Annotated in this window: 48 protein-coding genes (2 of these 48 only partly in view); 23 read left to right on the forward strand and 25 right to left on the reverse strand. The window is 67.7% G+C overall.

The features are described 5' to 3' along the window. Together KIH07_RS01535 and KIH07_RS01540 are read left to right on the forward strand one after the other, a co-directional pair. A protein-coding gene (locus KIH07_RS01535; RefSeq protein ID WP_226490273.1) for a PilT/PilU family type 4a pilus ATPase crosses the window boundary here: on the forward strand, nt 1-618 show its 3' portion. The gene continues 519 nt to the left of window position 1, outside the view; the window shows 618 of its 1,137 coding nt (coding positions 520-1,137); the start codon falls outside the window, past its left edge; the stop codon is at nt 616-618. 161 nt (nt 619-779) lie between these two features. After that, the gene (locus KIH07_RS01540; RefSeq protein ID WP_226490274.1) at nt 780-1,682 is read left to right on the forward strand and encodes an NAD(P)-dependent oxidoreductase; all 903 of its coding nucleotides are present in this window, start codon (nt 780-782) and stop codon (nt 1,680-1,682) included. A gap of 132 nt (nt 1,683-1,814) precedes the next feature. Here KIH07_RS01540 and KIH07_RS01545 read toward each other — a convergent pair whose 3' ends face one another. From KIH07_RS01545 to KIH07_RS01555, 3 genes are read right to left on the reverse strand one after another with little or no spacing between them, the layout of a single operon-like run. After that, complete coding sequence (locus KIH07_RS01545) at nt 1,815-2,459, reverse strand: BON domain-containing protein (protein ID WP_226490275.1); 645 nt, start codon at nt 2,457-2,459, stop codon at nt 1,815-1,817. Continuing rightward, nucleotides 2,456-3,076 (reverse strand): SIS domain-containing protein, encoded by a 621-nt coding sequence (locus KIH07_RS01550; protein ID WP_226490276.1) that lies wholly within the window; start codon nt 3,074-3,076, stop codon nt 2,456-2,458. The genes KIH07_RS01545 and KIH07_RS01550 overlap by 4 nt, the downstream gene beginning before the upstream one ends. Before the next feature lie 27 nt (nt 3,077-3,103). Next, on the reverse strand, nt 3,104-3,574 hold the full coding sequence (locus KIH07_RS01555; RefSeq protein WP_226494607.1) for a YraN family protein: 471 nt from the start codon (nt 3,572-3,574) through the stop codon (nt 3,104-3,106). Here KIH07_RS01555 and rsmI point away from each other — a divergent pair. Further along, nucleotides 3,574-4,503, forward strand: a complete 930-nt coding sequence (rsmI, locus tag KIH07_RS01560; protein WP_226490277.1) for a 16S rRNA (cytidine(1402)-2'-O)-methyltransferase — start codon at nt 3,574-3,576, stop codon at nt 4,501-4,503. The genes KIH07_RS01555 and rsmI overlap by 1 nt on opposite strands. A 40-nt stretch (nt 4,504-4,543) precedes the next feature. Here rsmI and KIH07_RS01565 read toward each other — a convergent pair whose 3' ends face one another. Next, on the reverse strand, nt 4,544-4,903 hold the full coding sequence (locus tag KIH07_RS01565) for a hypothetical protein (protein WP_226490278.1): 360 nt from the start codon (nt 4,901-4,903) through the stop codon (nt 4,544-4,546). A gap of 205 nt (nt 4,904-5,108) precedes the next feature. Between KIH07_RS01565 and KIH07_RS01570 the strand changes: the two genes are divergently transcribed. The 4 genes from KIH07_RS01570 to KIH07_RS01585 all read left to right on the forward strand — a co-directional run bounded on the left by KIH07_RS01570 (nt 5,109) and on the right by KIH07_RS01585 (nt 9,549). Beyond that, complete coding sequence (locus tag KIH07_RS01570; protein ID WP_226490279.1) at nt 5,109-5,720, forward strand: DUF502 domain-containing protein; 612 nt, start codon at nt 5,109-5,111, stop codon at nt 5,718-5,720. Between the two features lie 20 nt (nt 5,721-5,740). After that, nucleotides 5,741-8,437: a bifunctional acetate--CoA ligase family protein/GNAT family N-acetyltransferase gene (locus KIH07_RS01575; protein WP_226490280.1), complete on the forward strand. Its 2,697-nt coding sequence runs from the start codon at nt 5,741-5,743 to the stop codon at nt 8,435-8,437. A gap of 77 nt (nt 8,438-8,514) precedes the next feature. Continuing rightward, nucleotides 8,515-9,153: a protocatechuate 3,4-dioxygenase gene (locus KIH07_RS01580; protein ID WP_226490281.1), complete on the forward strand. Its 639-nt coding sequence runs from the start codon at nt 8,515-8,517 to the stop codon at nt 9,151-9,153. A gap of 147 nt (nt 9,154-9,300) precedes the next feature. After that, the gene (locus tag KIH07_RS01585) at nt 9,301-9,549 is read left to right on the forward strand and encodes a hypothetical protein (RefSeq protein ID WP_226490282.1); all 249 of its coding nucleotides are present in this window, start codon (nt 9,301-9,303) and stop codon (nt 9,547-9,549) included. Between the two features lie 86 nt (nt 9,550-9,635). Here KIH07_RS01585 and KIH07_RS01590 read toward each other — a convergent pair whose 3' ends face one another. Both KIH07_RS01590 and KIH07_RS01595 read right to left on the reverse strand, forming a co-directional pair. Next, nucleotides 9,636-11,156: an aldehyde dehydrogenase family protein gene (locus KIH07_RS01590; protein ID WP_226490283.1), complete on the reverse strand. Its 1,521-nt coding sequence runs from the start codon at nt 11,154-11,156 to the stop codon at nt 9,636-9,638. Nucleotides 11,157-11,263: 107 nt separating this feature from the next. Further along, nucleotides 11,264-12,562, reverse strand: coding sequence for an NAD(P)/FAD-dependent oxidoreductase (locus KIH07_RS01595; RefSeq protein WP_226490284.1), 1,299 nt, complete (start codon nt 12,560-12,562; stop codon nt 11,264-11,266). 160 nt (nt 12,563-12,722) lie between these two features. Here KIH07_RS01595 and KIH07_RS01600 point away from each other — a divergent pair, with 160 nt between their 5' ends. Further along, nucleotides 12,723-13,625 carry a LysR family transcriptional regulator gene (locus KIH07_RS01600; protein WP_226490285.1) on the forward strand — a complete coding sequence of 301 codons (903 nt, stop codon included), beginning with the start codon at nt 12,723-12,725 and terminating at the stop codon, nt 13,623-13,625. A gap of 226 nt (nt 13,626-13,851) precedes the next feature. Here KIH07_RS01600 and iolB read toward each other — a convergent pair whose 3' ends face one another. The 7 genes from iolB to KIH07_RS01635 all read right to left on the reverse strand — a co-directional run bounded on the left by iolB (nt 13,852) and on the right by KIH07_RS01635 (nt 22,768). Beyond that, nucleotides 13,852-14,655, reverse strand: coding sequence for a 5-deoxy-glucuronate isomerase (iolB, locus tag KIH07_RS01605; RefSeq protein ID WP_226490286.1), 804 nt, complete (start codon nt 14,653-14,655; stop codon nt 13,852-13,854). A 17-nt stretch (nt 14,656-14,672) separates the two neighbouring features. Beyond that, the gene (gene iolE, locus KIH07_RS01610) at nt 14,673-15,599 is read right to left on the reverse strand and encodes a myo-inosose-2 dehydratase (protein ID WP_226490287.1); all 927 of its coding nucleotides are present in this window, start codon (nt 15,597-15,599) and stop codon (nt 14,673-14,675) included. Between the two features lie 127 nt (nt 15,600-15,726). After that, nucleotides 15,727-17,604, reverse strand: coding sequence for a 3D-(3,5/4)-trihydroxycyclohexane-1,2-dione acylhydrolase (decyclizing) (iolD, locus tag KIH07_RS01615; protein ID WP_226490288.1), 1,878 nt, complete (start codon nt 17,602-17,604; stop codon nt 15,727-15,729). A gap of 13 nt (nt 17,605-17,617) precedes the next feature. Next, on the reverse strand, nt 17,618-19,573 hold the full coding sequence (locus tag KIH07_RS01620; protein ID WP_226490289.1) for a bifunctional 5-dehydro-2-deoxygluconokinase/5-dehydro-2-deoxyphosphogluconate aldolase: 1,956 nt from the start codon (nt 19,571-19,573) through the stop codon (nt 17,618-17,620). Beyond that, a complete protein-coding gene (locus KIH07_RS01625) occupies nt 19,573-20,358 on the reverse strand; it encodes an ATP-binding cassette domain-containing protein (RefSeq protein WP_226490290.1) in 786 nt (261 codons plus the stop codon). The genes KIH07_RS01620 and KIH07_RS01625 overlap by 1 nt, the downstream gene beginning before the upstream one ends. 160 nt (nt 20,359-20,518) lie before the next feature. After that, nucleotides 20,519-21,664, reverse strand: coding sequence for an ABC transporter permease (locus KIH07_RS01630; RefSeq protein WP_226490291.1), 1,146 nt, complete (start codon nt 21,662-21,664; stop codon nt 20,519-20,521). 75 nt (nt 21,665-21,739) lie between these two features. Further along, nucleotides 21,740-22,768 (reverse strand): sugar ABC transporter substrate-binding protein, encoded by a 1,029-nt coding sequence (locus KIH07_RS01635; protein WP_226490292.1) that lies wholly within the window; start codon nt 22,766-22,768, stop codon nt 21,740-21,742. A gap of 226 nt (nt 22,769-22,994) precedes the next feature. On the opposite strand from KIH07_RS01635, the gene KIH07_RS01640 reads away from it, so the two are divergent. The 3 genes from KIH07_RS01640 (at nt 22,995) to KIH07_RS01650 (ending at nt 26,034) form a co-directional block, all read left to right on the forward strand. Next, the gene (locus KIH07_RS01640; protein WP_226490293.1) at nt 22,995-23,861 is read left to right on the forward strand and encodes a MurR/RpiR family transcriptional regulator; all 867 of its coding nucleotides are present in this window, start codon (nt 22,995-22,997) and stop codon (nt 23,859-23,861) included. A 35-nt stretch (nt 23,862-23,896) separates the two neighbouring features. Continuing rightward, nucleotides 23,897-24,892 (forward strand): inositol 2-dehydrogenase, encoded by a 996-nt coding sequence (gene iolG, locus KIH07_RS01645; protein ID WP_226490294.1) that lies wholly within the window; start codon nt 23,897-23,899, stop codon nt 24,890-24,892. A gap of 119 nt (nt 24,893-25,011) precedes the next feature. Then, the gene (locus KIH07_RS01650; protein WP_226490295.1) at nt 25,012-26,034 is read left to right on the forward strand and encodes a Gfo/Idh/MocA family oxidoreductase; all 1,023 of its coding nucleotides are present in this window, start codon (nt 25,012-25,014) and stop codon (nt 26,032-26,034) included. A 105-nt stretch (nt 26,035-26,139) separates the two neighbouring features. On the opposite strand, the gene KIH07_RS01655 is transcribed toward KIH07_RS01650, so the two are convergent. Next, nucleotides 26,140-27,072: a restriction endonuclease gene (locus tag KIH07_RS01655; RefSeq protein WP_226490296.1), complete on the reverse strand. Its 933-nt coding sequence runs from the start codon at nt 27,070-27,072 to the stop codon at nt 26,140-26,142. 118 nt (nt 27,073-27,190) lie between these two features. Here KIH07_RS01655 and KIH07_RS01660 point away from each other — a divergent pair, with 118 nt between their 5' ends. The 3 genes from KIH07_RS01660 to KIH07_RS01670 all read left to right on the forward strand — a co-directional run bounded on the left by KIH07_RS01660 (nt 27,191) and on the right by KIH07_RS01670 (nt 29,986). After that, nucleotides 27,191-28,447 carry a hypothetical protein gene (locus KIH07_RS01660; RefSeq protein WP_226490297.1) on the forward strand — a complete coding sequence of 419 codons (1,257 nt, stop codon included), beginning with the start codon at nt 27,191-27,193 and terminating at the stop codon, nt 28,445-28,447. A gap of 116 nt (nt 28,448-28,563) precedes the next feature. Next, the gene (locus KIH07_RS01665) at nt 28,564-29,499 is read left to right on the forward strand and encodes a hypothetical protein (protein ID WP_226490298.1); all 936 of its coding nucleotides are present in this window, start codon (nt 28,564-28,566) and stop codon (nt 29,497-29,499) included. 37 nt (nt 29,500-29,536) lie between these two features. Next, entirely contained in the window at nt 29,537-29,986 is a 450-nt protein-coding gene (locus tag KIH07_RS01670) for a hypothetical protein (protein WP_226490299.1), read from the forward strand. A 325-nt stretch (nt 29,987-30,311) separates the two neighbouring features. Here the strand turns inward: KIH07_RS01670 and KIH07_RS01675 are convergent, their stop codons facing one another. Beyond that, complete coding sequence (locus KIH07_RS01675; RefSeq protein ID WP_226490300.1) at nt 30,312-31,220, reverse strand: phosphoribosylaminoimidazolesuccinocarboxamide synthase; 909 nt, start codon at nt 31,218-31,220, stop codon at nt 30,312-30,314. A 215-nt stretch (nt 31,221-31,435) separates the two neighbouring features. Further along, complete coding sequence (gene fba, locus KIH07_RS01680) at nt 31,436-32,500, reverse strand: class II fructose-bisphosphate aldolase (RefSeq protein WP_226490301.1); 1,065 nt, start codon at nt 32,498-32,500, stop codon at nt 31,436-31,438. Nucleotides 32,501-32,706: 206 nt separating this feature from the next. Between fba and KIH07_RS01685 the strand changes: the two genes are divergently transcribed. Then, the gene (locus KIH07_RS01685; RefSeq protein WP_226490302.1) at nt 32,707-33,474 is read left to right on the forward strand and encodes a YdiY family protein; all 768 of its coding nucleotides are present in this window, start codon (nt 32,707-32,709) and stop codon (nt 33,472-33,474) included. Between the two features lie 28 nt (nt 33,475-33,502). Here KIH07_RS01685 and pyk read toward each other — a convergent pair whose 3' ends face one another. Beyond that, nucleotides 33,503-34,936 (reverse strand): pyruvate kinase, encoded by a 1,434-nt coding sequence (pyk, locus tag KIH07_RS01690; protein ID WP_226490303.1) that lies wholly within the window; start codon nt 34,934-34,936, stop codon nt 33,503-33,505. Between the two features lie 461 nt (nt 34,937-35,397). On the opposite strand from pyk, the gene KIH07_RS01695 reads away from it, so the two are divergent. Next, entirely contained in the window at nt 35,398-35,766 is a 369-nt protein-coding gene (locus tag KIH07_RS01695; protein WP_226490304.1) for a DUF1428 domain-containing protein, read from the forward strand. 321 nt (nt 35,767-36,087) lie between these two features. Here the strand turns inward: KIH07_RS01695 and KIH07_RS01700 are convergent, their stop codons facing one another. The 3 genes from KIH07_RS01700 to KIH07_RS01710 all read right to left on the reverse strand — a co-directional run bounded on the left by KIH07_RS01700 (nt 36,088) and on the right by KIH07_RS01710 (nt 38,852). Continuing rightward, on the reverse strand, nt 36,088-36,942 hold the full coding sequence (locus tag KIH07_RS01700; RefSeq protein WP_226490305.1) for a hypothetical protein: 855 nt from the start codon (nt 36,940-36,942) through the stop codon (nt 36,088-36,090). Beyond that, a complete protein-coding gene (locus tag KIH07_RS01705) occupies nt 36,923-37,669 on the reverse strand; it encodes a hypothetical protein (RefSeq protein WP_226490306.1) in 747 nt (248 codons plus the stop codon). Before KIH07_RS01705 ends, KIH07_RS01700 begins: the two co-directional genes overlap by 20 nt. A gap of 256 nt (nt 37,670-37,925) precedes the next feature. Next, entirely contained in the window at nt 37,926-38,852 is a 927-nt protein-coding gene (locus KIH07_RS01710; RefSeq protein ID WP_226490307.1) for a class I SAM-dependent methyltransferase, read from the reverse strand. A gap of 81 nt (nt 38,853-38,933) precedes the next feature. Here KIH07_RS01710 and KIH07_RS01715 point away from each other — a divergent pair, with 81 nt between their 5' ends. The 3 genes from KIH07_RS01715 to KIH07_RS01725 all read left to right on the forward strand — a co-directional run bounded on the left by KIH07_RS01715 (nt 38,934) and on the right by KIH07_RS01725 (nt 41,042). Continuing rightward, entirely contained in the window at nt 38,934-39,962 is a 1,029-nt protein-coding gene (locus KIH07_RS01715; protein WP_226490308.1) for a LysR family transcriptional regulator, read from the forward strand. A gap of 286 nt (nt 39,963-40,248) precedes the next feature. Beyond that, nucleotides 40,249-40,491 carry a F0F1 ATP synthase subunit C gene (gene atpE / locus KIH07_RS01720; protein WP_068175045.1) on the forward strand — a complete coding sequence of 81 codons (243 nt, stop codon included), beginning with the start codon at nt 40,249-40,251 and terminating at the stop codon, nt 40,489-40,491. Beyond that, nucleotides 40,488-41,042 (forward strand): hypothetical protein, encoded by a 555-nt coding sequence (locus tag KIH07_RS01725; RefSeq protein ID WP_226490309.1) that lies wholly within the window; start codon nt 40,488-40,490, stop codon nt 41,040-41,042. The genes atpE and KIH07_RS01725 overlap by 4 nt, the downstream gene beginning before the upstream one ends. 84 nt (nt 41,043-41,126) lie before the next feature. Here the strand turns inward: KIH07_RS01725 and KIH07_RS01730 are convergent, their stop codons facing one another. After that, nucleotides 41,127-42,038 (reverse strand): LysR family transcriptional regulator, encoded by a 912-nt coding sequence (locus KIH07_RS01730; RefSeq protein WP_226490310.1) that lies wholly within the window; start codon nt 42,036-42,038, stop codon nt 41,127-41,129. Nucleotides 42,039-42,149: 111 nt separating this feature from the next. Between KIH07_RS01730 and KIH07_RS01735 the strand changes: the two genes are divergently transcribed. From KIH07_RS01735 to KIH07_RS01750, 4 genes are all read left to right on the forward strand, one after another. Further along, complete coding sequence (locus tag KIH07_RS01735) at nt 42,150-42,983, forward strand: alpha/beta hydrolase (protein ID WP_226490311.1); 834 nt, start codon at nt 42,150-42,152, stop codon at nt 42,981-42,983. 87 nt (nt 42,984-43,070) lie between these two features. Further along, a complete protein-coding gene (locus tag KIH07_RS01740) occupies nt 43,071-44,297 on the forward strand; it encodes an efflux RND transporter periplasmic adaptor subunit (RefSeq protein WP_226490312.1) in 1,227 nt (408 codons plus the stop codon). A gap of 26 nt (nt 44,298-44,323) precedes the next feature. Next, nucleotides 44,324-47,560 (forward strand): efflux RND transporter permease subunit, encoded by a 3,237-nt coding sequence (locus KIH07_RS01745; protein ID WP_226490313.1) that lies wholly within the window; start codon nt 44,324-44,326, stop codon nt 47,558-47,560. A gap of 31 nt (nt 47,561-47,591) precedes the next feature. Continuing rightward, complete coding sequence (locus tag KIH07_RS01750) at nt 47,592-49,028, forward strand: efflux transporter outer membrane subunit (protein WP_226490314.1); 1,437 nt, start codon at nt 47,592-47,594, stop codon at nt 49,026-49,028. 47 nt (nt 49,029-49,075) lie between these two features. Here KIH07_RS01750 and KIH07_RS01755 read toward each other — a convergent pair whose 3' ends face one another. The 4 genes in view from KIH07_RS01755 to KIH07_RS01770 are tightly spaced (at most 52 nt apart) and all read right to left on the reverse strand, a layout consistent with a single transcriptional unit that may run on beyond the window. Further along, on the reverse strand, nt 49,076-50,149 hold the full coding sequence (locus KIH07_RS01755; protein ID WP_226490315.1) for a class I SAM-dependent methyltransferase: 1,074 nt from the start codon (nt 50,147-50,149) through the stop codon (nt 49,076-49,078). A gap of 52 nt (nt 50,150-50,201) precedes the next feature. Beyond that, entirely contained in the window at nt 50,202-51,092 is an 891-nt protein-coding gene (locus tag KIH07_RS01760; RefSeq protein ID WP_226490316.1) for a WcbI family polysaccharide biosynthesis putative acetyltransferase, read from the reverse strand. Between the two features lie 5 nt (nt 51,093-51,097). Then, complete coding sequence (locus KIH07_RS01765; RefSeq protein ID WP_226490317.1) at nt 51,098-55,459, reverse strand: class I SAM-dependent methyltransferase; 4,362 nt, start codon at nt 55,457-55,459, stop codon at nt 51,098-51,100. A gap of 37 nt (nt 55,460-55,496) precedes the next feature. Beyond that, a protein-coding gene (locus tag KIH07_RS01770) for a methyltransferase domain-containing protein (protein ID WP_226490318.1) crosses the window boundary here: on the reverse strand, nt 55,497-56,721 show its 3' portion. 200 nt of this gene lie beyond the right edge of the window; the window shows 1,225 of its 1,425 coding nt (coding positions 201-1,425); the start codon falls outside the window, past its right edge; it ends in the stop codon at nt 55,497-55,499.

The raw sequence follows: 56,721 nt of genomic DNA on the forward strand, positions 1-56,721 counted from the left end.
CCGCACAAGAACTGCGTGATCACGCAGCGTGAGGTGGGCCTGGACACCGACAGCTGGGAAGCGGCGCTCAAGAACACGCTGCGCCAGGCGCCCGACGTGATCCTGATGGGCGAAATCCGCGACCGCGAGACCATGGAACACGCGATCCAGTTTTCCGAAACCGGTCACCTGTGTCTGGCCACCCTGCACGCCAACAGCGCCAACCAGGCGCTGGACCGCATCATCAACTTCTTCCCCGAGGAGCGCCGGCCACAGCTGCTGATGGACCTCTCGCTCAACCTGCGCGCCCTGGTCTCCCAGCGCCTGGTGCCCCGGCAAGACAACAAGGGGCGCCATGCCGCGGTCGAGATCATGCTCAACTCGCCACTGATCTCCGACCTGATCTTCAAGGGCGACGTCTCCGAGATCAAGGAGATCATGAAGAAGAGCACCCAGATGGGCATGCAGACCTTCGACCAGGCGCTGTTCAACGCGTTCGAGGCCAACCTCATCACGTTTGAAGATGCGCTGCGCAATGCCGATTCGCTCAACGACCTGCGCCTGCAGATCAAGCTCAACAGCCAGCGCGGCAAATCGGTGGACCTGGCCGCCGGCACCGAGCACATGACGATCGTCTAGAGAAACACCCCCGCCGGGCTTCGCCCGCCCCCTTTTTAGAGGGCAACGCGAGTGGCCCGGCAAAGCCGGCTCCACCGCGTTCTGGGTCAGTCCTCTCGCTCCGGCTGCACCGAGACGCCGCATTTCTGGTTTTCCTTTCCCTTTATTGCAGGATCCCTCTCATGAGCAGCATTGCTTCGAAAACCTACGAATCTGTTGCGCCGAAGAGGGTCGCTTTTCTTGGCTTGGGCGTCATGGGTTTCCCGATGGCTGGGCATCTGTCCCAAGCCGGGCATTCGGTGACGGTCTACAACCGGTCGCCGGCCAAGGCGCAGGCCTGGATGGCGGAGTTCGGTGGCGCCGCCAAGGCCACGCCGCGCGAAGCGGCCGCGGGGGCCGACATCGTGTTTTCCTGCGTGGGCAACGACGACGACCTGCGTTCCATCACCCTGGGGGCCGACGGCGCTTTTGCCGGCATGGCGCCGGGCGCGGTGTTCGTGGACCACACCACCGCGTCGGCCGACGTGGCGCGCGAGCTGTACGCGGCCGCGAAAGCCCTGGGGCTGGCCTTTGTCGACGCCCCCGTCTCGGGTGGCCAAGCCGGCGCGCAGAATGGCGCCCTCACCATCATGTGTGGTGGCGACGCGGCAGCGTTCGACGCCGTCAAACCGGTGGCCATGGCGTTCTCGCGCGCCTTCACCCTCATGGGTGCCAGCGGCGCCGGTCAGCTCACCAAGATGGTCAACCAGATCTGCATCGCCGGACTGGTGCAGGCCTTGGCCGAAGCCATCGCCTTCGGCCAGAAGGCCGGACTGGACATGCCCCAGGTGCTCGACGTGATCGGCAAGGGCGCCGCCCAGAGCTGGCAACTGGACAACCGCGGCAAGACCATGGTGGCCGATCAGTTCGACTTCGGTTTCGCGGTGGACTGGATGCGCAAGGACCTGGGTCTGGTGCTGGACGAGGCCAAGCGCAATGGCGCGCGGCTGCCAGTGACCGCGCTGGTGGACCAGTTCTACGCCGACGTGCAGGCCATGCAGGGCAACCGGCTCGACACATCGAGCCTGATCAAGCGCTTGAGGTAGGCCCACCCCCGCGTCGCCTGCGGCGCCACCCCCTCAAGGGGGCGATGCCAGTGGCCCGGCAAAGCCGGTTCCACGGCATCCTGGGATCAAGACACGCGCGCCGGAGGCCCCGTGCTGGCGACGCGACCTTGTTTATTTCGCTGGAGCGGACTGCGGCTGCAGACGCGACAGCTCTTCGTCGCTGATGATCTCCAACACCCGCACCACGCGCTGCACACTGGAGGTGTTGCGCACGATCTCGGTAGCGCGGTCGGCTTCGCGCTGGGTCACGCGGCCCATCAGAAACACCGTTCCGCGGTTGGTCACCACCTTGAACGAATTGGCGGACAGGTCCTTGGCGTCCAGCATCGCGGCCTTCACCCGGCCGGTCAGCAGGGTGTCGGCGGTGCGCTCGCGCAGCGTCGGGCTGTTGGCGACGTCGAGTTCGTTGACCACGCCGGCCACATTGGCCACCTGGCCGACAACCTGACCCGCCAGCTCCTTGTCGCGCGCGCTCACCACCTCACCGGTCAGCAGCACCCGGCGGTTGTAGCTGGTCACGTCCAGCCGGGCCCGCGTGCCCATCTGGTCGCGCAGCCGGTTGGCGGCCCGCAGCTCAATGGTCTGGTCGTCCAGCTGGGCACCCGAGGTGCGGCGGTCGGTGGCCACCAGGGCGCTGCCCACGGCCGCGCCACCCATCATCAGGGGGGCACAGGCCGACACGGTGGCACCCAGCAGAACGGAGGCCAGGACGGTGGCCGCGAGGCGGCTGTGGCGGGGTTGTTGCGTCTGATTCATGAGGGACTCTCCTGTTCGTTGTTCAACTCGTCGGGCAGGCCCAGCAACTGGGCATCCACACCGTCGCAAATACAGTGCAACACGATGTGATGCACCTCCAGAATCCGGGCCGGCAGCTCGTGCGGCACGCACACGTGCACGTCGGTGTCGCGCAGCATCTGCGCCAGACGGCCGCCGCGTGCGCCGGTGAGCGCCACCACCGTCATGTCGCGTTCGTGCGCCGCTTCCACCGCCGCCAGCATGTTGGCCGAACTGCCGCTGGTGGACAGCGCCAGCAGCACGTCGCCAGCGTGGCCCAGCGCGCGCACCTGGCGGGCAAAGATGGACCGGGCATCAAAATCGGTGGCGATGCCGGTGAGCACCGCGGCGTCGGACGAGAGCGAGAACGCGGCGAGCTCCGGGCGCTCGCGCTCGTAGCGGCCCACGAAGCTGGCGGCGAAATGCTGCGCGGCCGCGGCCGAGGCCCCGTTGCCGCAGGTCAGCACCTTGCCGCCGCCGGTCACGCTGGCGAGCACGGCCGTGGTCGCGGCCTCGACCACCGGAGCGAGCGACTGGGCGCACTGGTACTTCAGGTCGGCGCTGTCGATGAATTGTTGCTGGATGCGTTGCAGAAGCATGGGGCGATCATAGCGGCGGGGCGGGTGTCAAAAGGTAGCGGACGCATCAAAAGCGGCGCGCAGCCATTCGAGCCGAACCGGTGGCGCGGCCGGGTCCGGGCGCTCGCCAAGCGGCGTGGGCCGACCGTGCACCAGCACCACGTCGAAACGGCATGGGGGCTCTGAGCCCCAGCGCAGCAAAAAGTGCCGCGCCGCGAACACGATGCGGCGCTGTTTGGTGGCGGTGATGCTCGCCGCCGCACCGCCCTGGCGGGCACTGGCGCGCTGGCGCACCTCGACGAACACCAGCGTGCCGTCGGCCTCGCGCATAATCAAATCGAGTTCGCCACCGCCGCGGCCCGGGGTTTTGAAATTGCGCTGCACCAGGCGCAAACCCTGGCGCTGCAAATGCGCCAGCGCGGCGTCCTCGGCCACGTCGCCACGCTGCTTGGTGGTGGTCGGCGCCGCCTCGGCGCGGTCTGGCCGGGTGGGTGAACCCTGTTTCCGGAAATTCCACATTGTCTGCACACACTCCCTCCCTGTTGGCCGCCGCCCGTGAAGCGGCCGCTCACCAGCATTATCCGCAAGGCGCGCTCTACATGGTGGCCACGCCGATCGGCAATCTGGCCGACATCGGCCTGCGCGCGCTGCAGGTGCTCTCGCTGGCCGACACCGTGGCCTGCGAGGACACGCGCCACACCGCCGGGCTGCTGCAGGGCTATGGCCTGCACAAGCCGCTGCTGGCGCTGCACGAGCACAACGAGGCCGAGGCGGCCCAGACGGTGGTGCAGCGGCTGCGCGAGGGCCAGCGGGTGGCCTATGTGAGCGACGCCGGCACCCCCGGCGTGAGCGACCCGGGCGCGCGGCTGGTGGCCGCGGTGCACGACGCCGGGCTGCGCAGCGTGCCCGTCCCGGGCGCCAGCAGCATCACCGCGCTGCTCAGCGTGGCCGGCCACAGCGGCTGGAACGGCCACTTTGTGTTCGCCGGCTTTCTCTCACCCAAGGCGGCCGAGCGGCAGCGCGAGGTGCAGGGCATGGGCACCGACGAGCGCGCCTGCGTGCTGCTCGAAGCACCGCACCGCATCGAAGCGCTGGCCAAGGACCTGGCGGTGCTGGGCGAGCGGCGGCTGACCGTGGGCCGCGAGCTGACCAAACAATTTGAAGAAGTGGCGCAGATGCCCGCGAGCGGCTTTCCCGCCTGGCTGCAGGCCGGCGCGCACCGCACGCGGGGCGAATTCGTGCTGATGCTGCACCCGCTGGCCACCACCGGTGGTGAAGAAGGCGCGGTGGACGCGGCGGCGCTGCGCGTGCTGGACCTGCTGCTGGCCGAGCTGCCGCTGAAAACCGCGGTGCGCCTGTGCGCGGACATCACCGGCCAGCCGCGCAACGCGCTGTACAACGCGGCGCTGGCCCGCCGCAAACCGGCCGACGACGAAGAGGACGACTGAGAGGCTGAAAGCCCCGGGCGCCAACGCGCCGTTCAGCGCCTCAGAGCGGGACCCGGGACATGGTATCCGGTCCCTTGCGGGCACCACCAGCGCCCGGCGGCGCCAGCGGCGCGTCCGGCACTTCGGTGGCCTGCACATCCACCACGTCATCGCCCGTGGGCCGTTCGCCGCGCCCCGGCCACACGCCCTGGGCGTAGCGTTGCGAGTTCTGGCGCATGCGGCTGAACATCACCACCGGCGCGGGTTTGCGCCCCGTCAGCAACGACCACAGCGACACCCCGAGCACGACCACGATGGCGGCCAGCAGGAAGCTGAGCACGAACACGCCCGCGGCCAACACCAGCACCAGTTTGAGCACGCCGCGCAGCACACGGCTCAGAAAATCGGCAAATCCATTCATGTATCAGTGAGCCCATCGGGCCAGGAGAGTTCCGGGACCAGGCGCCCGCCGCCATGTCAACCTGGGATACATCCGTCAACGCCACCCCAGCTGAGGCCATTTTCGCCGTTTGCAAGCCGGGCGGGTGACACACACGCCCGGCGCCCCGGCTGCTATGCTGGCGCGCATCTGCGCCCGCGGCACCCCTTGGCCCGCACACACCCCCATGAAACGCCTGTCCCAATACTTTTTCCGCGGTCTCATCACCTTCCTGCCCCTGGCCATCACGGTGTATGTGCTGGTGCTGTTCGTGACCTGGACCGAACGCACCGCCATGTGGCTGATCCGCCCCGTCATCGGCAACTTCTACCTGCCCGGCCTGGGCATCGCGCTGGGCGGGGTGCTGATCCTGGCGCTGGGCATGCTGATCTCCCAGCCCATCACGTCGCGCCTGCTGTCCTGGGTCGAGCTGCCGTTCACCAACCTGCCGGTGGTGAAAAGCATCTACACCTCGCTGAAGAACTTCGCCGATTACTTTGCGCCACACGATCAGGACGCCCAGCAGGTCGTGCTGCTGAAGTGGCCGGGCAACGAGCTGGGGATCGTCGGTCTGGTCACGCGCCAGTCGATGCAGGGGCTGCCCGGCGCCCTGGGTGAACTGGACCAGGTGGCCGTGTACCTGCCCATGGGCTACATGATCGGCGGCTACACCGTCTTCGTGCCGCGCAGCTGGACCACGCCGATCGACATGTCGGTCGAAGAGGCCATGCGCATGGCCCTGATCGCGTTCATGGCCTCGAACCGCGGCGCACCGCCGGCCGCGCCCCCGTCCACCTGACGCCAACCCGCACAGCCACCATGAGCATCCGCCACCTCGACGCCCTCTTCAACCCCGCATCGGTGGCCGTGTTCGGTGCCTCGATGCGCCCGGCCAGCGTGGGCGCCACGGTCTGGCGCAACCTGCTGATCGGCGGTTTTGCCGGAGCGCTCTACCCGGTCAACCCGAAACACGCCGAGCTCGATGGCGTCAAGACCTACGCCAGCGTGGCGGCGCTGCCGCAGGCACCCGACCTGGCCGTGATCTGCACGCCCGCGGCCACCGTGGTGCGGCTGATCAAGGAGCTTGGCGCGCGTGGCACGCGCGCGGCCATCGTCGTCACGGCCGGCCTGAGCGCGGCGCAGAAGCAGGCCATGCTGGAGGCCGCGCGCGTGCACACGCTGCGCATCCTCGGCCCCAACTGCATCGGCATGCTGGTGCCCCACCTGGGGCTGAACGCCAGCTTCGCGCACATCGGGGCGCGCCAGGGCGAACTGGCCTTCGTCTCGCAGTCGGGCGCGCTGGTCACGGCCATGCTGGACTGGGCCGGCTCGCGCGGCATCGGCTTCTCGCACTTCGTCTCGCTGGGCGAGCGCGCCGACGTGGACTTCGGCGACATGCTCGACTACCTCGGCAGCGATCCCAAAACCCGCGCCATCCTGCTCTACATCGAAAGCATCGAGGAAAGCCGCAAATTCATGTCGGCCGCGCGCGCGGCGGCGCGCAACAAGCCGGTGATCGTGGTCAAGGCCGGGCGGTCGAGCGCGGGCCAGGCCGCGGCGGCTTCGCACACCGGCGCACTCGCGGGCTCCGACGCGGTGTTCGACGCGGCCATTGCCCGCGCCGGCATGTTGCGCGTGGACACGCTGCACGAGCTGTTCCTCGCGGCCGAGACGCTGGCGCGTTTCCGCGACGGCCCCTCGGGCGGGCTCATCGTGCTCACCAACGGCGGCGGCGCCGGCGTGATGGCGGCCGACGCCGCGGCCACCGACAACGTGCCGCTGACCCCGCTGGACGACGCGCTGCTGGCGCGGCTCGACGCCGTGCTGCCCGCCCACTGGTCGCGCGCCAACCCGGTGGACATCATCGGCGACGCGCCGGCCCAGCGCTACGTGGACGCGCTCGAAGCGCTGTCGCACGACCGCGAGAGCGCGGTGCTGTTCATCCACGCGCCCACCGCCATCGTGCCCAGCCTGGACATCGCGCAGGCCCTGCTGCCGCGGGTGGGCGCCACGCCCCAGCGCGTGCTGGGCTGCTGGCTCGGCGACACGGCGGTGGCCGCGGCGCGCCAGACCTTCCGCGACGCCGGTGTGCCCGACTTCAACACACCCGAAGAGGCGGTGCGTGCGTTTTGTTTCCTGCGCACCTTCCGCCTGCACCAGGAAGAGCTGCTGCAGACACCCGTGGCCCGCGGCGCCGCCCGGGCGGTGGACCTGCCACGCATCCGTGCCATCGTGGACGGCGTGCTCGCCAGCGGGCGCGAGCTGCTGACCGAACCCGAGGCCAAGGACTTCCTCGCCGCCGCCGGCCTGCCGGTGGTGCCCACGCGCGTGGTCGAGGCCGACGCGGCCGAAGCCCAGGCCGCGGCCGAGGCCATGGGCTACCCGGTCGCGCTCAAGATCCTCTCACACGCCATCACGCACAAGTCCGATGTCGGCGGGGTGCGCCTGAACATCGGCAGCGCCGCCGAGCTGGCCGAGGCCTGCGCCGCGATGCTCGCGCGCGTGGGCGAGCTGCGGCCCGACGCCGACGTGCAGGGTTTCACCGTGCAGCCCATGGTGCGCAAGAAGCACGCGCACGAACTCATCGTCGGCGCCAGCGTGGACCCGGTGTTCGGCCCGGTGATCCTGTTCGGCGCCGGCGGCGTGGCGGTGGAGGTGCTGGCCGACCGCGCGCTGGCCCTGCCGCCGCTCAACACCGCGCTGGCGCTGGCGCAGATCCACCGCACGCGCATCGCGAAACTGCTGCACGGCTACCGCGACGAACCCACCGCCGACCTCGATGGCATCGCCCAGGTGCTGGTGGCCGTGTCGCAGCTGCTGGCCGAGGTGCCCGAACTGGCCGAGCTGGACATCAACCCGCTGCTGGTCAACCACGAGAGCGCGGTGGCGCTGGACGCGCGCGTGCGCCTCTCGGCCCGGCGCCCGGCCGGCGCGGCGCACTTCGCCATCCTGCCCTACCCGGCCGAGCTGATCGAGACCTGGACCTGGCGCGAGCAGCCCGTGGTGCTGCGCCCCATCCGGCCGGAGGACGAGGCCCAGCACCGCGCCTTTCTGGAGCGGCTGGACCCCGAGGACATCCGCCTGCGCGTGTTCTACAGCCGCCGCAGCATCGAACACAGCGAGCTCGCGCGGCTCACCCAGATCGACTACGCGCGCGAGATGGCCTTCATCGCCACCCGCGCCACGCCCGAGGGCGGCGAGGAGACCCTGGGCGCGGTGCGCGCCACGGTGGACCCGGACAACCACACCGCCGAGTTCGGCGTCATCGTGCGCTCCGACCTCAAGGGCTCGGGCCTGGGCCACCGGCTCATGGACAAGATGATTCGGTACCTGCGCGAGCGCGGCACGCGGCGACTGGTGGGCACGGTGCTGCGCATCAACCACGGCATGCTGGAACTTGCCCACACGCTGGGCTTCCAAGAATCCGACAACCCCAACGATCCGGACAACCACGACACGCGGTTCGTGTCGCTGGATCTGCAGCCCCCCGTCCATCCCGACGACCGTTCGGGCTGAGCCTGCCCAAGCCCTGGCGCACACGGCTTTCACAGGCTCCCCGAACGGCAGGCATTCCCCCGTTCAAGGAGCCCGCGATGCCATCAAACCACCCACCCTCTCGCCGCGCACTGCTGCTGCGCGGTGCCACCGTGATCGCCGCCACCGCCGCGCCGGCATGGCTCACCCCGGCCCGGGCCCAGACCGAGCTGCGCCCCACACCCAGCCAGACCGAAGGCCCCTACTACCCCGTGGCGCTGCCGGCCGACACCGACTTCGACCTGCTGCGCAACGGCAGCGCGCGTTACGGCCAGGGCCAGCCGGCCTGGGTCGAAGGCACCGTGACCGACACCCAGGGTGTGCCGGTGGCGGGCGCGGTGGTCGAGATCTGGCAGTGCGACCAGGCCGGCCACTACCACCACCCCGGCGACGGCGGCCGGGCCGATCCGGCCTTTCAAGGCTTTGGCCGGGTCGGCGTCGGCCGCGACGGGCGCTACCGCTTCCGCACCCTGCGGCCCGCGCCCTACAGCGGGCGCACGCCGCACATCCACGTCAAGGTGAAGCTGGACCGCGCGGAACTGCTCACCACCCAGCTCTATGTGGCGGGCGACCCCGGCAATGCGCGCGACTTCCTGTGGCGCCGCCTGGGTGAACAGGGCCAGGCCGCGCTGACCCGCCCCTTCGTGGCGGCCACCGATGGCCTGCGCGCGGAATTTCCCATCGTGGTTCAGGCCTGAGCCAGCCCCTTGGCCCCGGTGCACGGCATGGAAAACCGGCACTGCGTCACGCCGGGTGGGGATTCTTGATCCGGGTGGATGCAAAAACCTAGGGTTTACCCTATACTGCACTGCAACATTTGTTGTTTGCCCGATAGGAGAAACGCCATGTCCAGCGTCCTTGCCCACACCACCCACCCCTCCCTGGCCGGCCCGATCGCCGCCTGGTTCCACGCCGGCCTGCAACGCGCCCGTGCCCTGTGGAACGCGCCACTCCTGGCCGCCGCCCAGCGGCGTCCGCTGACCCGTTTCGAAGAAGCCGAACAGGTGCGCGCCATGGCCATGGACCTGGTCGACTCCGACCCGGCTTTCGCACAAGACCTGTTCGCCGCCGCCGATCGGCACGAGCTGGAATAACCCTCCAGGGGGCGATATGGGCGGCCCGGCAAAACCGGTTCCGCCATGCCCTCGGTCAACCCCCTCGCGGCGAGGGGTGTTTCCATTCAGACGTCGAAGCGCACCCCCTGCGCCAAGGGCAGCTCGCGCGAGTAATTGATGGTGTTGGTGGCACGGCGCATGTAGGCGCGCCAGGCGTCCGAACCCGACTCGCGCCCGCCGCCGGTGTCCTTCTCGCCGCCGAAAGCACCGCCGATTTCGGCGCCCGAGGTGCCGATGTTCACGTTGGCGATCCCGCAATCGGAGCCCGTCGCCGCCAGAAAGGCCTCGGTCTCGCGCAGGTCGTTGCTGAAGATGGCCGAGGACAGCCCCTGGGGCACGGCGTTTTGCAGCGCCACCGCGTCCTCGAAGCGCTCGTAACCCATCACGTACAGGATCGGCGCGAAGGTCTCGTGGCAGACGGTGTCGGTTTGCGCGGGCATCTCCACGATGGCCGGCTTGACGTAGTAGGCGTTCGGAAACGGCACTTGCAACACCCGCTCACCGCCGAACACCTGACCACCCTGTTCAACAGCCGCGCGCAAAGCGTTTTGCATGGCCTCGAAACTCCGCGCGTCGATCAGCGGCCCGACCAGGGTGTCGGCCGCCAGCGGGTCGCCGATGGGCAGGCCGGCGTAGGCCTGCTTCAGGCGCTGCACCAGGGCTTCCTGGTGGCTCTTGTGCACGATCAGGCGGCGCGTGCTGGTGCAGCGCTGGCCGGCGGTGCCCACGGCGGCGAAGGCGATGCCGCGCACCGCCAGGTCGAGGTCGGCCGAAGGCGCGACGATGACCGCGTTGTTGCCGCCCAGCTCCAGCAGTGAGCGGCCAAAACGGCGCGCCACCCGGGGGCCGACCTCGCGCCCCATGCGGGTGCTGCCGGTGGCCGACACCAGGGCCACGCGAACGTCGTCCACCAGCGCCTCCCCCACCTCGCGCTCGCCGATCACCAGCGCTGAAAGCCCGGCGGGGGCGTCGTCGCCGAAGCGCCGGGCGGCGCGCTCGAACAGGGCCTGGCAGGCCAGCGCCGTCAACGGCGTTTTCTCCGACGGCTTCCAGACCACCGCGTCGCCGCAGACCACGGCCAGTGCGGCGTTCCACGCCCAGACCGCGACCGGGAAGTTGAAGGCGCTGATCACGCCCACCACACCCAGCGGGTGCCAGGTTTCCATCATGCGGTGACCGGGGCGCTCCGAGGCGATGGTCAGGCCGTACAACTGGCGCGAGAGACCGACCGCGAAGTCGCAGATGTCGATCATTTCCTGCACCTCGCCCAGGCCCTCGGAGCGGATCTTGCCCGCCTCCACCGACACCAGCTCGCCCAGCGCCTGCTTGTGCTCGCGCAGTTCCTCGCCGAACAGGCGGATCAGCTCGCCGCGGCGTGGCGCGGGCACGCTGCGCCAGGTCTTGAAAGCCACGTCGGCACGACCGACGGCCGCCGCGACCGCTTCGGTCGAGGCCGGGTGCACGGCGCCGATCACGCTGCCGTCGATCGGCGAACGCACGGCAAGCGCCCCCTCGGCGAATGCGCGGGGGTTCACGCCCAGGCGGGTCAACAGCTGCGAAACGGTTCGGGACAGGGGATGGGACATGGGGATTTCCGGAGATGTTGGGGGAAGCAGAAGTCGAAGGAGCGAGGGACCGATCGGGTGGGTTGAAGCATTCCCATGCGTTGTGCCGGGCCGTGGAACGGGCGCCGTCAGCCCAGCGACCGCGCACCGACGAAGTGCGAGAGTTGTGCGCCGATTTCATAGAAGCTCTCCCGCACCGCCTTCAGCCGCGCAGGCACGGTGCCGGAGACGGGCAGCGACAGGTCGGCCACCGTGATCTCGCCCAGCACCAGACGCGCCAGCTCGCGGCCCAGGACCGTGCCGGGCGCGATGCCGCGACCGTTGTAGCCACAGAAGGCCACGGTGTTGCGGGCCAGTTGGTGAAAACGCGGCAAGGCATTGGCCGTCATGCCGATCTCCCCGTACCACTCGTGTTCAAAGGCCACGCCACGCAACTGTGGAAACAGCTTGGCCAGGGCGCGGCGTCCCCAGTCGCGGTGGATGGGCCGCCCCACGCCCCGGAGCGCCCCCACGCTGCCCAAGACCAGGCGGCCCTGGCGGTCGAGGCGGAAGGAAGACAGCACCTGGCGGGTGTCCCAGGCGCCCTGGCGCTCCGGCAGGATGTGGCTCAAGAGCGCGGGCGGCAACGGGGCCGTCGCCATATTGAAGTACGGCAGCCGGACCAGTTCGGCCTGCAGCGCGCCCCAGGGCCCGTCGGCGCTGGAGTAGGCGTTGGTCGCCACGATCACCCAGGGCGCGTGAACGGCACCGCCGCCGACGGTGTTCACACGCCAGTGCCGGCCCTCGTCCTGCACGGCGCTGACCACCGTCTGGGTGTGCAGCTGCGCGCCTGCGGCCACGGCGGCATGGGCCAGCCCCCGGGCGTAGGCCAGGGGCTGGACGGTGCCCGCACGCAGATCCAGCAGCGCGCCCAGGTAGGCGTCGGTGCCGGTTTTCTGCGCCGTCTCGGCCTGGGACAGCACCCGCACGGGCGCGCCCAGCGCCTGCCACTGGCGCGCGCGCTCCTGCAGTTCGCGCAGGCCCGTGGCGTCGGGGGCGCAGTGCAGGGTGCCGCTGCGCTGCGGTTCGCAGTCCATGCCGTGGCGTTCGATCAGCTCGAACACCTGCGAGGGCGCGTTCCCCAATTGGTCCAAGAGCCGGTGGCCCAGCGATTCACCCAGCTCGCCGGGCAGCGCGGAGGGCATGACCCACATCCCGGCGTTGACCAGCCCCACGTTGCGCCCCGAGCCGCCAAAACCCACCTCCTGCGCCTCCAGCACCACCACGCAGGCGCCGCGCTGCACCAGCACCAGCGCGGCCGACAGGCCGGTGTAACCGGCGCCCACCACCACCGCATCGGCGTGCAGCGTCGCACGCAGCGCCGACGTGACCGGGGCCGGAGGCGCTGAGGCCTCCCAAAGGCCGTGTGAACAGGGATCGTGGTTCATGGGGCTGTTGACATGGAATCCCGCAGACACCGGGAACACGCTCAGATCATTCTGAAATGTCCTCAAGCTGGCGATCGGGAAACGCAGTCTCTCCGGGAGTTCGAGCCAGGTCAAACGATAATCCCGACCCACATCATTCCAATTTGGAATGATCAACCCCATGACCACGGCCCTGTTCCCTTCCCGCTTCCTGCCCTCGATGGGCATGCTCAAGGCGTTTGAGGCGGCCGCCCGGCTGGGCAGCTTCACGGCCGCCGCGGGCGAACTCCACCTCACGCAAAGCGCGGTCAGCCGGCAGATCCGGGGCTTGGAGGACCAACTGGGCGCCGAGCTGTTCATCCGGGAGCGGCAGACGGTGCGCCTGACCCTGGCGGGAGAAGCCTACGCTCAGGAAATCCGGGCCGCGTTGCAGCGCCTGTCGGCCGCCGCCCTGGCCTTTCGGGCCAACCCCCACGGGGGAACGCTGAACCTGGCCATCCTCCCGACGTTTGGCACCCGCTGGCTCGCGCCCCGCCTGCCCCAGTTTCTGGCGCACCACCCGGGCGTCACCATCAACCTGACGACGCGGCTGGTGCCCTTTGACTTCCAGGCCGAACCGATGGACGCCGCCATCCACTTCGGCACGCCGCACTGGCCCGGCGCCATGCTGGATGTCCTGATGAACGAAACGGTGGTGCCGGTGTGCAGCCCCGGACTGCTGGCCCAGCACCCGATCCGATCCGCCGCCGACCTGCTCCGCGCACCCTTGCTGCACCTGGTCAGCCGCCCCGACGCCTGGGAACGCTGGTTCGCCGCGATGGGCGTGCACGCCACCGAGGTCCACGGCATGCTGGTCGATCAGTTCGCGATGGCCGCGCAAGCCGCCATCGCCGGACTCGGCTGCGCCCTGTTGCCCCGGTTCCTGATCGACGGCGAGCTGACGCGCGGCGAGCTGGTCATGCCGGTGGAGGGGCCCGTGGACAGTGGGAGCTACTACCTGGCCTGGCCCGCACACCGTGAGAGCCACCCGCCGCTGCAGGCGTTCAGGGACTGGATCCGGCGCGCCGCACAACCGCCGGCCTGAACGGGACGCGCTCCTGCGCCAGGGGCCGCCCCAGCACGCAGGCAATCCACCCCAACAAATCAACCATACAAGCTGGGAAAGTCCCTGCTCACTCCGGAGAGCGGGGATTCAACCAAGGGGCATCGCGGAACCGGCTTCGCCGGGCCACAGATGCCGTCCCCCCTCCCAGCGCCGCAGGCGCGCCAGAGAGGGGGGAAGCCGCGTCAGCGGCGCAGGGGGGTGATCTCTACTTGATCATCCACTCGTGCGCCGGGTCGTTCTTGAAGACCCAGAAGCGGTTCGGCCCGGCCATCACGTTCAGGTAGTACAGGTCGTAACCGTGCGGGGCCACCACGGGGTGGTAACCGCGCGGCACCATCACCACGTCGTGGTCTTCCACCGCGCAGGCCTCGTCCAGGCTGCGGTCGTCGGTGTAGACGCGCTGGAAGGCGAAGCCCTGCGGCGGGTTGAGGCGGTGGTAGTAGGTCTCTTCCAGCAGGGTTTCGGTCGGCGGGGTTTCCTGGTCGTGCTTGTGCGGCGGATAGCTGCTGGAATGGCTGGCCGGCGTCATCACCTCCACCACCAGCAGATGCGCGGCCGTGGGGTCGTCGTGCGGCAGGATGTCGCACACGTAGCGGGTGTTGGTGCCTTTGCCGCGCACGCTGCGCCGCATGCCGGCGGGGTCGATCACGCGCACCGGGCGGGCCTGGCCGTCGCCGGGGGCGGTGCACAGAGCCAGCTCGACGTCGCGCGCGGCGCGCACCTGCACGGTCTTGCCCGGCGGCACGTAAATGGCGGCGGGCGAGGTTTCCTCGAACACGCTGCTGCGGGTGCCCAGGTCGGCGTGCGTCTGGCCGTCCACGGTCACGTCCACGCTGCCGGTCAGCACCACCAGGCACAGTTCGCGTTCGCCGGTTTCCACCGCTTCCGATTCACCGGCCGCCAGGCGCAGGGCGCGAAAGCCCACGTGGGTCCAGCCGGCGCGCTCGGGCGTGACGTTGACGATCTCGCGCCCGCTGGGTGCGGCTTTGGCGAGTAAAGGACTGACCATTTGAAGCTCCTTGGCGTTCAGTTCAGGGCGTCCACCAGGCCTCGCAGAGTGCGATAGCCCTTCTGCGCATATTCGTAGCTCGGCGCCACGGCCGGGTCCTGCTCGGCCTCCACCACCAGCCAGCCCTGGTAACCGTTGTCTTTCAGCGTCTTGAGCGCAGCGGCGTAGTCGATGCTGCCGTCGCCGGGCACGGTGAAGGTGCCGTTGATCACGCCGTTCAAAAAGCTCCAGCCGTCGTTGCGGGCCTGGGCGATCACAGGGGTGCGCACGTCCTTGCAGTGCACGTGCACCACGCGCTTGACGTGTTTCTTCAGCAGCTCCACCGGGTTGGCCGCGCCACCAAAATAGGCATGGCCGGTGTCGAACAGCAGGAAGACCTTGGCCGGGTCGGTCAGGGCCATCAGCTTGTCCACGTCGGCGGGCGACTCGACGTAGGCGCCCATGTGGTGGTGGTAGGCCAGCTGGATGCCGTAGGTCTTGAGCAGGTGATCGCCGAAGGCGTTCAGGCGCTCGGCGTAGGCCTGCCACAGGGCCTCGTTGGCGAACTGCGGGCGCTTGGACACGGGCGTGTCCATCTGGCCCTGCACGGTGCCGGCGCATTCGCCGTACACCACCACCTTCACGCCGTTGTACTGCAGCTTGCTCATGTGGGCTTTGCAGCGTTCGATCTCGGCGGCCACGGCGGTGGCATTGGTCTGGCCCGGCTCCAGCTCGGCCAGGAAGCCCGAGTACCAGCCCGACACACAGGCCAGGCCGAATTCGTCGAGCTTGGCCTTGAGGCCGGGTCCGTCTTTCGGGAACTTGTTGCCCAGCTCGAAGCCTTCGTAGCCGATTTCCTTGCCTTCCTTCAGCGCGGTTTCCAGCGGGGTTTCACCGCCCAGGGAGGGCAGGTCGTCGTTCATCCACGACAGGGGGTTGATGCCAATGCGGACGTTCCAGCTCATGGGTTTTCCTCAATACAGGTTTCAGAGAATCACAGGGTTTTGACCAGCACACGCCGAAGGTCCGGCTCTGCCGGCCCAAGGGCGTGGCCCCTGGGGGTGACGCGAAGCGGCGCGGGGGGAGGCGTTTTCATATGCGCTGCTGTTTCTGGGCATCGCTGTTGCGGGCATGGGCTTCGCGCACTTCGGCCCGCTGCGACACCTCGGGGATCGCCACTTCCCACCAGCAGCCGCCATCGGTGGTGCGGGTGTGGGTGGTGTCGATCACGATCACCTGGGTGCGCTTGGCCTGGCGGGCCTTGACCATGGCGGCCTTGAGTTCGGCCACGTCCTGGACGTGCACCGCGTCGGCGCCCATGGCGCGCGCGTGCATGGCGAAGTCGATGGTGCTGCGCTCGCCGCCTTCGGGCACGCAGTCGTCGAGCAGGTTGTTGAACGCCGGGCTGCCGGTCGCCGTCTGCAGGCGCTGGATGCAGCCGTAGCCCCGGTTGTCCAGGATCACCACGATGATCTTCTGGCCCAGCAGCACCGAGGTGGCCAGCTCGGAGTTGGCCATCATGTAGGAGCCGTCGCCCACCAGCACGATGGATTCCTGCTCGGGCCGGGCCATCTTCACGCCCAGGCCGCCGGCCACCTCGTAGCCCATACAGGAGTAGCCGTATTCCATGTGGTAGTTGCCGGGCAGGCTGGCGCGCCAGAGCTTGTGCAGCTCGGCGGGCAAGGTGCCTGCGGCGCACAGGGCCACGTCGTGTTTACCGCTGTCCAGCCCCAGCTCGGCGGCCGAGTCGCGCACCGCGCCGATGACCTCGGCGTCGTAGGGCAGCACGTCCTTGGGCACGTTCGTGGTCAGTTCGGTGATGCGGGCGTTGGCGGCTGCGGCCTGCTGCTGTGCGCGCGCCGTCCAGGCGGGTTCGGCGGCCCAGCCGGCCAGACCCGCTTCGAGCTGGCCCAGACCCACGCGCGCATCGGCCACCAGGGCGGCGCCGCTCCACTTGCCGGCGTCGTAGGGCTGCACGTTCAGGCTCAGCAATTTCGCCCGTGGGAACAGGGCGTGCGAGCCGGTGGTGAAGTCCTGCAGGCGGGTGCCGACGGCAAACACCACATCCGCCTCGCGCGCCATGTCGTTGGCCCAGGACACGCCGTCCACGCCGATGGCGCCCAGGTTGAGCGGGTGGTCCCAGGGCAGGCTGCTCTTGCCGCCGTGCGACTCGACCACGGGCACGCCGTGGGCGTCAACAAAGGCGCGCAGCGCGGCCCAGGCCTGGCTGTAGAGCACGCCGCCCCCGGCCACGATCAGCGGACGCTTCGCACTGCGCAACAGGGCGACGGAGTGGGCCAGTTCGCGCTCGTCCGCCGGCGGACGGCGGAAACGCAGCACGCCGGGGCTCAGGAAATCCTCGGGGCAGTCGAAGGCCATGGCCTGCACGTCCTGCGGCAGCGAGAGGCAGGCCGGGCCGCAGTTGGCCGGGTCCGTCATCGTCTGAATCGCGCGCGGCAACGCGGTGAGGATGTGCTCGGGTCGCGTGAGGCGGTCGAAGTAGCGCGTGACCGGGCGGAAGCAGTCGCTGGCGCTGATATCGCCCTGGCCGAAACTTTCGATCTGCTGCAGCACCGGGTCGGGCCGGCGGGTGGCGAACACGTCACCGGGCAGCAGCAGCACCGGCAGGCGGTTGACGTGCGCCACCGCAGCCGCCGTGACCATGTTGGTCGCGCCCGGTCCGATGCTGGTGGACACGGCCATGATGCGCTGGCGGAACTGGGCCTTGCTGAACGCGATGGCGGCGTGCGCCATGGTCTGTTCGTTGTGCGCGCGGTAGGTGGTGAGGTGGTCGCGTTCGGCCGCCAGGGCCTCCCCCAGCCCGGCCACGTTGCCGTGGCCGAAGATGGTGAACACGCCGCCGCAATAGGGCTCGATGGAAGTGTGGCCGTCGAGGTGCTCCACCTCCATCCGCAGGGCAGCCAGGTGTTTCACCAGCGCCTGCGCCATCGTGAGTCGTACGGTTTTCATAGGTTCTGTCGTGTCAAGCTGCGGCGCGTTGGGCAGTGTGACGGCTTCTCCACGCATCCACCAGCACCGCGAAGTTGCGGGCGACTTCGTCCACCAAGGCCGCGTCGTCGATCTCGCCCTTGAACCATTTCAGGGACGCATCGGCCCACAGGGTACGACCAACCATGAAGCCTTTGACGATGGGGTTGGTGGCGTTGGCAAAACTGGCGGCCAGAAACGCCAGCGGCTGGTTCAGGCCCAGGATGACGGCGCCGCGGCAATGGCGGTCGCGCTCGCTGATGAGGGCCTCCAGCTCGCGCCAGCCCTGCGCCTGCATGGGCGCGAGCTTCCACCACTCGGGCTTCACGCCCAGGTTGTAGAAGCGTTTGACGGCGCGCAGCACGGCGGCGTCGGCCGTGCCCTCGGGCGTCAGCGCCTTCGGGGGAATGATCTCCAGCAGCAGCTCGTTGCCGCTCTCGCGCGTGGCTTCCCACAGTTCCAGCACGGTCTGTTCCTGCTGCAGGCGCAGTTCGAAGTGATCGTCCGGGTGGTAGTGCACCAGGCACTTGACGACCTGCTCGGTCGGCCAGTGCATCAGCGCGCTGCCCACCGAGCGCGTGCCGTCGAAGCGCAGCGGGCGCGAGCCGGGCAGCTCGACCGGACGGCCCACCCACCAGCCGCGCCCGGTGGCGCTGGCCAGGGCGTCGCGCCCGTAGTCGCCGCCGTCGATCAGCACGCCGACGTGGCCCTGCAGCTGACGGCTGCGCTCGACCTGTTCGGCCGCCTGCACCAGCAGCTTCTTCAACGCGGGAATGCGCGATTCGGCCGCGCCGGCGGCGCGCGCGATGTCGTAGAACTGGCTGCGGTGGTCGAAGGCCATCACGCACAGCTCGCTCCAGCTGGGGCGGGCGGCGGTCACGCGGTGCAAGTGGGCCAGCTGCTCGTCGGCGTCCACCTTCGGGTTGCGGCTGCCGCCGAACCAGTGCGCCAGCTCGGCCGGGGTGGGCATGGCGGAGGAGCAGGCGTGGCGCGAGACCACGATGGCGCCGCAGGCGTTGGCCACGCGGGTGGACTCGGCCCAGTCCTTGCCCTGCAGCAGGCTGGCCATCAGGCCCGACAGAAACGCGTCGCCCGCGCCCAGCACGTTGAGCACCTCCACGCGCTCACCGCGGTAGGTGGGCGCAGCGTCGATGTCGTCGGGCACCTCACCTTCGATCACGCAGCAGCCCAGGGCACCGCGCTTGACCACCAGCGTGGCCAACGGGCACAGCGCGCGCACGGCGCGCAGGCTGGCGATGAGGTCGTCGGCCACGCCGCCGGCGATGAAGAACTCTTCTTCGGTGCCCACCAGCAGGTCGAACAACGGCAGCGAGGCCTGCAGCTGGCGCGTCACGCCGGCGTCGGCCACGTAGCGGTTCTCGCCCGCGCCGCGCGAGGTGAGCCCCCACAGCACGGGGCGGTAGTCGATGTCGAGCACGGTCACGGTGCCGTGGCGGCGCGCGGCCTGCAGCGCCTTGTGGGCGGCGGCGCGCGTGCCCTCGGTGGACAGGTGCGTGCCGGTGATGGCCAGCGCGCGGCACTGGGCAACAAAGTCTTCGCTGATGGCCGCCGCGTCGATGGCCATGTCGGCGCAGTTCTCGCGCACGAACAGCAGCGGGAAGGTGTCGCGGTCCTTGATGCCCAGCAGCACCAGGGCGGTCAGGCGCTCGGGGTCCACCTGCACCTGGCTCACGTCGCAGCCTTCCTGCCGCAGCGTTTCGGTGAGGAAGCGGCCCATCTGCTCGTTGCCCACGCGCGAGATCATGGCGCTGCGCAGCCCCAGGCGGGCCACGCCAAAGGCCAGGTTGGCCGAGCTGCCACCCAGGTACTTGGCCATGCTGCGCGCATCTTCCAAGCGGCTGCCGAACTGTTGTGCGTAGAGGTCCACCGCTAGGCGGCCCAGGCAGGCCAGGTCGTGCGTGCGCCCCTGCGGGAATGAGAGCTTGGGCATCAGATGGTCACTCCTTCCAGGTCTTCCATCAGCGTCGCCATCTCGGCGCCGCCGGCCATCATGTCCAGCAGCGCTTCCTTGGTGATGTCGGCCTTGGCGTAGGTGCCCATGGACTTGCCCCGGTTGAGCAGGGTGAAACTGTCGCCCACCGGGTAGGCGTGGTTGGCGTTGTGGGTGATGAAGATGACCGAGATGCCGCGTGCCCGCGCCTTGACGATGAGCTTGAGCACGTTGGCGCTCTGCTTCACGCCGAGCGCTGCGGTGGGTTCGTCCAGGATCAGCACGCGGGCGCCGAAGTGGATGGCGCGTGCGATGGCCAGGCACTGCTTTTCACCGCCCGACATGGTGCCCACCATCTGCCCCGCGTCGCGCACGCGGATGCCCATCTCGCTGAGCTTCTCCACCGAGATGCGCTCGGCCGTGGAATGGTCCATCACCGGCAGCACGCCGAAGAGCTTGCGCACCGGCTCGCGGCCCATGAAGAAGTTGCGCGCCACGCTCATCAGCGGCACCAGCGCCAGGTCCTGGTACACAGTGGCAACGCCCGCGTCCAGCGCGTCGCGCGGCGAGCGCAGGCGCACCTCCTGGCCGTCGACCAGGTACTGGCCCTTGTCGGGCAGGTGCACACCGGCCAGCGTCTTGATCAGCGTGGACTTGCCCGCGCCGTTGTCGCCCAGCAGGCAGTGCACCTCGCCCTTTTTCAGCCGCAGCGTCACGCCGTTGAGCGCGATGACGGGGCCGAAGAACTTGGAGATGTCTTCGAGTTGAAGGATGTAGTCACTCACAAGATGTTCCTTCAGAAAATCGGTAAACGGGGTGCCACGAAGCAACGCCCACCCAAGGCCACCGCAGAACCGGCTTCGCCGGGCTGCCAGTGGCGCCCCCCTGGGGGGGTGACGCCGAAGGCGGCGCGGGGGGGCACGTCCGGCTCAGCGCAGGGGGTGTTCACGTTCTGCCCATCGCATAGCGACGCCGGATGTAGTTGTTGAACAGCACGGCGATCAGCAGCATCACGCCCAGGAACACGCGGTACCAGTTGTTGTCGATGCTGGTGTAGCCAATGCCGATCTGCACCATGCCGAAGATCAGCGCGCCGAACGCCGCGCCGATCACCGAGCCGTAGCCGCCGGTGAGCAGGCAGCCACCGATGACGGCCGCGATGATGGCTTCAAACTCTTTCTGCAGGCCCCGGTCGGCGGCCGCCGAGCCGGCGTCGGCCACCTGCAGCACCGCGAACAGCGTGGCGCAGAAGGCGGTGAACATGAACAAGCCGATCTTGACCCTGGCCACCGGGATGCCCACGTTCTTGGCGGCGTTGGCGTCGCCACCCACCGACAGGATCCAGTTGCCCGCGCGGGTACGGGCCAGCACGAAGGCGCCCACCGCCGTGAGCAGCAGCCACCACACCACCACCTTGGGCACGCCAATCGCCAGCGCGGTGCCGTCGTCGCGCGCCGCCATCCAGCCCGCTGCGGACAGCGCATCGAACAGGCCGGTGAGCACATGGCCATGGAACAGGGCGTTGACGATGGGGTCGGCCATCATGGCCTCGTGCAGCACCACGTCGCCGCTGCTGGAGAGGATGGTCTTGCCGGTCAGCAGCACCGCCACGGCGAGCGACAGGCCGCGCAGGATGAAAAAGAACGCCAGCGTGACGATGAAGCTGGGCAGCCCCGTCTTGATCACCAGCCAGCCGTTGAGCCAGCCCAGCGCCATGGCGCAGGCAAAGGCGAACAGCACGGCCAGGCTCGGTGCCCAGCCCCACTCCAGAATCGGGATCGCCACCATCATGCCGGCGAAGCCGATCATGGAGCCGACCGACAGGTCGAACTCGCCCGCGATCATCAGCAGGGCCGCGCCCACGGCGATGATGCCCAGGAACGCCGCCACGGTGCCCCAGTTGACGGAGCCCTCGGCATTGAACATGCCCGAATCGCCCGCGGCCATCACGAAGATCGCCACCACGAGCAGGGTGCCCGCCATGGCACCGAACTCGGGACGCGCGAGCAGCTTGCGGACCAGGCCGACTTCGCGCATGCGCTCGTCGCCCGGCAGATGGGCGGGCGTGCCGCTCAGGTTTGCACTTGCCATTTCAGATTTCCTCGGATGCATGTCACCAGACAGCGGGCCGGCACCACAGAAGGTGACGCCAGCCCACCTGCAAGATCAGCGGTACTGACCGGCGTACTTCTCCACCTTGGGCAGGGTGTCCTTGGTCACGAAGCCCGGGCCGGAGCCGATGTGGCGCGCGCCGAAGGCCGGTGCCAGGCCGTACTCTTTGAAGCGGGCCTGGGTCTTGGCGTTGGCCTGGATGGATTCGGACACCTTCTTGATGTCGCTCGTCTTCATGGCCTTCATGGAGGCCATCACCGCCACCGGGATGTAGCCCTGCAGGTAGGGCTGCTGGTCGATGCCGAACTGGATCGTGCCGCTCTTGATGCCCTTGCCGATCTCGTCGGACAGGTCAAAGGTGGCGAACCACATCTTGCCGGCCTGGCCGCTCTTTTCCAGCGCCTTGAGCGTGGGGTGGGCCGAGGTCGGGCCCAGGGCCAGCACGGCCTGGGTACCGCCGTTCTGGCGCAGGTAGGCGCTGACCTTGGACTCGACGGTGGTCGGGTCGTCGCCGGAGTCGATGGTGCTCTTCTTGAAGTCGGCGCCGATGGCTTCGGCAAAACCGCGGCAGCGGTCGAACGAGGCCGGGTTGGTGGCGTAGTGGTTCACGCACAGAAAGCTCTTCACGCCCGCGGCCTTTGCGCGCTCGCCCGCGCCCTTGCCGGCTTCGTACTCGGGCTGGCCCACGTGCATGATGGCGCCGAGTTTTTCGCTCTGGGCCGTGGTACCGGAGTTGATGGTGATCAGCGGAATTTTCTTGTCGGTGACCTTCTTGAGCGCGCCCTGCAGCACGTTGAAGTCGGCGATGGTGGTGATCACACCGTCCACGTTCTGCGCCGCGGCCTGCTCGATCAGGCGGGCCATGTCGGCCAGGTCACCGTTGGCCGGGTTGCGGTACTCGACCGTCACACCGTAGTCCTCGCCCGCCTGCTTGACGGAGTTCTTGATGGTGTTCCACCACGAGTCCGAATCCGGGGCGTGGCTGATGAGGATGTAGCGGCCCTCGGCGTGGGCGGCGCCGGCGGCCAGCAGGGCAGCCAAGGCCAGGGTCTTGAGCACGGGGCGCAGGGATGAAGCGTTCATGTTGTCTCCAGTCGGTTGTCGGGTTGGGGAAGCGAAAGCCAGCGTGCCGTCAGGGGCGGGCAAGACCCAGCCAAACGGTGGCACGGGCGGATGTTAAAACCGAAAAGGAATATTTGTTCTAGATGTTTTCCCTAATGAAAGTTTTTTTCTATTTTTCCATTTCTCGGCTACAGTTCGTTCCACCGCAGCGGCGCCCTTCATCCTGCCTTTCACGCCACCCCACACCATGACCCCAGCCAAGCCGCTCACCCCGGTGGACGAGTTCCTGCAACGCCTGGTGCGCGAGCACGGGCAGCTCAGCCGCCAGCTCAAGCTCATCGGCGCCTACATCGAGCAACACCGCGACCACGTGGGGCTGGAACGCATCCAGGACATCGCCGACCACTGCGGCGTGCAGCCCTCGGCCGTGGTGCGTTTTGCCAAACATTTCGGTTTCTCGGGCTTCTCGGAGATGCAGGCCCTGTTTCGCGCCGGCCTCTCCACCCAGATCGCCCCCAGCCGCAGCTACCAGAACCGCATCCGCGAAGCCGTGGCGCGCAGCGACCACCCGCTGGACAGCACCGGCATCGCCCAGGAGTTCGTGGGCGGGGCCGTGGCCGGTCTCGAAGAGCTGCGCCGCCAATTGCCCGACCTGCCCATTGACCGCGCGGTGGACCTGCTGGCCCACGCGCCCTCGCTCTGGGTGGCGGGCGCGCGCCGCGCCTTCCCGGTGGCCACCTACCTGGCCTACGCCCTGCAGCACACCGACAAGCCGGTGCAGTTGGTGGACTTCACCGGCGCCATGCACAGCGGCCAGCTGCGCGGCCTGCGCCAGGGCGATGTGATGGTCGCGGTGAGTTTCGCCCCCTACGCCGAAGAAACCATGGGCGTGGTGCGGCAGGCCGCCAACGCCGGCGTGCCGGTGATCGCCATCACCGACAGCCGCGTCGGCGCGCTGGCCCAGATGGCCGACGTGGCGCTGGTGGTGCAGGAAAGCGCGGTGTTCGGCTTTCGCGCGCTCTCCAGCACCATGGCCCTGGCGCAGTGCCTGTTCATCGCCCTGGCCTACCGGCTCGAACTCGAATACAAGCCCAGCGGTGCCGCGTCGCGTTGATCCGTTTTCCTCCACCCTCAACCAACCCTCCCCATATGAAGAACGTTGCTGTTTTTGGCGCCGGCCGCATTGGCCGCATCCACGCCACCAACCTCGCCGCCCAGCCAGGCGTGCAGCTCAAGTACGTCTGCGACGCCGTGCCGTCTGCCGCCGCCGACCTGGCCCAGACCCTGGGCGCCCAGGTCGCCAACATCGACACGGTGTTCGCCGACCCGTCCGTCGACGCGGTGGCCATCTGCTCACCCACCACCACCCACAGCGACCTGATCGCGCGCGCCGCCGCGGCCGGCAAACACATCTTCTGCGAGAAGCCGGTGGACCTTTCCGTGTCGCGCGCCGAGGCCGTGGCCCAGGCCGTAGCCGCTGCCGGCGTGGGCTGCATGATCGGCTTCCAGCGCCGCTTCGACCCCACCTTCAACGAGGCCCGCCGCCGCATGGACGCGGGCGAGATCGGCAACCCCGAAATGCTGGTGATCACCAGCCGCGACCCGGGCGCCCCGCCGGTGGAGTACATCAAGCAGTCGGGCGGCATCTTCCGCGACATGCTGATCCACGACTTCGACGTGTTCCGCTGGATCCTGTGCGCCGACGGCGACGAGGCCGCTTGGCTGAGCGCCACCGGCTCGGTGCTGACCGACCCGGCCGTGGGCGCCGCGGGCGACTTCGACTGCACCGCCGTCACCATCCGCACCCGCAAAGGCCGGCTGTGCCAGATCAACACCACGCGCCGCGCCGCCTACGGCTACGACCAGCGCTTCGAGGTGCTGGGCTCGGCCGGTCTGCTGCAGTGTGGCAACCACACACCCACCGAGGTGAAGCACTGGGGCGTGGGCGGCATCCAGGCCGACAAGCCCGAGGCCTTCTTCCTGCAGCGCTACGCCGCCGCCTACCGGCTGGAGATCGAACACTTCTTCGCCTGCCTGCAAAGCGGCCAGCCGTTCAAGACCACCGTGCAGGACGGCGTGCTGGCGCAGAAGCTGGCCGATGCCGCGACGCAGAGCGCCACCACGGGCCAGCCCGTGACGATGTAACCCCCCTTGCGCCGCTTCGCGGCTTCCCCCGGAGGGGGACCACGCCAGTGGCCTGGCAAAGCCAGTTCCACGGCGTGCGCTGGAGCAGAGACGCAAGCCCTTCACTCTCAAGGACTGTCATGAGCATTCCAACACTCAACGTCGGCATCGCCGGCCTCGGCCGTCTGGGCAAACGCCACGCCGAACAACTCGCCCGCCACACCCCGGGCGCGCGCCTGGTGGCCGCCTGCAGCCCGGTGGCCGCCGAACTCGACTGGGCGCGCAACGAGCTGGGCGTGGGCCGCTGCCACGGCACGCTCGACGCGATGCTGGCCGATGCCGACATTCACGCCGTCGTGCTCGTGACGCCGACCACGCTGCACGCCGACCAGACCATCGCCTGCCTGCGCGCGGGCAAACACGTCTTCGTCGAGAAACCGCTGTCGCTGGACGTGGCCACCTGCGAGGCCGTCGAAGCCGTGGCGCGGGACTTTCCACAGCTGGTCGCCATGGTGGGCTTCGTGCGCCGTTTCGACCCGAGCTACGCCGAAGCCAAGGCCGCCATCGACAGCGGCGACCTGGGCAGGCCCTTCCTGGTGCGCTCGCAGACCTGCGACCAGAACGACGAATCGGGCTTCTTCGTGCGCTTTGCCGGCTCGTCGGGCGGCATCTTCATGGACTGCAGCGTGCACGACATCGACCTGGCGCGCTGGATGCTCGGCAACCCCAGGGCCACCCGCGCCTTCGCCAGCGGCAGTATCGCCCTGCACCCCGCGCTGGCCGAGCACGGCGACGTGGACAACGGCCTGGGCATCGTGGAGTTCGAAGGTGGCGCGCGAGCCGTGTTCTACGCCAGCCGCACCATGCCGCACGGCCACGAAACCACCACCGAGGTGATCGGCACCACCGGCACGCTGCAGGTGGGCATGGGCGCGCACCTGAGCCGCGTGCAGTACCGCGACGCCTGCGGCGTGGGCCACCGCGCCCTGCCCGACTTCTTCGCGCGCTTCGGCGACGCCTTCCGGCTGGAGATGGAAGCCTTCGTGGCGGCCTGCCGGGGCGAACGGCCGAACCCGCTCACATTGAACGACGCCACCGAGGCCACCCGCATCGGCCAGGCCCTCACTCAGTCGCTGCGCAGCGGGATGCCGGTGAACCTTTGACGCGACCCGCCGACACCACAACAAAAAAACCCGGGCTTGCCCGGGTTTTTTTGTTGTTGGGGGGTGTTATGCCTCTGATGGCCAAAACTCTTAAATATCAATGAGTTAGCCCCTCTTTGGCGGGCGCCTCAAAAAAATTAGAAAGCCCCGCTCAGTGGGGCTTCTGCGTGGGCCGTCCGAAGCGAATTCGGGCGAACTTTCACGGTCACTGACAAGTGCCGCGACATTTGGGGTACTGGGAGCACCCCAGAACTCGCCGCCGGCGTTGGCTCCTCGTTTGGAGGGTCGCTTGACCATCGAGCCGCCGCAAACCGGGCAAGCGGGCGTGGTTTGCGCGGGCGCTGACGTCACCGGAGTCGGGCTTGGCGCACCCACAAGCTTCTTGAGGGTCCGGGAATCCACCAGTTTGATAGACCGGCCCTCGGCGAAGGCTTCGGTGTCCGCCGTGAACTCTCCGGAGGCGACCACGAACCCGCCGACAGCACCCTCTGCGGCCATGACGCCGTACAGCTCCCGGACAATCGCCACGCCCACCTGGTAGGTGCGCCAGTGCTTGCACTGCACCAGGTACTTGTCCTTGCCGAGGTACGGCTCCAGGTCAACTTCGCCGTCGGGACCGGCGCCACCTCGTTCGACCACACGGCAGCCTTTCCGCCGGAATGCTTCCACCACCAGGCCTTCAAATTCCGCCCAGTTCAGCTTGGACACCTCCGAAGAGGTTGGGTCTGCTGCTACTCGGGCATGGATATCCTTTTGGCGCCAGCGCCGAAAGAACGACACGCTGGACCCCAAAAGCAGAACGACCGGAAGCAGGTATTGCAAGAAGCCGGCAACTTGGCGGCTGACGTTGCCGAACATGAAAGTCAGCGAGTCCGCAGGATTTTTCATGTCCAGGACCGGGGGCTCGGTTCCCGCGTACCAGTGGAGCACAGAGAAGGCCAGCAGAGCGAGGATTGCCCCAACCTGCCAGGGGAGCAGAGCTGCGATGTCAAAGAGTAGTTCAAGACCGGATTCGTCGCGGGAGTGCCTACGTGCCATGGGAGATTTCTGATGTGTTTCGACGTAGGCGTATAGCCAACAGCTTGAGCCGCCCTCCGCATGGCTCTACCATCCTTCAATGGGAGTTCAATTCAGCTATGGCATTCGTGACGGAGCGATGGTCTACGTCGGAAACCTCCACGAACCAGATGACAGAGGTCTTGCATGCAGGTGCGTCTGTCGGGATTGCAAGCGCGAGCTGGCGGCGCACCTGGGGGCCAAGCAGAGCTGGCACTTCCAGCACAAGGCGAGCGACCTGGCCTGTAACCCGCAGCCGATGTCGCTTCTCCATGCGTACGTCCGAGACTCGCTTGCACGCCGGAAAACGATTACTTTGCCCGACCTCAAGGAGGACCACCATGTCCTGGAGCTGGGCCGGCAATGGCCGGTGCCAGTTCGGATTCCCGCTACGACCGTAGATGTCGAGTCTGGACGGGCGGAGGTCTGGTCGGACGGGATTCAGCCCGATGTCGTCTACAAACTCGCCACCGGCGAAACAATCGCGATAGAGGTGAAGTTAACCCATGCGGTCGACGAAGAAAAGGTCACCAAGCTGAAGAAGCAGTTCAGCAAGAGCCTGGAGCTGGACGTGTCTGACCTTCCAGCGACGGGTATCGGTGCAGATGAGCTAGACGCTGTTCTGGCGGACTCACGGCGGTGGACGTGGCTTCATTCCCACTGGGTGACCACGATTCTCTCGCGCGCCCGAGGTGACATCACCTGGGCCAACAAGGCGTGGCGGCCGTCTTCGAACCCCTTGCCGGAGCCGTCACCCCAACCCCCTGCTTCAAAGAAACTCGACTTGGTGGCAAGGCGCATAGTCTGGGCCAAGGCAGCGCTGGGGCAGCGAAGTGCACAGGAGCACTCGGCCGAATCGAATCAAGCGTGGCTTGGCAGCCTAGCCAAAGAAGACCGCGCTGCAATTTCGTGCGTTCAACTAGGCCTGGACCCCAAAAGGCTTCCCGCCTACTTCACACAGAGGCTGGAGGGGCGCTGCTCAGGGCCCTTCGAACATCACGGCTACTCGTGGCAGCCGGTGGTTTTCATGAAGTGGGGGCTGCACCGCGAGCCATTCACCGCCACAGAAGTAGCCGAATGGGCGGCGCTTGCTATGCCCGACCGCATCGGCTCCCTGGGTGGGCCGGTCTCCCTCAACGGGTTTTCCAGGCCGGCGGCCGTGCTCCACTTGCTGCTGCGGAACTGGGCGGCCCAGGGGCTCCTCGTGGCGCAAGGGGGTCCCCGGCCTGAGTCGATTACCTTCCGGGCAGCCTTTGCCAGGAAGGCCGACCTGACCGCTCACCTGAATCCGGGTCAAACGGCCCGAGGTACCGCCAGAGACTCCACCTCCTACCCCTTGGGAAATGCCACCACGTAGAGAACGCCTCGGCCCCTCCGTGCAGGACGCCTCAATTTGGCGCAGCTCGTAGCCCCTGCGCCCCCGAGAGGCGCTCGTAGCTCTGATAAGCTGGTATGCAAAGGGAGGACGAATCGATGTCAAACGCCAAAACGCACATCCTTTGGGTTGTCGCGCTTTATGCCGCTGCTGCCCTGGCGGTCCTTATTTCCGTTTCAGGGGTGCTTTCAACCGGCGGCTGGCTGCCACTTCTGGTACTGGCGCCGATGCTGGGGTTGCTGCTGCCGCCCCTTCGCAACAAGGTTGACCCCCGTGAGCGCTACCTGCCCGGGCCCAAGTGGAGCCTCGGAGTGGCGTTTGTCTTGGCGATGTTCCAGGCGGGGCTCTTTGGCCAGCACGCCTCCGGCGTTGAGGCGGAAAAAGAAGCCATCCGCCTGCAAGAAGCCGCGGAGCGAGCGGCGAGCGCGAAACGCAGGCTAACCGATGAGTATGCGAGTGACAAGGCGCAGATTCTTGGACAGGTGGAAAGCCTACTGACATCGAATCAGCCGAGAGAGGCTGCCGCGCTGGCGACCAAGTACATCGGCGTTAGCAAGGACCCCGACCTCGCCCGGCTGAAGAGCCGTGCGGACATGGCTGTGATGCGACTGGAACTCGACAACGAAGCAGCGGTTCCCCTCGCCCGCAGAGCGCAAATCTACAAGACGCTGATGCAGGAAGAGCCCGGCAGCTTCGCGCGGTACCAGGGGAAGCTCAAAGAGGTCACCGCTGCCTTGGAAGCGGAGAGGCAAGCCGCGGCGAGGGCTGCGGAGCAGGCTGCCCTCGAAGCCAGCATCAAGGGCCAGTTCTCAGGGTGGGACGGCTCCCATCGCAATGTCGAAGCAGCACTGAAGGCCCGGATGAAAAATCCGAAGAGCTATGAGCACGTCGAAACCGGATACACCGTCGGTGCCGGCTCAATTACCGTGGTCACAACCTACCGAGGGACCAACGGATTTGGCGCAGTTGTGACCAACCAAGCCATAGCCACTGTGGACATGGCGGGCAACGTTCTAACGCTCTCGGGGCTTTGACCGATTCTTCACTCCAACCAACAAAGGACCCTCACACATGGAAGCCTCCACACTCAAACCTTTGACCAAATGGCGCTGTGACGTCTGTGGCGAGCCAATCGAGTCCGTCGACGAGGGCTATGTCACGTGGCACGATCCCGCCAAAAGCGGCGCCCCCTATGGATTCAAGATAATTCATCAGGGAAAGTGCGACGACAGAAGAGCCAACCTTTCCGCAGCGCTGCGGGACTACGTGGGAACCGACGGCCTTGCGAAGTTGTTGTCGATTCTGAGCATCGGGCCGCTCAAGACGGCGCAGGGCCAATCCCCCCGAGTCGTCGGCGACCTGGATGAACTGGTTGACTTCATGCGGCGCGTGCAGACCCCCTATTACGAGGAAGCCCGTCAGCGGTTCTCCGAGGAGGAGGTGATGCATGACTTCTACGACTCCAACGAAGTGGCGCCCTACCTGCAGAGCAGGCTCAAGGCGATTGCTGCTGGGGACTGAGAGTCGAGGCGAGGTTTGCTTGGCCCGTGCGCGGGTTTACGGCTTCTTGAAAAACTTCTCGGCCCAGTCCAGCTCGAGCGCAGGGGTTCCCTGAACTCCGACAAGTGTTTCGCCCTGCGCGAAGATTGTTGGCTCTCCTTCGGTAACAGAGATGGCCGGGCCAGTGTATTTCGGGTTTATCAAGTGCGCCCGGGGTGACCGGAAGGAAAATACCTTCGTGAAGCGACCAATCGCGCCCAAAAAAAAGCGAAACTGACCTGCCCCACAAGGGGCCGTTCAGGTCACGCTTGGGCCATCAGAGGCATAACACCCTTGTTGGGAACGCTCAGCCCATCAGCCTCGTCAGCGCTTCCTGGTACTTGGCCGAGGTTTTCTCGATCACCTCCTTGGGCAGGCGCGGCGAGGGCGGCGTCTTGTCCCAGGGCTTGCCGCCGACCTGGGCGGTCTCCAGCCAGTCGCGCAGGAACTGCTTGTCGTAGCTGGGCGGGTTCTGGCCCACCACATAGCTCTCCAGCGGCCAGTAGCGCGAGCTGTCGGGTGTGAGCACCTCGTCCATCAGCACCAGCTTGCCGGCCTTGTCCAGACCGAACTCGAACTTGGTGTCCGCGATGATGATGCCCTTCTTGAGCGCGATCTCGGCCGCGGCCTTGTACAGCGCGATCGACACATCGCGGATCTGCGCGGCCAGCTCGGGGCCGATCATGGCCACGGTCTGCTCGAAGGTGATGTTCTCGTCGTGCTCGCCCATCGCCGCCTTGGCCGCCGGCGTGTAGATCGGCTCGGGCAGCTTGGAAGCGTTCATCAGCCCCTCGGGCAGCGGCACGCCACAGACCGAGCGGCTTTCCTGGTATTCCTTCCAGCCGCTGCCGGCCAGGTAGCCGCGCACCACGGCCTCGACCGGGATCGGCTTGAGGCGCTGCACCAGCATGGAACGGCCTTCGACCTGCGGCACCTCGGCGGGCGACACCACGCTCTCGGGCGCCTCACCGGTGAGGTGGATCGGGCAGATGTTCAGGCCCTTGGGGCCGAGCTGGTCAAACCAGAACAGCGAGAGTTTGGTGAGCAGCCGGCCCTTGCCGGGGATCGGCTCGCCCATGATCACGTCGAAGGCGCTGATGCGGTCGGACGCCACCATGAGGATGCGGTCGTCGCCCACGGCGTAGTTGTCGCGCACCTTGCCGCGCGCGAGCAGGGGCAGGGAGTTCAGGGCGGAGGTGTGGAGGGCGGAAGTCATGATCGGGCGCAGAAGAGTGACAGCCAAGAAAAAAGCCCGGTGACCGAACAGTCAACGGGCTCCGAACCATTCCGGGCGATTATCGCAGGTCGGTCGTGGGGTCAGACGATCCGGCGCCGGGCCGCTCCAAACCGAATCAGCCCCCGGAGCCGGCATGGACCGGGTCCCGCCCCGGTCCAGGGGCAGCGACCCGCGCAGCGGTGGGGCGTGGGGGCTCAAACCACTTTCTGCGCCAGCTCACCCTGGGCGTACTTCGCGGCCATCACGCTTAAGCGTTCGCCCTTGATCTTGCTGCCCTGGCCTTCGCAGCCGAATTCCAGGTAGCGCGCCTTGCACACGGCCTTGGCGGCTTCGCGGGCGGGCTTGAGCCATTCTCGGGCGTCGAACTTCTCGGGGTTTTCGGCCAGGAACTTGCGCACCGCGCCGGTCATGGCCATGCGGATGTCGGTGTCGATGTTGATCTTGCGCACGCCGTGCTTGATGGCTTCCTGGATCTCCTTGACCGGCACGCCATAGGTTTCCTTCATCGCACCGCCGTACTGGTTGATGATGGCGCGCAGCTCCGGCGGCACGCTGGACGAGCCGTGCATCACCAGGTGGGTGTTGGGGATGCGGGCGTGAATCTCTTTCACGCGGCTGATGGCCAGGATGTCGCCGGTGGGCGGGCGGCTGAACTTGTAGGCGCCGTGGCTGGTGCCGATGGCGATGGCCAGGGCGTCGAGCTGGGTGGCCTTGACGAAGGTGGCGGCCTCTTCGGGGTCGGTCAGCATCTGGGAATGGTCCAGCTTGCCTTCGGCGCCGATACCGTCTTCTTCGCCGGCGTCACCGGTTTCCAGGTTGCCCAGGCAGCCGAGTTCGCCTTCCACGGTGACGCCGCTCCTGTGCGCCATTTCGACGACCTTGCGGGTCACGTCGACGTTGTAGTCGAAGCTGGCGGGCGTCTTGCCGTCTTCCATCAGCGAGCCGTCCATCATCACCGAGCCGAAGCCCAGGCCGATGGCGCCTTCGCAGACCTTGACGCTGGTGCCGTGGTCCTGGTGCATCACCATCGGGATGTGCGGATACATCTCGGCAGCGGCCTGGATCAGGTGTTTGATGAAGGCTTCACCCGCGTACTTGCGGGCGCCGGCCGAGGCTTGCAGGATGACGGGCGCGCCGACCTCATCGGCCGCGGCCATGACGGCCTGAACCTGTTCGAGGTTGTTGACGTTGAACGCCGGAATGCCGTAGCCGTTGGCGGCGGCGTGGTCGAGCAGTTCGCGCATGGAAACGAGAGCCATGAAAAATCCCCTAAGGCAAAGTTGGTAACCGGTCTGTAACTCGGGGGAATTTTACCGCCCGTGCGGTCGGCCATGAGCGCTCCGGTCGTAACGGTATGCACGCGCACCGCGCAGACACCATTCGTCACAAAACTCTGGGGAACTGCGGCCCCGGAACCATGACCCCTTCCTGTTCGAATACAAACTGGAAGAGGAAGGAAGCATCCATGCCATGTCGCACCCTGATCGCGGCGCTGACGTCTGCCGCAGCGCTGCTCGCGCCGACGCTCTCGCAAGCCCAGGTCACGCTCATCCCCGATGGGCAGTGGCGCTACCTGCTGACGGCCGGCGCCAACGTCTCGTCCGGCAACAACAAGGCCGGCTCGATGAACCTGGCGGCAGAGGGCGCCCAGCAGTCCCCCGACGACAAATGGACCTGGAGCGCCAAGGCCGACCGGGCGCAGAACGCGGGTGTGGCGACCACCGAGCGCTACGGCCTGCGCACCCAGTACGACCGCGATCTGTCGCCCGACTGGTTCGGCTTCGGTTCGGGCGAGACACTGCGCGACAAGCTGGCCAACATCGCGGCCCGGTATTCGCTGGCCAGCGGCCTGGGGCGCCACGTCTGGCGCGAAGACCGTGGCTACTTCGACGTGTCCGTCGGTCTGGGCTATTCGCACGACCGCTACGTCACCCCCACCGACATCAGAGGCACCCCGCGCGGCACCTACGGCCGGCTGGAGCTGGTGTTGGCGGAAGAGTCCAGCCACCGGCTGACCGACACCACCAGCCTGCGCCAGAAGTTCAGCCTGTACCCGGACCTGCGCGAATCGGGCCGGTACCGCGCCGTGCTCGACACCGGCCTGACCGTGGCGATGACCGAAGCGATGAACGTCACAGCGGGGTTGAGCTACCGCCACGACAGCAAGCCCGGCCCCGACATCAAGAAGGGCGACGCGATGTTCGTGACGGGGGTGTCGTTCCGGCTGGATTAGAAGAGTCACCCCCTGCGCGGGGGACGCCTTACACCGCGCGACAGATCTTCAGGGTGTTAGTACCGCCGGGCTGGCCCATGGGCTCGCCCACGGTGATGGCGTACACGTCGCCGCTTTGCACGATGCCCTTGTTTTTCAAGTGCGCTTCGGCGTCGGCCAGGGCGGTGTCGCGGTCGGCGCTGGTGTCCATGAGCAGGGGGCGCACGTTGCGGTAGAGCGTCATCTTGCGCTGCGCCGTGAGGCTGGAGGTGACGGCGTAGATCGGCATGCGCACGTTGTGCCGGCTCATCCACAACGCGGTCGAACCCGATTCGGTCAGCGCCACGATGGCCTTGGCGCCCAGGTGGTGGGCGGTGAAGAGCGCGCCCATGGCGATGGACTGGTCGATGCGCTTGAAGGTCTTGCCCTTGAAGTCGGCGCTGAGTTCGGCGTACTCGGCCTTCTCGGCCTCCTGGCAGATGTTGGCCATCTCGCGCACGGTTTCCAGCGGGTACTTGCCGGCGGCGGTCTCGGCGCTGAGCATCACGGCGTCGGTGCCGTCGAGCACGGCGTTGGCCACGTCGCTCACCTCGGCACGCGTGGGCACCGGGTTGACGATCATGGACTCCATCATCTGCGTGGCGGTGATCACCACCTTATCCATCTCGCGCGCCAGTCGGATCATGTGCTTCTGCAGACCGGGCACGGACGCGTTGCCCACCTCCACCGCCAGATCACCGCGCGCGACCATGATGCCGTCGGACACCTTGAGGATGTTGGCCAGCTCGGGAATGGCCTCGGCGCGCTCGATCTTGGCGATGAGCGCCGGCTTGTGGCCCGCGGCCTCGCCGGCCACGTTGCAGAGCTGGCGCGCCAGCTCCATGTCGGTCGCGTTCTTGGGGAAACTCACCGCCACGTAGTCGGCCTTCAGGCCCATGGCGGTCTTGATGTCTTCCATGTCCTTGGCGGTCAGGGCCGGCGCGGTCAGGCCGCCGCCCTGCTTGTTGATGCCCTTGTTGTTGGACAACTCGCCGCCGAGCTTCACGGTGGTGTGCACCGCCGGGCCGACCACCTTGTTCACCGTCATCACGATCAGCCCGTCGTTGAGCAGCAGGGTGTCGCCGGCCCTCACGTCGCGCGGCAGTTCCTTGTAGTCCAGGCCCACGCCGTCGATGTCACCGGGCTCGGTGCGCGAAGCGTCGAGCACGAAGGGCTGCCCCGGCTCCAGCATCACCTTGCCGGCGGCGAACTTGCCCACGCGGATCTTGGGGCCCTGCAGGTCGGCCATGATGCCGACCTCGCGCCCGGCGCGCTGGGCCGCCTCGCGCACCAGGGTGGCGCGGTCGATGTGGTCCTGCGCGGTGCCGTGCGAGAAATTGAGCCGCACCACGTTCACCCCGGCGCGGATCATGGCCTCCAGCAGGGCCGGATCGCTCGAAGCGGGACCGAGGGTGGCGACGATTTTGGTGGCGCGTTGGGGCATGCATGTCTCCTGGGCGGTTTGGACGGAAAAACGACCACCGTCCGATGAAACGGGCGGTGGCCTTGTAATTTGGTTTCAATTATCGGTGAAACCAGTTACATCCGGGTTTCAGACTGCGGGCCGGCGGCATGGCCTTGAACGCAGACCACAAAGTCAGTCACCGCATTCTCACAACGTGAAAACCGACCTATTGAGGCTGACTTTGGCTGGGCGCGGGTATTGTTGAAAGGCAGCGCTCGCGTTATTCCGGCGCGACCTGCGGGGCCAAGGGGTCTATGCCAAGGGCGCAGCGGCGGCCGACCTGGCAGACACGCTGCAGCGGCACTGCTCCAGCGCCGCCACAGGGCGCGTGTCCTCCTGCCGGGCAAGCCATGTCGATTTGGCTCCCTGTCGTTCGTCGATGGGATACGGGGCGCCTTCACGCTGGCGCGCCGACGGATCAACCCAACAGGAGAGAAGACATGTCATACATCGATGGTTTCGTGATCGCGGTTCCCACTGCAAACAAGAAAAAATTCATCGAGCACGCGCGACATTTCGATTCGCTATTCATCGAGCTGGGCGCGATTCGCGTGATCGAGGGTTGGGGCGACGACGTCCCCGACGGCAAGGTCACCGACTTCCGCCGTGCCGTCCAGGCCACGGCCGAGGAGACGGTGGCTTTTTCGTGGGTCGAATGGCCGGACAAGGCCACGCGCGACGCCGCCATGAAGAAGATGATGGAAGACCCACGCATGGATCCGTCCACACCCGGCAACCCGCCCATGCCCTTCGACGGCAAACGCATGATCTTCGGCGGCTTCGAACCGGTGGTCGAAGTCAAGGCTTGAGTGGCGGGGGCGACGCCACCCCTGGACGTACCCCGCGTCACAGCGGGCGTCTCGCGTAAGTTGTCGGCCGGCAGGCAGGTGGCGCCGGGACGTCTCGCAGGGCGCCCACTTCCGGGGATCAGCAAGCGCCGCTCACCTCCCCGGTGCAATCGCCGTATGTCAGCTCGCGGGACTCTGCATGGCTGCACACTGTCGGCCAGGAACGGAATCTCATTTCATCAAGACCAAAGGTTGATCAAGGCGCTGACCTGCTGCCATTTGGCTTGAAGTGTCGACAGTCAAACGCCAACCGTGGCCACAAAATTGGTGTGCAGAGCCAACCTACTCCACCATTTCAATCACATGAGCAACAGCCGCCGGAACGGTGGAAACCGCAAACCAGCGCATCTTGACGGCATCAGCCTCGCTCTCAATTTCCGCTCTATTTAGTTTGAGCTGCTCTCGTTGCTTTGGTCCCAGAGTTGGGTCGTCGTCCCTCGGGACTGCCGCGATCAAAGCAGCATTGCCAATACCGGCAACGTCACGAGCACGTTGAAGTTCGAAGAGGCGGGCACGCGCATCACGAACTCCGGCAGCCTGCCTTACCGCATTCAAGACCGTAAAGTGAAGTACCGCCGTAGGACTGAAGTATCCGAACTTCACCATTTGCCCCCCAGGGACCAGTCTCCCACCTTTGCCAAAATTCACTGACAGATCGGGCCGAATAGCGGCAACGCCACTACGAACTTCCGTACTAAAACGTCGATTGACATCCTCCTGTTGCGGAGCGTCGGCTTCGTCAAGCTCGTCCAACTTGTCCATGTTCGCCAAGCTGCTGTAAAGCAATGCCGCGACGTGCAGCAATTCGGTTAAAGAGCGGACTTCAGTCTCTCTGAGGTCACCAGCGTGTAGCCCCATCATGCTGACGCCAACATCACCCAAGCTACTCGCGTTCGCAGCAGCAAGATACATCTGGAACGCTTGTTCAAGCAGCCTACGCACTCCGTCTGCGGCCTTCCCGTACAACGCATCTAAGACGTCATCACGAATGATTCGGGCAGTGCCAGTTTCGCCGCCAAAATCATGAACGAGACCGACCATCAAGCGCTCGCCAGTTCCTGCCACCGGCTCCCAAAAGAGCGGTCTCCAAGCGCAGCGAGGTGCTACTGCCAGCGAATTAGGGTTGTTGGTTTGCATTTGTCAGAAGATCCGCTGGCTTAGGGAATCGGTCAAGAAGACGAATGGCAAGATTGGACAGGCGAGCAGCGACGTAGGCAGCATAGTCTTTGTGTCGCAGGTTGGCTGGCATTGCGTCACTGGCCGAGACCAGAGGGGCTGACCCAACTGCCAGAGCTTGTCCAACAGCAGCTCGGCTAACACGATCATGATCTCCAACCATCTGCGCCATGTCGCACAGCTTGTTGCGATCTGGATAGTCAATTGGGTGTTCGCCAAGCGCTAAAGCATGGTCAATCCACGCTTCCGCCTGACCATCCCACAGGATGTTCCCGAGGTTTCGGTCTCGGTTGTCGATTGCCTCATCAACTACTGCGGCCAAAGGTGTTGTCGGCAACTGAATTGCAAGCTGAACAGCGATACGTGTAGCCGCATCCTTTGCAGGTCCATTCGGTAGTGAGTCCAATGCAAGGCGCTTCTTCAGATTCGGGTACCCGACATCGGAGCTGGCAAAAGCAGGACCTGTCGTCTCATCGACCAAGAATGGCTCGGGCACTGGTAGCCCCCATGCACTGAGCACTAAGGCGGCAAAAGCCTCAGCTGCAATTTCGCCCACCGGTCCTCGTTTAAGAATCGCAGCTCGTCGCGTGCCATCTGGTAGCACGATGACGCAGCGCATCGCTCCGGACAGACCATCTCCAGCAGAAATCTCTGATCCGGCTATCACTGTTGCGGTTTGAAGTTTCATCATTCTTCCTGCACTCCCTGCGGTGAACGTAGTATGCCTTTGCCAACACCAAACACGCTGGTGATCAAACGACTGCAAAGCAGCAGGCCCAGTGAATTCATCGTTCGGCCGAGTCAGACCGAAAACTCGACTCAGTGGCCATACTGTCCGAACCTACGAAGGACCGGGATGGGTCAACCCGGGACCATCGTGGCAGGCAGAAGTCACACTACCCGACATTCAACCCGGGCGCTGAAATACGAGCCCAGGCGCCCGCCTAAGCGGCCGTACCAGGGGCTATCCCACGCACGTGAGCGATGTGCGCAGCTGCAGCCGACCGGAAGGCGTTCTGCCCTGCAGCGTCGTAACGAGCGACCGCCTGATTTCCGTCCAGATCCTCCAGCAGGAGCAGCCCGGTTTCGAGAAGCAGATCCTTCAGGGTGCTGGGGTCGAACCCAGACAGGAATGTCTCCCCAGCAGCCGAGACTTCAGCCTTGAGCCTGCGAAACGACTCGTCGGCCGCGTGGCCGGGGTTCAGGGCTGCCTCGTCGACGTAGGTGAAAACCAGTTCACTGGCTACCGATGTGCACGACGCGATAGCGCGAAGGGCGTTCAGGTTTGCTTCTCGAGTTAGGTACATGGTGACACCGAGCCACGAGAAAAAAGTCGGACGATCTGTCCGAAAAGAGGATCGCGTCAGGGCCGTTCCGAGCGCCTCCATCGCCAAGTCCGCCTCTACGAACTGTACAGAGCTCGGCACCGAGACCTTGCAGGCGGTGAGGCGATGACGCTTCAGCCGCTGCGTCGCGGGATGATCGACTTCATAGATCGTCAGGTTGTTTGCCCAGTCGGGGCGCCGGCACATGAAGCTGTCAAATCCGGCACCGACGATGACGTACTGCTCGATGCCACGCGCCACCGCCTCCTTGAGCGCGTCTTCTGCGTATCGAGACCGAAGGATCACGTCCGCATAGGCCGCATTTGATCGCAACGCCACATCGAGACTGTCACCCTCCGGCATCTGGCCCGGCACCGTTGCGTACATGCGGTCCATGGCGCGCTGACGAAAAGCAGCCTGCGCGGACTCTGGAACAAGCCGGTCGCCCCAGGTATCGTCCAGAAGTGGAGCAGGGTCGCAGCGTGAGTGAACCGCCCGCATGAGCGAGGTGGCAAGTGCTGTACGGCTGGCAGTCGATGGGTTCAACAGGTTTCTCCAAGTTTGGTGGGGGCGATCAGTGCAGGCAAGCCACGCTCTCTGCGGTTCAGGGAGGTTGCAGCCCAACAATTGATCGCCAACAAACGCGAGTTTCAAGTGCCAGAACAATTCTGTACAGTGCACTCTTTGAAGGAAATACCTGCAGGAAATGAACTCATGGATCTAAATCTCCTGACAGCCTTGGATGCCTTGTTAAGCACCGGTAGCGTTAGCGGTGCGGCGCAACGAATGCACCTGAGCGCGCCGGCCATGAGCCATACGCTGGCAAGAATTCGCGAGGCCCTTGGTGATCCAATTCTCGTTCGAGCTGGTCGCAAACTCATCCCCACGCCGCGTGCCAACGCGTTGCGTGAGCCCGTGCGACGGCTCGTGGCCGAAGCCCGCGACTTGATGCAGTCTGGGCACGGCGTGCCTTTGGCCATGATTGAGCGGGAATTTACGGTGCGTGCCCCCGAAGGCATGGGCATCGTCTATGGAGCGGCGTTGCTCGAAGCGATGCGAGAAGAAATCCCGCTGGTGAGATTGCGTTTCGTGCCCGAGAGTGAGAGCGATGCCTCGGCATTGCGTGAAGGGCGGATTGATTTGGACGTGGGAGCCCTCGTCGACCGTGGACCTGAGATCCGAACCTCTTTGCTCTACGAACAGCACATCGTTGGCGTCGTCAAGGCAGGCCACCCGCTTCTCAAAACAGGCATCACGCCAAAGCGGTTCGCATCGCAGCAGCATGTCGCCATCACCCAACGCGGGCAAATTCGGGAATCGATCGATATCTTGCTTGGCGAAGTGGGCATAGCCAGGAAGCCGGTGCTCACGGTACCCAGCGCGTACGGTGCGTTGATGGCGGCTGCACGATCATCGTTGGTTGCGTGCGTTCCCGAACCGTTGGCTCGTACCGTGGCACCAGCACTGGGGCTGGAGATTTTCAAGCTACCCGTTGCTGTCCCTTCCGAACAGGTCGTGCAGGCGTGGCACCCAAGAGACGAGGTGGACCCAGCCCATCGACACCTGCGCGAATGCGTCACTTCTGTATCCAAACAGGGGGCGTTCGGTCCGCTTTCTCGCCGTGCGCTGGCCGCCCACCGCGCTTTGCTGACCTGACCTTCGAACGTCTGCTGGCGAGGCCAAGGTCGGCTACGGGTCGGGCACAGCCGCTCACTTCGGGCGCGACGAGTCGTTCTCGAAGCGCGACCAGGCTGGCCTGTGTTGAGTGTGCCGACGGCGCCGGCGTTGCCCCCTGTGCCCGATCAGCTCAAACCGGGACGTTTGAGGTCACCACACCTGGGGGGATTGGGGTGGCCCTCGCCAGCGGCATGACCTGCGAGGTCATGGATTTCCCGTCGCTGCTCCGCCACAGTGAAGCCATCGCAACAGAAAGGAGCTTCACATGGCAGACCTCAGCAGCCTTCCCCTCGCCGTCGGTCACATGATCGGCCTCGGCGCCCTCGGTTCCTGCGTTGGCATCGGCATCATGGCCAGCAAGTACCTGGAGGCCTCGGCGCGGCAGCCCGAAATGATGGAAGCCATGCAACCCAAGGTCTTCCTGCTCGCGGGTCTGCTGGACGGAGCCTTCATCATCTCGGTGGCGCTGGGCGTGTGGTTCGCCCTGGCCGCGCCGTTCGCCGGATGAGGCCCCGGCCGGGCACGCCGCCACGGCGGGTGCTGGTGGCGGGCGCGGGTGGCGCCCTGCTGCATGCGCTGCGCACCTGCGGACCGCACGCCGAGTTCACGGTACTCACGACGCGCCGTTTCGGGGGGATGCCGCGCCAGACGCGCTGGGCCTTGGTGGCGCCGGGCAACGCATGGGCCGCGTCGCTGCCGCTCGCAGACCACGCGGTGGTCCAGCTCGGGGCGCTGCGGCGCGCGCGCGAAGCGGTGTTCTGGCGCCCGTCGCGCGCCGAGCTCGTGCCCCTGGCCGCGGCCTTGCGCGAGCGGGGTGTGCGCACGCTGGAGGTGTTGCTGGCCGATGGCTCGGCGCTGAGCGCGGTCGAGCGCCAGCGGCTTCACACCCTCGGGTTCGACCAGGTGACGGAGCGGCGACCGGGGACCGCGCCCAGCCGCTCGACCGGCCCCTGGCCCGAACGGCTGGCCGCCTGGATGATCGGCACCGTGCTCGCCACGATGCGGCAGGTGGTAGGCTCAAGGCCGCACCGCCCGGCGCCACGGGTCCCCCGGCGCTGATCGTCGGTCATCGGTTCGCCCGCCACGAGGACGGCGTCGGCACCGCTGCCGGGGCGCTTCTGGATCGGCCCCCGGCCGGTCGCGTCAACGCGCCATCAGGGGGTGTCGCGCCAGCAGCTCCGCCACCCACTCCACGAAGGCCCGCACCTTTGCACTCAGGTGCCGGTTGGGTGGGTACACCACGTACAGCGGAATCGTCATGCAGGTCCAGTCGCCCAGCACCCGCACCAGCTCGCCGCGCTCGATCAAGGGCAGGGCCGTGAAGGAGGCCATCTGCGCGACACCCAGACCCGCCAGCACCGCCGCCGTCACCGCGTTGTTTTCGTTCAACGAGAGCCTGTAGCGGCCTGAAATCTCCAGCGTCTGGCCGTCCTTCTCGAACTCGTTCGGGTAAGGCCGTCCGTTGCGGGTGGAGAAGTGGTTCACCATGGTGTGCTCACGCTCCAGCTGTTCCGGGTGGGTGGGCGTGCCATGCGCCCGCAAGTAGGCCGGCGAGGCCACCGCGATCAGCGACACGTTGGCCACGCGCCGGGCCACGAGCGACTGGTCCAGCAGCTCACCCCCGCGAAGCACGCAGTCCACGTTGTCGGCCAGCAGGTCCACGGACCGGTCGGACACGCCCAGGTCGAGCTGGATGTCGGGGAAGCGGCGGAAGAAGTCGGCCAGCGCGGGGATGATGATCTCGCGCGCCACCGAGCTGCCCACGTCCACGCGCAGGCGCCCGCTGGGGCTGGCCTGGGCGTTGGTCATGCTGGCCTCGATGTCGTCGAGGTCGTTGAGCACGCGCACCGTGCGCTCGTAGTAGGCCGCGCCGTCGGGCGTGACGGTCACGCGGCGTGTGGTGCGGTTGAGCAGTTTGACCTTCAGGCGTGCCTCCAGGTGCTGCACGAGCTTGGTGACCGTGCCCTTGGGCAGATTCAGCGATTCCGCCGCTTTTGTGAAGGTGCCGGCCTCCACCACCCGCGCGAACACGCGTATCGATTGGATCTGATCCATACCCTCTGTCCTTGATGTGCTGTTTTATGGGCGGATTGTTCATGCAATGGAAACAGACAACTGGTTGAAGCTGGCTTTATCCGCAGAAACGGTGTGTCTATAGTCCAGTCCATGGTTTCAACATCCTCGTCCTACGCCCCGTCGGCCCCCGCACAGACCCTGTCGGTGCCGGGCACGCCGCCGCTGGAGCTGCGCGTCTGGGGCAAGAAGCCGCGCGGCGGCGCTTTGCCGCTGGTGCTGCACTTCCACGGCGGCGCCTTTGTCTCGGGCGATCTGGACAGCGGCGCCTGCCTGGCCGGGCTGCTGGCCAGCTCGGGCGCGGTGGTGGCCTCGCTGGCCTACCCGCTGGCGCCCGCGCACCGTTTCCCTGAGGCCGTGGAGGCCGGTTACGCGGCGCTGGAGTGGCTGTACAAGCAGCGCAGCCGCCTGGCCGGCAAGGACGCGCCGCTGTTCCTGGCCGGTGAAGAAGCCGGGGGCAACATCGCCGCCGCGGTGGCGCTGATGGTGCGCGACCGCGGCCACCCGCCGCTGGCCGGGCAGATGCTGGTCGCTCCCATGCTGGACCCGTGCAACGCCACCGCCTCGCTGCGCCAGACCATGGGCGAAGCCACCTGCTGCAAGTGGATCGATGGCTGGCAGCAGTACCTGCGCGGCCCGATGGATGCCGAGCACCCCTACGCCGTGCCCAGCCGCGCGCAGCGCCTGGCCGGCCTGCCGCCCACACTGATCCTGACCGGCGGCGACGACCCGATGCGTGACGAGGCCCTGGCCTACGCCGAGCGCCTGCGCGAAGCGGGCATTGCCGTGCACAGCGGCGTGCTGCCCCCCACCACCGGCTGGCCGGACTCGCTGAGCGAGCAGCCCGCAGAAGAATGTCCGTGCGCCATCGAGGTGCGCGAACACGTCCGCGCCTTCTTCCAGGCCGCGACGCCGCCGCCGTCCTGACGGACCGCCCCCTTTCCCTCCACCCTGAAACGCCAACCCCGGTCATCCACCGGGGTCGGTCCCGCTCGCCCACAAAAAGGAAAAACCATGTCCAAGCTGCCCACTTTCAAGCGCCGCATCTGGTGGCCGACCGCCGCTGCCCTGGCCGCCGTCACCCTCGTGGTGATCGTGCTCGCACAGAAGTCCAACCCCGCGCAGGCCAGTGCGGCGCCGAGTGCGCCGCCGCCCATGCCGGTGTCCGTGGCCACCGTGACCGAGAGCGACATCGCCGCCTGGGACGAGTTCTCCGGCCGCCTGGAAGCGGTGGAGCGCGTGGACATCCGCTCGCGCGTCGCGGGTGTGGTGCAGGCCACGCATTTCCGCGAAGGCGCGCTGGTGGCCAAGGGCGACCTGCTGATCTCCATCGACCCCGCGCCGTATGAGGCCGAGGTGGCGCGGGCCGCCGCGCAGGCGGGCGCGGCCCAGGCGCGTGTGACCTACGCGACCAGCGAATACGCCCGCGCCCGCCGCCTGTGGGACGACAAGGCGATCGCCCAGCGCGAGCTGGACGACCGCGAGAACGGGCTGCGCGAGGCCGAGGCCAACCTCAAGGCCGCGCAGGCGCAGCTGCAGACCATGCGCCTGAGCCTGGGCTACACGCAGGTGCGTGCCCCGGTGGCCGGGCGCATCGGTCGGCTGGAGGTGACGGTGGGCAACCTGGTCGCCGCCGGCCCGGGGGCGCCCGTGCTCACCACCCTGGTCTCGGTCAGCCCGATCTACGCCAGCTTCGACGCCGACGAAAAAACCGTGGCCAGCGCGCTCAAGGGCCTGGCCGGCGCCGGCCACAGCGCACGCCAGCTGATCGAGCGCATTCCCGTGCAGATGGGCACCTCGGACAGCGCCGACACGCCCTACGCCGGCCAGCTGCAGCTGATCGACAACCAGGTCGACCCGCGCAGCGGCACGGTGCGCGTGCGCGCCGTGTTCGACAACAAGGACGGCCACCTGATGCCCGGGCAGTTTGCCCGCATCCGCATGGGCCAGCCGCAGACCGCGCGCACCCTGCTGGTGAGCGAGCGCGCCGTCGGCACCGACCAGGACAAGAAGTTCGTGCTGGTGGTGGGCGAGGGCGACAAGACCGAGTACCGCGCCGTCACGCTGGGCGCGTCGGTCGATGGCCTGCGCACCGTGCTCAGCGGCCTGAAACCCGGCGAACGCATCGTCGTCAACGGCCTGCAGCGCGTGCGCCCCGGTGACGTGGTGCAACCGCAGACCGTTCCGATGAATGCCCGCTCGACGACGCCGGAAACCCCCGTGGCCGTGGCCAAGTCCTGAGCCATCGTGCGAATGAAAAGAACACCATGAACCTCTCGAAATTCTTCATCGATCGGCCGATCTTCGCGGGCGTGCTCTCGCTGCTGATCCTGATCGCCGGCCTGGTCGCGCTGCGCGGCCTGCCGATCTCCGAGTACCCCGAGGTGGCCCCGCCCTCGGTGGTGGTGCGCGCCCAGTACCCGGGCGCCAACCCGAAAGTGATCGCCGAAACCGTGGCCACGCCGCTGGAGGAAGCCATCAACGGCGTCGAAGGCATGCTCTACATGGGCAGCCAGGCCACGACCGACGGCGTGATGACGCTCACCGTCACCTTCAAGCTCGGCACCGACCCCGACAAGGCCCAGCAGCTGGTGCAGAACCGCGTCTCGCAGGCCGAACCGCGCCTGCCCGAGGAAGTGCGCCGCCTGGGCGTGACCACGGTCAAGAGCTCGCCCGACATCACGATGGTGGTGCACCTGGTCTCGCCCAACGACCGCTACGACATCAACTACCTGCGCAACTACGCGGTGCTCAACGTGAAGGACCGGCTGGCCCGCATCCAGGGCGTGGGCCAGGTGCAGGTCTTCGGCGGTGGTGATTACTCCATGCGCGTCTGGCTCGACCCGCAGAAGGTCGCGCAGCGCGGCCTCTCGGCCAGCGATGTGATCAGCGCCATCCGCGGCCAGAACGTGCAGGCCGCGGCCGGCGTGGTCGGCGCTTCGCCGGGCCTGCCGGGTGTGGACCTGCAGTTGTCCATCAACGCCCAGGGCCGGCTGCAGACCGAAGAGGAGTTCGGCGACATCATCGTGAAGACCGGTGGCGACGGCGCCGTGACCCGGCTGCGCGACATCGCGCGGCTGGAGATGGGCGCGGCCGACTATTCGCTGCGCTCGCTGCTCAACAACAAGCCGGCCGTCGGCATGGGCGTGTTCCAGGCGCCGGGCTCCAACGCGCTGGACATCTCGGCCCAGGTGCGCGCCACCATGGCCGAGCTGCAGCAGAACATGCCCGAGGGCGTGGAATACCGCATCGCCTACGACCCCACGCAGTTCGTGCGCGCCTCCATCGACTCGGTGATCGTGACCTTGCTCGAAGCCATCGCGCTGGTGGTGCTGGTGGTGATCCTGTTCCTGCAGACCTGGCGCGCCTCCATCATTCCGCTGCTGGCGGTGCCGGTGTCGGTGGTGGGCACGTTCGCGGTGCTGCACCTGCTGGGCTTTTCCATCAACGCGCTCTCGCTGTTCGGCCTGGTGCTGGCGATCGGCATCGTGGTGGACGACGCCATCGTGGTGGTGGAGAACGTGGAACGCAACATCGAGGCCGGCCTGTCGCCGCGCGATGCGACCTACCGCGCCATGAAGGAAGTCTCCGGCCCCATCATCGCGATCGCGCTGGTGCTGGTGGCGGTGTTCGTGCCGCTGGCCTTCATCAGCGGCCTGACCGGCCAGTTCTACAAGCAGTTCGCGGTGACCATCGCCATCTCCACCGTGATCTCGGCCATCAACTCGCTCACGCTCTCGCCCGCGCTCGCCGCGCTGCTGCTGCGCGGCCACGACGCACCGAAGGACGCCATCACGCGTGGCATGGACCGCGTCTTCGGCCCGCTGTTTCGTGGTTTCAACCGCTTCTTCCACCGCGGCGCCGAGTCCTACAGCGGCGGTGTGCGGCGCGTCATCTCGCGCAAGACGCTGATGATGGTGATCTACCTCGCGCTGGTGGGCGTGACCTTCGGCCTGTTCAAGGCGGTGCCCAGCGGCTTCGTGCCCGCGCAGGACAAGCAGTACCTGATCGGTTTCGCGCAGTTGCCCGACGGCGCCACGCTGGACCGCACCGAAGAGGTGATCCAGCGCATGGGTGAGATCACCAAGCAGAACCCGAACGTGGAAGACGCGATCGCCTTCCCCGGCCTGTCGATCAACGGCTTCACCAACAGCTCGAACTCCGGCATCGTGTTCGCCACGCTCAAGCCCTTTGCCGAGCGCCAGCGCGCCGACCAGAGCGGTGGCGCCGTGGCGGGCCAGCTGAACCAGGCCTATGGCGCGATCCAGGACGCCTTCATCGTGATGTTCCCGCCGCCGCCGGTGGCGGGCCTGGGCACCACGGGCGGCTTCAAGCTGCAGCTGGAAGACAAGGCCTCGCTGGGCTACGAAGCGATGGATGCGGCCGTGAAAGCCTTCATGACCAAGGCCTACCAGACGCCCGAACTCGCCGGCATGTTCACGAGCTGGCAGGTCAACGTGCCGCAGCTCTACGCCGACATCGACCGCACCAAGGCGCGCCAGCTCGGCGTGCCGGTGACGGACATCTTCGACACCATGCAGATCTACCTCGGCAGCCTGTACGTGAACGACTTCAACCAGTTCGGCCGCACCTACAGCGTGCGCGCCCAGGCCGACGCGCCCTACCGCGCGCGCGCCGAAGACGTGGGCCTGCTCAAGGTGCGCTCGAACACGGGCGAGATGGTGCCGCTGTCGGCGCTGATGAAGGTGAACTCCAGCTTCGGCCCCGAACGCGCCATGCGCTACAACGGCTACCTCGCGGCCGACATCAACGGCGGCCCCGCACCGGGCTTCTCGTCGGGCCAGGCGCAGGACGCGATCGAGCGCATCGCCGCCGAGACGCTGCCGCAGGGCATCGCCTTCGAATGGACCGAGCTCACCTACCAGGAGATCCTGGCCGGCAACTCCGCGCTGTGGGTGTTCCCGCTCGCGATCCTGCTGGTGTTCCTGGTGCTCGCCGCGCAGTACGAGAGCCTGACGCTGCCGCTGTCCATCATCCTGATCGTGCCCATGGGCCTGCTCGCGGCCATGACCGGGGTGTGGCTGGACGGGGGCGACAACAACGTGTTCACCCAGATCGGGTTGATCGTGCTGGTGGGGCTGTCGGCGAAGAACGCGATCCTGATCGTGGAGTTCGCGCGCGAGCTGGAGTTCGCCGGGCGCTCGCCGGTGCAGGCCGCCATCGAGGCCAGCCGCCTGCGGCTGCGCCCCATCCTCATGACCTCGCTGGCTTTCGTGATGGGCGTGCTGCCGCTGGTGCTGGCCACCGGTGCCGGTTCCGAGATGCGCTCGGCCATGGGCGTGGCCGTGTTCGCCGGGATGATCGGCGTCACCGCCTTCGGCCTGTTCCTCACCCCCGTGTTCTACGTGCTGCTGCGCCGCCTGGCGGGCAACCGCGCGCTGCGCCAGCACGGCGAGATCCCCCACTTCGAGGGCTTTGCCTCCGGCGGTGGCGGCAGCGTGCACGCCGTGCCCGCCGCCCCCCTTGGCCCATTGACGCATTGACCCATTGATGAAGACACAGAAGGTGCACACCATGAAAAAGCTCCATCACCTGTTGCCGCTGGCCGCCGCCCTGTTCCTGGCCGGCTGCGCCACCGCGCTGCCGCCGCTGCCGTCGTCGGTCCCGACGCCGCCGCAGTTCAAGGAGCAGCAGCGCCAGAACGAGACCTGGACCATCGCCCAGCCCGCGGAGGCGCAGAGCCGCGGCACCTGGTGGAAGGCGTTCAACGACCCGGTGCTCGACGAGCTGGCCGAACGCGCCGGCGCGAACAACACCAGCATCCAGGAAGCCGCGGCCCGCCTGGCCCAGGCGCGCTCGCTGGTGCGCGGCGCCCAGGCCGACCGCGCGCCGCAGATCGGCGCGGGGGCCGACGCATCGCGCGGCGCCGGTGCCAGCACCGCCAACGGCGCGACGCCCGCCACGTTGCTGCGGGCCAGCGTGAACCTCTCGTACGAGGTGGACCTGTTCGGCCGGTTGGCGCGCGTGCACGACGCCGCCACGCTGGACGCGCAATCGCGCGAAGCCCTGCTGCAGAGCACGCGCCTGCTGGTGCAGGCCGAGCTGGCCCAGACCTACCTGGCGCTGCGCGCGGTCGACACCGAACGCAGGCTGGTGCAGGACACCGCCACCGCCTATGGCGACACGCTGCGCCTCACGCAGCGCCGCTTCGAGGCCGGCGACGTGGCCGAACTGGACGTGATCCGCATCCAGACCGAGCTGGCCGCCACCGAGGCCGAGGTGTTCGCGCTCAGTCGCAGCCGCGCCGAGCTCGAGCATGCGCTGGCCGTGCTGGTCGGCGAACCGGCCTCGGGCTTCGCGCTCACTCCCACGAACGGCGCCCGCACCCTGCCGGTGATCCCCGCCGGCGTGCCGGGCACGGTGCTCGCGCGCCGGCCCGACGTGGCCGCGGCCCAGGCCTCGCTGCTGGCCGCGCAGGCCCGCGTGGGCGTGGCCCAGGCCGCGTGGTTCCCCAGCGTGTCGCTCACCGGCGCCGCGGGCTACGCCTCGCCCGACATCGGCGACCTCTTCAAGTGGTCGGCCCGCGCCTGGGGCATCGGCGCGCTGATGTCCGTGCCGCTGTTCGACGGTGGCCGGCGCGAGGCCGGCGTGCAGGGCGCGCAGGCGCAGCTGGACGCCGCCGCCGCGAGCTACCGGGGCCAGGTGCTGAACGCCTTCCGCGAAGTGGAAGACCAGCTGTCGGCCCTGCGCCTGCTGCAGGACCAGTCGCATGCCCAGGGCCGCGCGGTGAGTGCCGCGCAGCGCGCCAGCGCGATCTCGGAAACGCGCTACCGCAACGGCCTGGTGAGCCAGCTCGAACTGCTGGACGCGCGCCGCAACGAGCTGCTCAACCGCCGCCAGGCGCAGCGCGTGGAAGCCGCGCAGCAACAGGCCACGGTGCTGCTGATCCGCGCGATCGGCGGGGGCTGGGAGACGGTGGCCTCACCAGCAGAGAACAAAGTCCGGTCGTGAGGCGCACGGCCGGTCGGGCATCTCCAGCGTGCCCGATCCGCCGAGGATCACCGGGGCCGGCGCAGCACCACCAGGTCCTGGTTGCCGGCGATGCCTTCGACGATCTCCAGCACGTCGAAGTACCGGCCCCAGTGCACCATGATGTATTCGTGGGACTGGATGATGTGGCTGTAGTAGCCCTCCTCGGCCACCACGTCGTCGAGTTGTCCGTCCGGGCCGACGTACAGGAATCCCTCCCGATGGGCGCGCAGCTGCCGCTCCAGGGGCGCGCGGTAGAGCGCGGATTGCGCAAGCCCCTGCACGGACAGCAACAGAATGCCCCCGGGCTCGACGATGCGACGCAGCTCCTCCAGCCATTGGTCCTGGGTCGACTCCTTGAGGTGGGTCAGCACGGACAAGCCGATGACCAGGTCAAAACGCCCGTCCGGAAAGGCGGTGGGCGGGTACAGGCCGACCTGCTCGAAGGCCACCTCGGGCAGGCTGGCCGCGCTGTGCTGCAGGTTGTCGGCGTCGATGTCCACGCCCGTGACGACCGGCGACATCATGCCGAGGTACCGGGTGACACGGCCGGCGCCGCACCCCCAGTCGAGGATGGCCCGAAAGCTGCTCAGGGGCCGGTCGAACCGGTCCTGAAGCAGGCACCGGATGCGCTGGGCGATGGTGGCGCCGCCCAGCAGAAACATGGGCGCGCTGTCGGAGCCGATCACGCGCGTGATGCGTTCGGGTGTGGGCACCGGCGGCTCCGTGGCGGGATCGGCCACGAACCAGGCCGTGCGGTACGAGTGACGGTGCTCGCCCAGGCGCCCCGTCACGTTGAATCGGGCGAATCCCTCCGGAAACAGACCGCCCCCCGGTGTCACCGGATGCCGGGCGCGAAACCGGGTGCAGCCTTCGGGCATCAGCGCAGGAAACGCGTCGTGCACGTCGGGCGCGGGCAGGGGCCACTCCACCTCGGCAAAGTCCTCCCCGTTGATCAGGAAACGGGGGCGCTCGCCATGGTCCCACAGACGCAGGGCCCAGCCGTCCACCCGGATGTCGGTGGCCGAGAGGTGCACATGGCCCGGCATCCAGCCCAGCGATCGGGCGGCGGAGAGTTGCATGTCGGTCAGCAGGGTGCTCATGGCTTGATTCGATGGGTTGACGCGGGGCGGGACATGGGGTGCTGGTGAATCGCTACCAGTCGCTGTCGGCGGCGAGGTAGTGGCGCAGGTATTCGTGGAACGTCCAGCGCTGGTCGTACCAGCGGTAGTGGGTGGTTTCGTCCACGTAGTCCAGGCCGAAGGTCCGGGCGATCTGCGGATGGATCGGCACCTGCAAGTCGCCCATGCCGTCGCCCAGCGCAGGCAGGCCGAGGCGGATGCGCTCCAGCCCTTGGGCCTCGTCCCCGCCGAGCACCGGCAGGGACGCGCGGTACAGGCGCGCACCGAGCTCGCCGATCAGGTCGATGGACACGTGGCGGTTGGTCCAGAACAGGTGCCGGCGCCGGAAGTTCTCGCGCACGTGGTCCGCGATCTTGACGTCCGATGCCCGGTCGCGTTGGTCCATGCGATCCAGATCGTGCGCCAGCAGCGCGTTCAGATCGGGCATGCGCTCCGCCGAGAGCCGCCAGTAGGCCTCGACCGCGGCACCGATCTCCAGACCCAGCGCGGCCACCTCCAGCCCGATCGCGTCGCCCATGGGGTAGCGCCCCCAGACAAAGCGCGCGTCGGGTGGCATGCGCTGGGCCACCACATCGAAGGGCCACAGGCTGTGCATGACCAGTGGCGGAAAGACCCGCTTCGGACACCCCGCAGGCACGCCCGAACGCAGCAGCTCGCGGACCTCGGCACGCGGCCGGTATTCGTACTGCTCCAGGTAGAGCACGCAGCGCGCCAGATCGGCCACCGAGGGTTGCTCGACCGCCTGCCCCGACGCGGCGTGGTTGAGCACGCACAGGTAGCCCCGTGGGCGGGGGTTGACGTCGGCGCAGGCGAGCTGGTGGGCCAGGAACGGAATCTGGCAGTTGCCGTACAGAATGACCAATTCGGCGTCGGGCGCCGTACTGCCATACTGCATCAAGGCCATGGCCTTCAGTCCTTGATCGCGGTGAGCACCGCGAAATCGGAGCCGATCGCCCCTTCGGCCATCAGCTGGTCTTCCAGCGCAAAGAAGCGCCCCAGGTAGGCCATGTCCACCGGGTTCTCCAGATCGAAGTTCTGCGCGATGTCGCTCAGCCCGATGTGCAGCAGGGCGCCCCCCAGATCGCGGCGGGCCAGCAGCCGGAAGTGTTTCTCCAGCGTGGGGATGATCTGCGACGAACGGATCGCTTCGGACGGATCGCAGGCGATCACATCGGCCGCGCGCGGGCGCTCCCGGGGGCCGCGCACGATGCCGTTGGGCAAGCGGTTGTAGCGCTCCGGCAGGGTCTGCAGGAAACCGTTCATGTGGGTCAGCTGCGCGTCGGTCCACTGGAAACGGTCGGGCCCGACGTATTCGTGCAGATGGAAGACGCCGCCGGGGCGCAGCGCGCGCCGGACCATCTGGAACAGGCGGTCCAGGTCGTTGACGTGGTGGATGGACTGGAAGCCGAACACCAGGTCGCAGGACGCCTCCGGCAGCTCCAGCCGCTCCAGATCGGCGACGTGGTAATGCAGCATGTCCAGTCCCATGTCGGCGGCCAGCGCACGCGCGCCGGCGATGGCCCCCTCGGCGATGTCGTAGCCGTCGATCCGGCTCGCGAGCTGGATGCCGGCGAAGCCACGCTCCAGGGCACCAAAGCCGCAGCCCAGGCTGACCACGCGCGGTATGGGCAGGCGCCAGCCCAGGCGGCTCAGGGTCTCTTTCAGGTGGATGTACACATCCATGCCCTCTTCGCCGGTGGCCTTGTGGTTGAGGCGGGCGATCACGCGCGGATGCGCCATCCAGTTCATGCCCTGGACCTGCTCGCGCTGCGCGGGCGACACGCTCCAGGCCTCGGAAACGCGGGCCTGATCGTCCTGCGTGGCCACGTGGGCGGGCGGGCGGGCGGGCTCGGGTGGCTGGTCGCGCGCATCGCGCAGCACGGCCTGCACCGTCGCGGCAAACACCTGGGGCGCGCAGTCCCGGGCCACGGCCGACAGGGCGGCCTGGCGGGTCCGCTGCCACAGGGCCGTGTCGAGATAGAGCCGGGCGCAGGCCTGGGCAAAGTCCTCGGCGCTGCCCGCGCTCAGCAGCCCGCCCTGTGCTGCCCAGCCCAGCTGCGCCGCGACGAGTTCGCTGGCCACCACCGGCACGCCGTGCGCGGCCGCCTCCTGGACCTTGAGGGGGATGCCGGCGGCAAAGCGCGTTGGGGCGATGAACACGCGGGCCTGCTCGTAGAAATGCCGGATGTCTTCGACACGCCCGTGGAACACGACGCGCGGCCCGCCCAGCGCCTGCTGCAGACTTTCGCAATGGCTGCCCACGAGGTGCAGCACATAGCCCTCGCCGATCAGTTGGTCCAGCCGGGGCATGACCTCGTGCACGAACCAGCGCACGGAATCGGCGTTGGGCGAAGCCTCCTCCGCCAGCCGTCCGACGAAGAGCAGGTCGCGCCGTTCGCTGTGCCCCTGCGGGGTGGGCTGCGCCGCGATGCCGTTGCCCAGCACCCGCACGTCCTGGCAGCCGGCCTGCCGGAACCGCTCGGCCTCGGCCTCGCTCACGGCAAAGACGAAGCGGGCCGCTTCGGCCAGTTGCAGTTCGCGGGCCAGTTCGGCGGCGTTGTCCGACGCCAGCGCGGCGTCTCCCAGCACCTGGGCCCGCAGCGCCTCGCGGGTGGCGAAAATCGCCTCGGCGTCGTAGACCAGCGAGGTGCTGGCCAGGAAGGCCGGCGCGGCGCGGCAGGCGCACAGAAAGCGGTCCATGTTGTGGGGCCGGCTGACGACCACCACGTCGTAGTAGTCGGCGCGCTCGCGCAGGAACTCGGCCAGGCCGGTGATGCCCCGGCCGGTGACGATTTCCACCTCGCGCGGCAGCACGGCGTAGGCCTCGTCGAGGTCCACATCCGGGCAGGCCAACGGGTAGTGGCTCACGAAGGCGCCCGCCTCGTGCAGGCAGTGCACGAGCTGGCGCGCGCGCGGGAAACCCGAGCCCAGGGAAGGGATGGGGATGCGATCGTCGATCAGCAGCACGCGCGGCTGCGTGGCGGGGCGCTGACGCGCTTCGATCGGCCGGGTTCCGTGGGGCCGGTGTTCGTTGGCCAGCACCCGGGCATGGCGGGCCACGAAGACATCGCGGTGCGCTTCCATGAGCGCCACCGCGGTCTGCTCGGTGTCCGAGCTGCCGAACTCGTAGTGCAGGATCTCCACCTGGGGCTCGTACACCACGGTGTAACCGGCCTGGTGGATGCGCATGCAGAAATCGGTTTCTTCGTAATAGGCGGGAACGTAGGCCGGATCAAACCCGCCCAGGGCCTCGAAGAGGGCGCGCCGCGTCAGCAGGAACGCGCCCGAGCAGAAGTCCACCTCGCGGCGGAACTGGAATTCGGCATCGTCCGGGTCCTGGCCCCTGCCGTGGCCGACGCAGCTGCCGTCGTTCCAGATGATGCTGCCGGCCTCCTGCAGGCTGCCGTCGAGCAGCACCACCTTGCCGCCCACCGCGCCGATGCTCGCGCGGTTGTCCAGCAGCGCCAACGCGGCCGGGATCGAGCCGGGCCGGAGCTGGGCGTCGTTGTTGAGGAACAGCAGGTGCTCGCCGCGCGCGTGCGCGGCCCCCAGGTTGGCCGCGCGCAGGAAATGCAGGTTCTCGCTCTGGGGCAGCAGCCGGGCGCCGTGCACCCGCGCCAGCAGTTCGCCAGTGCGATCGCTGGAGGCGTTGTCCACCAGCAGCACCTCGCAGGGCGCATCGATCGCGTCCACCAGCGAGACCAGGCATTTGAAGGTCAGTTCGGCCTGGTTGTGCAGCACGATGACGATGGAGACCCGGGGCGTCTCCATCGTGGGCAGTCGCAGTTCGCGCCCCTCGTGCAGGAACTGCGTGAGCTCTTCCTGGCTGCGCTGGCGGAAGACCATCTTGGCGTCCAGCGCCGGCGCGGGCGCTGCCGGCTCGACGGGCGCGGGTGGTGTCGCCGGCAGCAGCGGCTTCAAGGGGAACTCCCGGCCCTCGCGGCGGCCGTGGGTCTCGTAGTGGAACAGGGCGTTGAGCCCGAGCTGCGCCACGTCCGGGTTGGCCTGCAGGTAGGCGTGGGTGGAAAACCAGGGACCGGGGTCGCGGTTTTCCGCGATGCCGCCATGCAGCGCGTAGTGGTCGGCGGGATCGATCCCGGCGCCGGCCACGTCGGGGTAGGTCGCGAGGTACCACGCGGCGTCGAACAGCGCCGAGCGGCGGATGGCATCGGCCACGGGCTGGTGCGGGTTGGGGTCGGCGCGCCGGCGCAGCCGTCGGTGCAGCCGGTGCAGGGCACTGGGCCGCGCGACGACCGGCAGCACCTTCGGGGGAGCGAGCAGGGTGGACAGCAGCCGGCGCACGGCCGGCTCGGTGGCCTGCAGGGTCTGCGTCAGCGTGTGCTGCCCGCCCGTCAGGGTGGTGATGGTCTGTTGAGCTTCGAGCAGGCCGTGTTCCACCAGCGCGCGCTCCTGGCGCGCTTTTCTCAGATCGCCCTCCAGCCGCGCCACGGAGCGCAGGGCCGCATCGCGTTCGCGACCCACCTCGGTCCGCGCAGCGACCAGGGCCTCGACCTGCAGCGCAAAAGAGCGCTCCATCTCCCGCTCGTTGGCATGGCCGATCCAGCGCGCGCCGGCCGCGGCAAAGCGCTCCCGGATCGGCGCGCAGCGCTCGGTCGCCGCGGCGGCGCACAGCTGGGCGATGGCGTCCGGCACCGCCGTGCCGTGCGCGATCAGGCCCAGGCCGTTGCCATGCAGGAATTCGAAGTGGGGGTGGCGGGCCGCGAGCTCCCCGAACAGGCGGTGCACACCAAAGTCGTCGCGGCGCACATTGGTGTCGTGAAACAGCACCACCGCGCGCTCGGACAGCTTGGGTCGCCAGGTGTCGTAGTCGTGGCGCACGGCTTCGTAGCTGTGGAAGCCGTCGATGTGCAGCAGGTCGATCGAGCCGTCGGCGAAATGCCCGACGGCGGTGTCGAATTCGGCCCGGATGAGTTCCGAGAATCCGCCATGGTGGGCGTCGTTGAAGGCCCGCACGTCCCGGTAGACCGCCTCGTCGAAGAAGCCGGCGTGCGCGTCGCCCTGCCAGCTGTCCACGGCGAAGCAGCGGGTGGGCAACTGGCGGTGCAGCACGGCATCACAGAAGGTGGCGTAAGACACGCCATGGTGGGTGCCCAGCTCGACCAGCAGGCGCGGCTCGGCGGCCTCAACGACCCAGAAACCGAAGGGCACGTGGCCCCACCAGCCGCTGGGTTTGCCCAGGCGCTGGGGTGTCCGGAAAAGGCCCGTCAGCGCGGGCGAGAGCAATGGGTCCAGCAAGTGGGTGTCTGACATGGGCATCGAGGCTCCTGGGGTCCTGGGTGAGGCGGCGCTAGGCGCGCCGTGCCACGACGGTGAACATGGGGATCATGGCGCCATCCAGGTCCCGCTTCTGGTGGTGAACGCTGAGCCGCGCTTTGGGAAACCCCAGCAGGCCCAACGACTGGATGACAAAGGCGGGCGTGAGCGCCCACCAGGTGTGCACCTGCGGGTGGGCCGTGTCCGCCAGCAGGCGGCAGACCGGCAGGTCCCCGAGGCTGGCGTCGTAGGCCTCGGTGACGATGAGGGTGTCGGTGACCCGGCGCGCCAGGTGTTCCATGACCGAGAACGGCGAGCGGCAGTGCAGCAGCACCGCGGCCAGCAGGCCGATGTCGAAGGAACCCACCGATTCGGGCAGGTCGTCCAGATGGGCCACGATGAGCCGGGCCTGGGAGTCGTGGAGGTGGTGCAGGTACTGGAACGAGTGGCGCACCCCGGTGATCACGTGGACGAAGTCCTCGCGCCAGGCGGCGAGATCGAAGTCCGGCATGGGCGCGACGTCCCAGAGGTGTTCCATGGGCGGCTCCAGCGCAGTGACGCTGGCACCCGCCGCTTCCATGTGAAAGGTCAGATAGCCGCTGGCCGGCCCGATTTCGAGCACGGTGCGCCCGGCAAAGTCGACACCGCCCAGATAGGCGCCGACGGTGGGGCGCAGGTCCCACTCCCCTTTCACCGATTCGCCGCCGGGCAGGTCCACCGAGTGGTAGAAGCGGCACTGCGCCAGGCCGGGCTGCTTGAGCTGCTCGTGCGGTATGGGCTGTGTGGCTTGCGCGGGCACGGCCGGCGCAACGGGGAGCCGCTCGGGCGGCGCGGCGGGCGTGGGCGGCGCATCCACCAGGCCCTGGGTCATGCTGCGGTGCTGCAGCCACCGCTTGAGCGCGCTCTTGAGATTCCACCACGCTCCGTGGTCGGGCTTGCGGCAGATCAGCACCGAGTCGTGCCAGGCATCGCTACCGTCGGCATAGCCCTCGGCCTGCCACTGGGTGCTGGCCCGCAGCAGGTCGAGCTGGGCAAACCGGGCCAGGGACTCCATGCCGTCGGGGTAGAAGCGCCAGCAGTCCACCGGGTACCGGTGCTCGGGCCCGCCCGACGGCGCGATGACGACGCACAGCCCGCCGGGTTTGAGCACGCGGGCCACTTCGAGCATGGTGATCCACACGTAGCGGATGTGTTCGAAGGCCTGCCCCGAGATCAGCACGTCCACCGAACCGCTGGCCACCTCGCGCCAGTCGTAGGGC

Source organism: Hydrogenophaga taeniospiralis (genome assembly GCF_020510445.1).
Taxonomy (GTDB): domain Bacteria; phylum Pseudomonadota; class Gammaproteobacteria; order Burkholderiales; family Burkholderiaceae_C; genus Hydrogenophaga.

Bases quoted from the DNA above. Each gene is read 5' to 3' on its own strand.
- KIH07_RS01540 (WP_226490274.1), top strand. From the start codon at position 780: ATGAGCAGCATTGCTTCGAAAACCTACGAATCTGTTGCGCCGAAGAGG.
- KIH07_RS01545 (WP_226490275.1), bottom strand. From the start codon at position 2,459: ATGAATCAGACGCAACAACCCCGCCACAGCCGCCTCGCGGCCACCGTC.
- KIH07_RS01550 (WP_226490276.1), bottom strand. From the start codon at position 3,076: ATGCTTCTGCAACGCATCCAGCAACAATTCATCGACAGCGCCGACCTG.
- KIH07_RS01555 (WP_226494607.1), bottom strand. From the start codon at position 3,574: ATGTGGAATTTCCGGAAACAGGGTTCACCCACCCGGCCAGACCGCGCC.
- KIH07_RS01565 (WP_226490278.1), bottom strand. From the start codon at position 4,903: ATGAATGGATTTGCCGATTTTCTGAGCCGTGTGCTGCGCGGCGTGCTC.
- KIH07_RS01570 (WP_226490279.1), top strand. From the start codon at position 5,109: ATGAAACGCCTGTCCCAATACTTTTTCCGCGGTCTCATCACCTTCCTG.
- KIH07_RS01575 (WP_226490280.1), top strand. From the start codon at position 5,741: ATGAGCATCCGCCACCTCGACGCCCTCTTCAACCCCGCATCGGTGGCC.
- KIH07_RS01580 (WP_226490281.1), top strand. From the start codon at position 8,515: ATGCCATCAAACCACCCACCCTCTCGCCGCGCACTGCTGCTGCGCGGT.
- KIH07_RS01585 (WP_226490282.1), top strand. From the start codon at position 9,301: ATGTCCAGCGTCCTTGCCCACACCACCCACCCCTCCCTGGCCGGCCCG.
- KIH07_RS01590 (WP_226490283.1), bottom strand. From the start codon at position 11,156: ATGTCCCATCCCCTGTCCCGAACCGTTTCGCAGCTGTTGACCCGCCTG.
- KIH07_RS01595 (WP_226490284.1), bottom strand. From the start codon at position 12,562: ATGAACCACGATCCCTGTTCACACGGCCTTTGGGAGGCCTCAGCGCCT.
- KIH07_RS01600 (WP_226490285.1), top strand. From the start codon at position 12,723: ATGACCACGGCCCTGTTCCCTTCCCGCTTCCTGCCCTCGATGGGCATG.
- iolB (WP_226490286.1), bottom strand. From the start codon at position 14,655: ATGGTCAGTCCTTTACTCGCCAAAGCCGCACCCAGCGGGCGCGAGATC.
- iolE (WP_226490287.1), bottom strand. From the start codon at position 15,599: ATGAGCTGGAACGTCCGCATTGGCATCAACCCCCTGTCGTGGATGAAC.
- iolD (WP_226490288.1), bottom strand. From the start codon at position 17,604: ATGAAAACCGTACGACTCACGATGGCGCAGGCGCTGGTGAAACACCTG.
- KIH07_RS01620 (WP_226490289.1), bottom strand. From the start codon at position 19,573: ATGCCCAAGCTCTCATTCCCGCAGGGGCGCACGCACGACCTGGCCTGC.
- KIH07_RS01630 (WP_226490291.1), bottom strand. From the start codon at position 21,664: ATGGCAAGTGCAAACCTGAGCGGCACGCCCGCCCATCTGCCGGGCGAC.
- KIH07_RS01635 (WP_226490292.1), bottom strand. From the start codon at position 22,768: ATGAACGCTTCATCCCTGCGCCCCGTGCTCAAGACCCTGGCCTTGGCT.
- KIH07_RS01640 (WP_226490293.1), top strand. From the start codon at position 22,995: ATGACCCCAGCCAAGCCGCTCACCCCGGTGGACGAGTTCCTGCAACGC.
- iolG (WP_226490294.1), top strand. From the start codon at position 23,897: ATGAAGAACGTTGCTGTTTTTGGCGCCGGCCGCATTGGCCGCATCCAC.
- KIH07_RS01650 (WP_226490295.1), top strand. From the start codon at position 25,012: ATGAGCATTCCAACACTCAACGTCGGCATCGCCGGCCTCGGCCGTCTG.
- KIH07_RS01655 (WP_226490296.1), bottom strand. From the start codon at position 27,072: ATGGCACGTAGGCACTCCCGCGACGAATCCGGTCTTGAACTACTCTTT.
- KIH07_RS01660 (WP_226490297.1), top strand. From the start codon at position 27,191: ATGGTCTACGTCGGAAACCTCCACGAACCAGATGACAGAGGTCTTGCA.
- KIH07_RS01665 (WP_226490298.1), top strand. From the start codon at position 28,564: ATGTCAAACGCCAAAACGCACATCCTTTGGGTTGTCGCGCTTTATGCC.
- KIH07_RS01670 (WP_226490299.1), top strand. From the start codon at position 29,537: ATGGAAGCCTCCACACTCAAACCTTTGACCAAATGGCGCTGTGACGTC.
- KIH07_RS01675 (WP_226490300.1), bottom strand. From the start codon at position 31,220: ATGACTTCCGCCCTCCACACCTCCGCCCTGAACTCCCTGCCCCTGCTC.
- fba (WP_226490301.1), bottom strand. From the start codon at position 32,500: ATGGCTCTCGTTTCCATGCGCGAACTGCTCGACCACGCCGCCGCCAAC.
- KIH07_RS01685 (WP_226490302.1), top strand. From the start codon at position 32,707: ATGCCATGTCGCACCCTGATCGCGGCGCTGACGTCTGCCGCAGCGCTG.
- pyk (WP_226490303.1), bottom strand. From the start codon at position 34,936: ATGCCCCAACGCGCCACCAAAATCGTCGCCACCCTCGGTCCCGCTTCG.
- KIH07_RS01695 (WP_226490304.1), top strand. From the start codon at position 35,398: ATGTCATACATCGATGGTTTCGTGATCGCGGTTCCCACTGCAAACAAG.
- KIH07_RS01700 (WP_226490305.1), bottom strand. From the start codon at position 36,942: ATGCAAACCAACAACCCTAATTCGCTGGCAGTAGCACCTCGCTGCGCT.
- KIH07_RS01705 (WP_226490306.1), bottom strand. From the start codon at position 37,669: ATGAAACTTCAAACCGCAACAGTGATAGCCGGATCAGAGATTTCTGCT.
- atpE (WP_068175045.1), top strand. From the start codon at position 40,249: ATGGCAGACCTCAGCAGCCTTCCCCTCGCCGTCGGTCACATGATCGGC.
- KIH07_RS01725 (WP_226490309.1), top strand. From the start codon at position 40,488: ATGAGGCCCCGGCCGGGCACGCCGCCACGGCGGGTGCTGGTGGCGGGC.
- KIH07_RS01730 (WP_226490310.1), bottom strand. From the start codon at position 42,038: ATGGATCAGATCCAATCGATACGCGTGTTCGCGCGGGTGGTGGAGGCC.
- KIH07_RS01735 (WP_226490311.1), top strand. From the start codon at position 42,150: ATGGTTTCAACATCCTCGTCCTACGCCCCGTCGGCCCCCGCACAGACC.
- KIH07_RS01740 (WP_226490312.1), top strand. From the start codon at position 43,071: ATGTCCAAGCTGCCCACTTTCAAGCGCCGCATCTGGTGGCCGACCGCC.
- KIH07_RS01745 (WP_226490313.1), top strand. From the start codon at position 44,324: ATGAACCTCTCGAAATTCTTCATCGATCGGCCGATCTTCGCGGGCGTG.
- KIH07_RS01750 (WP_226490314.1), top strand. From the start codon at position 47,592: ATGAAAAAGCTCCATCACCTGTTGCCGCTGGCCGCCGCCCTGTTCCTG.
- KIH07_RS01755 (WP_226490315.1), bottom strand. From the start codon at position 50,149: ATGAGCACCCTGCTGACCGACATGCAACTCTCCGCCGCCCGATCGCTG.
- KIH07_RS01760 (WP_226490316.1), bottom strand. From the start codon at position 51,092: ATGGCCTTGATGCAGTATGGCAGTACGGCGCCCGACGCCGAATTGGTC.
- KIH07_RS01765 (WP_226490317.1), bottom strand. From the start codon at position 55,459: ATGTCAGACACCCACTTGCTGGACCCATTGCTCTCGCCCGCGCTGACG.